Origin of the sequence: Streptomyces sp. NPDC059897 (assembly GCF_042730865.1) — a bacterium.
GTDB lineage: Bacteria > Actinomycetota > Actinomycetes > Streptomycetales > Streptomycetaceae > Streptomyces.
Map to the genome: position 1 here is coordinate 1 of NZ_JBHWKQ010000038.1, position 57,671 is coordinate 57,671.

The window sequence follows — 57,671 nt, forward strand, 5'->3', positions numbered from 1 at the left end:
TTGCGTGTTGGGGGGGGGGGGGGGGCCCCCCCCCGCCCGCCCCCCCCCCCCCGGCCGGGGAGGCGCGATATCAGGCGGCGTCGCCGCAGAGGTAGTAGCAGGCAGTGGTCAGGCGGATGGGCCCTGCCTTGCGGACAGAAATCTTCTTCATGGTGTTCCCCCCTTCCGGATCATCGGAGTTGTGCGAATTCCGGAATCGCTGTGCTGGAGCAAGCTTTGGCATGCGAATTCGGGCATGTCAACGGGGAATCGGAGCGTCCGACACAAATGCCGTAAGTGTATTGGGGAATGTCCTGCGGGCCGTTTTCCCGCCGTTTTCGGGCAGGGGGAAGCGGCACTCCTTGCACGGGGAAAAAGAAAGCAGAGTTCGCTCGGTGAACCAGGAGAAGAGATCGAAACGGGCGCGGCGCCTTCGGTCGGCCGCGCCACCCGTGATCAGCGGTGCGCTCTGCGTGCCATCCGTACCTCCCGCACGGCCCCCGTAACAGCCCGGTGCGCCCCGGGCTCAGTGCTGGATACGGAGCGGGGAGGCGCGGCGTTCAGCGCATCGGCGGGGTTATCGCCGCGCGATGACGCCCGGGCCCGACGCCGTCGAACCGCGCACGACCAGTTCCGGCATGAACACGAACTCCGTGTGCGGCGCGGGAGTTCCGCCGATCTCCTCGAGGACCGTGCGGACCGCGGCCTGGCCCATCGCCTGCACCGGCTTGCGGATGGTCGTCAGCGGCGGGTCCGTGAACGCGATGAGCGGGGAGTCGTCGAACCCGACCACCGAGATGTCGTCCGGCACCTCGAGGCCCCGCTGCCGGGCCGCCCGGATCGCGCCGAGCGCCATCATGTCGCTCGCGCACACGATCGCCGTGCAGCCCCGGTCCATCAGGTCGGCGGCCGCGGCCTGCCCGCCCTCCAGCGTGTACAGGGAGTGCTGGACGAGATCCCGCTCGATGTCCTCCGAGGTGAGCTCGAACCGGTCCCGCATCGCCCGCACGAAGCCCTCGATCTTCCGCTGCACCGGCACGAACCGCTTCGGCCCGAGCGCCAGGCCGATCCGCGAGTGGCCCAGCGAGCCGAGGTGGGTGACCGCCAGTTGCATGGCCGCCCGGTCGTCCGGCGAGATGAACGGCGCCCGCACCTGCGGCGAGAAGCCGTCCACGAGCACGAACGGCACACCCTGCGCCCGCAGTTGCTCGTAGCGCCGCATGTCCGCGGTGGTGTCGGCGTGCAGCCCCGACACGTAGATGATGCCGGTGACACCCCGGTCGACGAGCATCTCCGTCAGCTCGTCCTCCGTCGAGCCGCCGGGGGTCTGCGTCGCGAGCACCGGTGTGTAGCCCTGGCGGGTCAGTGCCTGGCCGATGACCTGGGCCAGCGCCGGGAAGATCGGGTTCTCCAGCTCCGGCGTGATCAGGCCGACGAGCCCCTCGCTGCGCCGGCGCAGCCGCACCGGCCGTTCGTAGCCCAGCACGTCGAGCGCGGCGAGGACGGACTGGCGGGTGGCCGCGGCGACGCCCGGCTTGCTGTTGAGGACCCGGCTCACCGTCGCCTCGCTCACCCCCGCCTGCGCCGCGATGTCGGCGAGACGCGCGGTCGCGGGCGCGGCCGGGGCCGCCTTGCGGGCGGCCTGGGCGGGCAGCTGGGTCATCGCACTCCTTGTGGGGGCCAAGAGCTGGGGGAGCCGGGGCAGGAGTCCCGATGATCCCTGTGACGGCGCCCCGTGGCAAGAGCTTGCAGACCCTTGCAGCACCACATAAGCCCATGTAACAGGCGATAACCACCCGCCAAGTGCCGGAACTTGGAGGTCACGAACCCGTAACCTCCGGCCGTCCCTGCAAAATTTTTCAGCAAAGTCTTTCCTCGGGCTTGCGGCGCTGTTACGTTCACGTCGCCCAGTCGGGCCCAACCCTCTAGGAGTTCTCATGCGGCGTGGCATAGCGGCCACCGCGGTGGTGGCGTCCCTCGCACTCGCGGCGACGGCCTGCGGCGGAAGTGACGACAGCGGTGACAAGGCGGGCCCGGTCACCATCACCTGGTGGGACACGTCGAACGGCACCAATGAGGCGCCCACGTACCGGGCGTTGGCCAAGGACTTCACCAAGGCCAACCCCGACATCAAGGTCAAGTACGTCAACGTGCCCTTCGACCAGGCGCAGAACAAGTTCGACACGGCGGCCGGCGCGAGCGGCGCCCCCGACGTGCTGCGCGCCGAGGTCGGCTGGACGCCGGCGTTCGCCAAGAAGAGCTACCTGCTGCCGCTCGACGGCACCGAGGCGCTCGCCGACAAGGACAAGTTCCAGGCGTCCCTCGTCAAGCAGGCCCAGTTCGACGGCAAGACGTACGGCGTCCCGCTGGTCACCGACACCCTCGCCTTCGTCTACAACAAGGCCCTGTTCAAGAAGGCCGGCATCACCGAGGCGCCCACCACCTGGGACCAGCTGAAGAAGGACGCGGCCAAGGTCAAGGACAAGACCGGCGCCGACGGCTTCTGGGGCTCCACGGCCGGCTACTACGCCCAGCCGTTCCTGTTCGGCGAGAACACCGACACCGTCGACGCCGAGGGCAAGAAGATCACCATCGGCTCCGCCGAGGCCAAGAAGGGCCTCACCGCCTGGAAGGGCCTGTTCGACGGCAAGGGCCTGCACAAGGCCGACGCCACGGCGGACGCGTACGCGCACATCCAGGACGCGTTCGTGAACGGCAAGGTCGCCTCGACCATCCAGGGCCCGTGGGAGATCACGAACTTCTACAAGGGTTCGGCCTTCAAGGACAAGAAGAACCTGGGCATCGCCACCGTCCCGGCCGGCTCCGGCGGCAAGCCCGGCGCCCCGACGGGCGGCCACAACCTGTCCGTGTACGCGGGCTCGGACAAGGCCCACCAGGAGGCCTCGCTCAAGTTCGTGAAGTGGATGACGTCGGCGAAGACGCAGGAGCAGATCGCCCTGAAGAACTCGACGCTGCCCACCCGCGAGGACGCGTACACCGACAAGGTCACCGCCGACCCGGGCATCGCCGGCTACCAGAAGGTGCTCACCTCGGCACGGCCGCGCCCCGAGCTGCCCGAGTACAGCTCGCTGTGGACGCCGATGGACCAGGAACTCCCGAAGGTCGCCACCGGCAAGGAGTCCCTGGACCAGGGCGTGAGCGGCCTGGAGACCTCGTTCGCCAAGCTGCTGCCCGGCTTCTCCAAGTGACCCGGTAAGACCGCCGGTTCGCGCCCCGGAGGGGAGGGCGCGAACCGGCAAAGACCTGTCCGAGGGCCGGTCGTCGAACCGGCCCGATTCAGAAGGTGCTCCGCATGACCCTTGCCGTCGACCGTCCGGACGCGAAGAAGCCCGCGCCGCGACCGGGCCCGCTCCGGCGCCTGAAGGACTCGTACCGCACGTACTGGTACGCGTACGCGATGATCGCTCCGGTCGTCGTCGTCCTCGGTGTCCTCGTCGTCTACCCCCTGGTGCGCGGCTTCTACCTGACGCTCACCGACGCCAACAGCCTCAACTCGGCCCGCACCATCGGCGTCAACCAGATCGAGGCCACCTACAAGTTCATCGGCCTCGACAACTACGCCGACATCCTGTGGGGCCCGTCCGCCTACGACCGCTTCTGGTCGCACTTCGTGTGGACGATCGTGTGGACGGCGGTCTGTGTCGCCCTGCACTACTGCATCGGGCTCGGCCTGGCGCTGCTCCTCAACGAGAAGCTGCGCGGACGCACCTTCTACCGGCTCCTGCTGATCCTGCCGTGGGCGGTCCCGACGTTCGTCACGGTCTTCGCCTGGCGCATCATGCTCGCCGACTCCGGGATCATCAACGTCGTCCTCGGCACACTGCATCTGCCCGAGCCGAGCTGGCTGGAGGATCCCACCTTCCAGCGGATCGCCGCGATCCTCGTCAACACGTGGTGCGGTGTCCCGTTCATGATGATCTCGCTGCTCGGCGGCCTCCAGTCCATCGACGCGTCCCTGTACGAGGCCGCGGAGATGGACGGCGCGAACTCCTGGCAGCGCTTCCGGCACATCACCCTGCCGGGGCTGAGGTCGGTCAGCTCGACCGTCGTGCTGCTCGGCATCATCTGGACGTTCAACCAGTTCGCGATCATCTTCCTGCTCTTCGGCAACACGGCACCGGACGCGCAGATCCTCGTGACCTGGGCCTACCGGCTCGGCTTCGGGCAGCAGCCGCGCGACTTCGCGCAGTCCGCCGCGTACGGCGTGCTGCTCCTGTCGATCCTCACCGTCTTCACGTCCTTCTACTACCGCTGGTTGAAGCGCAATGAGCAGCTCGCCGTCTGACGCAGCAGGAGCCACCATCATGACTACGACCACCGAGTCGCGGGTCCCCACGCAGCGTTCAGTGACCGGGACCGCTCCCGCCGACAAGCGCCGCGTCCGCGGGCGCGGCGAGCGCGGCCCGCTCGCCAAGGCCCTCACGCACGGTGTCCTCGCCGTGGCGAGCCTCATCGCGCTGTTCCCCGTCGTCTGGCTGACCTATCTGTCGCTCGGCCCCGACAAGGACGACTATCTGCACCCGGGGGAGATCGCGGGCAAGGCGACTCTCGACAACTACGCGTACGTCCTGGAGCACACCCAGTTCTTCCACTGGGCGGCGTCGACGCTGATCGTGGCGCTCGGCACCACCCTCGTCGGCGTGCTGTTCGCGGCGACCACCGGGTACGCGGTCTCCCGCATGCGTTTCCCCGGCTACCGCTCGCTGATGTGGGTGCTGCTGCTCACGCAGGCCTTCCCGATCGCCGTCCTCATCGTGCCGATCTACGAGATCTTCTCGGAACTCGGCCTGATCGACACCTACCAGGGCCTCATCCTCATCAACTGCACGACGATCGTGCCGTACTGCACCTGGCTCCTGAAGGGCTACTTCGACACCATCCCCGCCGACATCGACGAGGCGGGCCGGATCGACGGGCTCAGCCCCTTCGGCACGTTCTGGCGGCTCATCCTGCCGCTCGCGAAGCCGGGCATCGCGGTCGCCGCGTTCTACGCCTTCATCACGGCGTTCGCCGAGGTCGCCTTCGCCAACACCTTCATGCTCAGCGACACCAAGTACACCTTCGCGATCGGCCTGTCGAGCTTCGTCAGCGAACACGACGCGCAGTGGAACCTGATGGCCGCGACCGCGGTGTTGATCGCCATCCCGGTGACCGCTTTCTTCTACCTTGTCCAGAAGCACCTGGTCACCGGCCTGACCGCCGGCGGAACCAAGGGCTGAACCCGGCTACGCAGCAAGGACATCATGAGTCAGCACTCCACGGACCAGCCGGTGGCGGCCGCCACCACGACCCGCGAGACCACCGACTGGTGGCGGGACGCGGTCATCTACCAGGTCTATCCGCGCAGCTTCGCGGACAGCGACGGCGACGGCACCGGTGACCTCGAAGGCATCCGCCGACGCCTGCCGCACTTGCGCGAGTTGGGCGTCGACGCGGTGTGGCTGTCCCCGTTCTACGCCTCGCCGCAGGCCGACGGCGGCTACGACGTCGCCGACTACCGGGCCGTCGACCCTATGTACGGCACGCTGCTCGACGCCGACGCGGTGATCCGCGACGCGCACGCCCTCGACCTGCGCATCATCGTCGACCTGGTGCCCAACCACTCCTCCGACCAGCACGAGTGGTTCAAGCGCGCGGTCGCGGACGGCCCCGGCTCCCCGCTGCGGGACCGCTACCACTTCCGTCCCGGCAAGGGCGACAGCGGCGAACTCCCGCCCAACGACTGGGAGTCCATCTTCGGCGGCCCCGCCTGGACCCGGCTCCCCGACGGCGAGTGGTACCTCCACCTCTTCGCCCCCGAGCAGCCCGACCTCAACTGGGAACACCCGGCGGTCGCCGACGAGTTCCGCTCCATCCTGCGCTTCTGGCTGGACATGGGCGTCGACGGCTTCCGCGTCGACGTCGCGCACGGCCTGGTCAAGGCGGCGGGCCTGCCGGACATCGGCGGCCACGACCAGCTGAAGCTCCTCGGCAACGACGTGATGCCGTTCTTCGACCAGGACGGCGTGCACGAGATCTACCGCTCGTGGCGCACGATCCTCGACGAGTACGACGGCGAGCGCATTTTTGTCGCCGAAGCCTGGACGCCGACGGTCGAGCGCACCGCGAACTACGTCCGCCCCGACGAGCTGCACCAGGCCTTCAACTTCCAGTACCTGGGCGCCCCTTGGGATGCCGAGGGCCTGCGCGACATCATCGACAGCTCCCTGGACGCGATGCGCCCGGTCGGCGCCCCCGCCACCTGGGTGCTGTCCAACCACGACGTCACCCGGCACGCCACCCGCTACGCCAACCCGCCCGGCGGCACCCAGATCCGCACCCCCGGCGACCGCGAACTCGGCCTGCGCCGCGCCCGCGCCGCCACCCTCCTGATGCTCGCCCTGCCCGGCTCGGCGTACCTCTACCAGGGCGAGGAACTGGGCCTCCCCGACGTCACCGACCTGCCCGACGAGGTGCGCCAGGACCCCTCGTACTTCCGCGCCGAGGGCCAGGACGGCTTCCGCGACGGCTGCCGGGTGCCGATCCCGTGGACCCGCACCGGCTCCTCGTACGGCTTCGGCGAGGGCGGCAGCTGGCTTCCGCAGCCCGACACCTGGGGCGAGCTGAGCGTTGAGGCGCAGACCGGCGACCCGGACTCCACCCTGGAGATGTACCGCTCGGCGCTCGCGCTGCGCCGCACCACGCCGGGCCTCGGCGCCGGCGACGGTGTGAAGTGGCACGGCGAGGCCCCGCGCGGCGTGCTCCACTTCGAGCGCCCCGGCTTCGCCTGCACGGTCAACACGACGGGCGCGGCGGTACGCATCGCGGCGCCGGGTGACGTACTGCTCTCCTCCGCCCCGGTGGCGCTGGACGGCCCGCACGTCGACCTGCCGGCCGACACTACGGTGTGGTGGGCGACCGCCTGACCCCGGGCAGCGTGAAGGGGCGGCACCCGCGCGGGTGCCGCCCCTCCGGCTTACGGGTTAAGCGGTGTGGAAGGCCACCGCACCCTTCGCCGGCACCGTGAGCTCCGCCTTGCCGCCGGAGACGGTCACCGAGCCCTCACCGACGACGTTGTCGTACGTGCCGTCGGGCACGCTCGTCGTGTACGTGTGCGTGCTGGCGGACGACGAGTTGTTGATGGCGACGAAGCCGACGTCGCCGCGGCCGAAGCCGATCACGTTCGAGCCGGGCGACTGCCAGTCCGTCACCGCCTTGCCGGCCGCCGCGTTGTGCCAGCCCACCATCCCGGTGATCGCGGTGTCCCGGTCCAGACAGGACCAGGCGCCCGAGCAGTCGGTGCCGGTGACGATCCCGCTGCCGTCGTTCGGCGGCGCCTGGTCGCTCTGGTCGAACTTCCAGGCCGCGTAGACCGAGGGGCGGCCGTAGCCGCGCGCCAGCTGGAAGACGTTGGCGAGGGTGGCGGTCGCGCCGTCCTTGTAGCTGAGGGTGTCGCCGTTGCGCTCGGTGTCGTGGTTGGTGACGAAGGTGTTCGAGTTCGCCTCCTCGGCCAGGCCCCAACTGCTGCCGAAGGACGCCAGGTTGGCGATGTCACCGCCGCTGAACTGCGACTTCATGGCGGACGCGTACGTGAAGTCGAGGACGTCACCGTTGCCGTAGTAGTCGCCCGTGGCCGGTGGTGTGCCCGGATACACCTCCTGCGTGATGTACGGGGCGTCGCCCGACGTGGTGGTGTGCAGCGCGCCCACGATCGCCTTGAGGTCGCCGGTCTCCATGTGCTTCGCGGCGTCGACACGGAAGCCGTCGACGCCCAGGTCGATCTGCTTGTTGAGGAACCCGACGATCTTCTCGCGGACGCCGGACTCGGAGGTGTCGAGGTCGGGCAGGCCGAGCAGCTCGCAGTGCTGGACCTCGTGCTGGTCCGACCAGTTGGAGATGGTCTTCGTGCAGTCGTCGCTGTCCGCCGGGTCGTAGTCCGGGGTGTCGTACTTGTTGGAAATGGTGGTGCCCGCGTAGCCGGTCCCGGGCTGGGCCGACGTGTGGTTGATGACGGCGTCGGTGTAGACCTCGATGCCCGCCGAATGGCAGGTGTCCACCATGGACTTGAAGTCGCCCGCGCTGCCGAAACGGCTGTCGAGCTTGTACGAGTACGGCTGGTAGACGTCCCACCAGTAGTAATCGCCCTGCTTGAGGGACTCCTGGGGCGGAGCGACCTGGACGGCGCCGTAGCCCGCCGGGTCGAGGGTGTCGGTGCACTCCTTGGCGACCGACGCCCAGTTCCACTGCCAGAGGTTGGCGATGACATCACCGTTGGGTGTGCCGGTGTCGGCGGCCGTCGCGGTCGGGGCGGGAAGCGATGCCATGCCGCCGAGGGTGAGGGCGCCGACGGCCATCGCGGTGGCGGTGCGGCGGCGCCTGCGAGGGCTTCTGGGCGTGGGGGATGTGCCGTGCTGCATGTGCGGCTCCTGAATGTGGGGTTCTGGTGGCGCGTCGTGAGCGTGGGGCAGGCGAGTGCGTCCCGTCAATGGGCAGTTGAAAATTCTTGCTACATCTTTCGCAACTCTTGCAGTCGTGTTCCGGCAGGCGTTACCGTCACGCGGCGGACCGGCCCCGACCTCCCCACGCGCGCGGCCGGTCCGCCCCAACACACCGCATCCCGCGAGGAGTTCCCGACGTGAGCCGCAGTCCGATTCGCGTACCGCACAGACGCGCCGCCGCGTACACCGCGGCCGCCGCGCTCCTCGTGACGCTCGCCCAGCCGCTCGCGGCCCGAGCCGCCGAGCCGCCGCCCCCGCCCTCCGACGCGAAACTGGCGGCCGAGCCGGCCCGCCACGACCTCACCCGCGAGCAGTACTACTTCGTGCTCCCGGACCGCTTCGCGAACGGCGACACCGGCAACGACAAGGGCGGCCTGACCGGTTCACGCCTCGCGACCGGCCACGACCCCACGGACAAGGGCTTCTACCAGGGCGGCGACCTCAAGGGCCTGACGAACCGCCTCGACTACATCAAGGACCTCGGGACGACCGCCATCTGGCTCGCCCCGATCTTCAAGAACAAGCCCGTGCAGGGCGCGGGCAAGGACGCCTCGGCCGGCTACCACGGCTACTGGATCACCGACTTCACGCAGGTCGACCCGCACTTCGGCAGCAACGCCGACCTCAAGAACCTGATCTCCAAGGCCCACGGCAAGGGCATGAAGGTCTTCTTCGACGTCATCACCAACCACACCGCCGACACGGTCGACTACACGGAGAAGAAGTACGGCTACCGCCCCAAGGGCGCCTACCCGTACCTCGACACCAAGGGCCGCCCCTTCGACGACGCCACGTCGATGAAGAAGGTCGACGCCGACTCCTTCCCGTACACGCCGAAGAACACCGGCGAAATGGTCCCGTCGTGGCTCAACGACCCGACGATGTACCACAACCGGGGCGACTCGACCTGGGAGGGCGAGTCCACCACCTACGGCGACTTCTCCGGCCTCGACGACCTGTGGACCGAACGCCCCGAGGTCGTCTCCGGCATGGAGAAGATCTACGAGAAGTGGGTGCGGGACTTCGACGTCGACGGCTTCCGCATCGACACCGCCAAGCACGTGGACATGGACTTCTGGACCCAGTGGGCGACGGCGCTCGACAAGTACGCCGCCGCGCACGGCCGCAAGGACTTCTTCATGTTCGGCGAGGTCTACTCGGCCGACACCGACGTCACCTCCCCGTACGTCACGCAGGGCCGCCTCGACGCGACGCTCGACTTCCCGTTCCAGGACGCGGCCCGCGCCTACGCCTCGCAGGGCGCCTCCGCCGACAAGCTCGCCAAGGTCTTCGCCGACGACTACAAGTACGCCTCCGACAAGGCGAACGCGTACGAGCAGGTCACCTTCCTCGGCAACCACGACATGGGCCGCATCGGCACGTTCCTGAAGGCCGACAACCCGAAGGCCTCGGACGCGGAACTGGTGAAGCGCGACCGGCTCGCCAACGAGCTGATGTTCCTCTCGCGCGGCAACCCCGTCGTCTACTACGGCGACGAACAGGGCTTCACCGGCGCGGGCGGCGACAAGGACTCCCGGCAGACGATGTTCGGCTCGAAGGTCGCCGACTACCTCGACAACGACGAGCTGGGCACCGACCGCACGCACGCCGACGCCGCGTACGACACCGGGCACCCGCTGTTCAAGTCCATCGCCGCGCTGTCGAAGCTCCGCAAGGACAACCCGGCGCTCGCCGACGGCGCCCAGAAGGAGCTGTACGCGAAGGACTCCGTGTACGCGTTCTCGCGCACCGGCGACGACCGCGAGCACGTCGTCGCCGTGAACAACGCGAGCGAGGCGAAGACGGTCGAGCTGCCGGTGGAGTCGGCCAGGTTCCGCACGCTGTACGGCGGTTCAGGCGGTTCAGGCGGTTCAGGCGGTTCAGGCGGTTCAGGCGGTTCCGGTGTCGAGTCGGCGTCCGGCGGCCGCGTGAAGGTCACCGTGCCCGCCCTGTCCTCGCTCGTCCTGCGCGCCGAGTCAAAGCTCCCCGCACCGGCCGCGAAGCCCACGCTGTCCCTGAAGGCCCCGGCCGCCGGAGCCACCGGCACGGTCACCCTCTCCGCCGACCCCGGCGACACCGCCTCGGCCCGTGTCGTCTTCGCCGCCCAGACCGGCGACGGCAAGTGGCGCACGCTCGGCTCCGTCGACCACGCCCCGTACAAGATCACGCAGCACATATCCGACACGGTGTCGGCCGGAACACCCCTGCGGTACAAGGCAGTTGTGGTGGACCGCGCCGGACGCGCCGCGAGCGCCCTCGCCGACACGACGGGGGGGCAGCCGCCCACGCCCGAGAAGCCGACGGCCGTCGACCGCGACTACGCCGTCGTCCACTACAAGCGGGCCGACGGCGACTACGACGACGTGCGCCTGAAGTCCGGTGACACTACTGCTGAGTTCGTCGGCCGGGACGCCTACGGCGCGTTCGCCTGGGTGAAGGTCCCCGACGGTGCGGGCTCGGTGTCGTACACGATCGACAAGTCCGGCACGGCCGACGGGCCGCAGCGCACCGTCGACCTCGGGAAGACCGGCGAGGTCTGGATCGAGCAGGGCAAGGACGAACAGTCCGCGAGCCGGCCCGACGGCGCCTACCCGCCGCAGGACGCGAAGAAGGCCGTCATCCACGTGCACCGCCCCGACGGCGACTACGACGGCTGGGGCCTGCACACCTGGACCGGCGCCGCGAACCCGACCGACTGGTCGAAGCCGCTGCAACCCACCGGCAAGGACGCGTACGGGCTGACCTTCGAGGTGCCCCTGGCAGACGGCGCGACCTCGCTGAGCTACATCCTCCACAAGGGCGACGAGAAGGACATCGCCACGGACCGCTCGCTCGACTTCGCCACCTACGGCAAGGAGGTGTGGCTCAACTCCGGAGACACCAACTACCTCCTCCCGTCGGTAGGTTCGGGCGCGGAACTCGACCTCGCGAAGGCCGAGGCGCAGTGGATCGACGCCGACACCGTCGTCTGGAAGGTGAAGGCCACCGCCGCCACCAGCCAGCAACTGGTGTACGCGCCGGAGGGCGGCATCGGTGTGAAGGACGGGGCGCTGACCGACGAGGGACGGTGGCTCCGGCTGAACCCCGGAGACCTGACCGACGCGCAGAAGACCAAGTTCCCGCACCTCAAGGACCATCCGGCGTTCACCGTCGACCCGCGCGACCGCGACCGGGTGCGCGAAGCGCTGCGCGGCCAGGTGATCGCCACGCAGCGGGCGGCGAACGGGGCGCTGCTCGCGGCGACCGGCGTGCAGACGGCGGGCGTCCTCGACGACACGTACGCGGACGCCGCACAGAAGGCCTCCCTCGGACCGGTCTTCAAGAACGGCAAGGTGACGCTGTCGGTGTGGGCGCCGACCGCCCGCGAGGTGTCCTTGGAACTCGGCGGGAAGCCGGTGGCCATGCGCCGGGACGACAAGAGCGGTGTGTGGTCCGTGACCGGCAGTGCGTCCGCCTGGCGCGGCGAGGAGTACCGGTACGCCGTGAAGGTGTGGGCGCCCAGCGTCCAGAAGCTCGTCACGAACAAGGTCACCGACCCGTACTCCGTGGCGCTCACCGCGAACTCGGAGCGCAGCCTCGTCGTCGATCTCGGTGACAAGTCTCTCGCCCCGAAGGGCTGGACCGGCCTGATCAAGCCGAAGGCCGTCCCCATGAAGGACGCACAGATCCAGGAGCTCCACGTCCGGGACTTCTCCGTCGAGGACAGCACGACACCCGCGAAGGACCGCGGCACGTACAACGCCTTCGGCGACAAGGACACCGACGGCTCGAAGCACCTGCGGGAACTCGCCAAGTCCGGCACCTCGTACGTGCACCTCCTTCCGGCCTTCGACATCGCGACGATCCCCGAGAAGAAGTCCGAACAGGCAGCGCCTGACTGCGACTTGAAGGCGATGGGCCCCGACAGCGAAGAGCAGCAGGAGTGCGTCGGCAAGGCGGCCGGCAAGGACGCCTACAACTGGGGCTACGACCCGTACCACTACACGGTCCCCGAGGGCTCGTACGCGAGCGACCCCGACGGCACGAAGCGCACCGTCGAGTTCCGCGACATGGTCAAGTCGCTGAACGAGGACGGCCTGCGGGTCGTCATGGACGTCGTCTACAACCACACGGCCGCCGCAGGCCAGGACAAGACCTCCGTCCTCGACCGGGTGGTGCCCGGCTACTACCAGCGGCTCATGGCCGACGGCTCGGTGGCGAACTCCACCTGCTGCTCCAACACCGCACCCGAGAACACGATGATGGGCAAGCTGATCGTCGACTCCATCGTGACCTGGGCCCGCGAGTACAAGGTCGACGGCTTCCGCTTCGACCTCATGGGACACCACCCGAAGGCCAACATCCTGGCCGTGCGCAAGGCCCTCGACGCCCTGACCATGGAGAAGGACGGCGTCGACGGAAAGAAGATCATCCTCTACGGCGAGGGCTGGAACTTCGGCGAGATCGCCGACGACGCCCGCTTCGAGCAGGCCACGCAGAAGAACATGGCGGGCACCGGCATCGCCACGTTCTCCGACCGGGCCCGGGACGCGGTCCGCGGCGGCTCGCCGTTCGACGAGGACCCGGGCGTGCAGGGCTTCGCGTCCGGCCTCTACACCGACCCCAACTCCTCGAAGGCGAACGGCACATCGGCCGAGCAGAAGGCCCGGCTCCTGCACTACCAGGACCTCATCAAGGTGGGCCTGTCGGGGAACCTCGCGGCGTACGAGTTCACCGGCACGGCGGGGGAGAAGGTGAAGGGCTCCGACGTCGACTACAACGGCGCCCCCGCCGGCTACGCGGACGCCCCCGGAGACGCCCTCGCCTACGCCGACGCGCACGACAACGAGTCCCTGTACGACACGCTGACGTACAAGCTGCCCGCGTTGACGAGCACGGCCGACCGCTCCCGCATGCAGGTCCTCGCGATGGCCACGGCCGCCCTCTCCCAGGGCCCGGCGCTCTCACAGGCGGGCACCGACCTGCTGCGCTCGAAGTCCCTCGACCGGAACTCGTACGACAGCGGCGACTGGTTCAACGCGATCCACTGGGACTGCCGCGCGGGCAACGGCTTCGGCCGCGGACTGCCGATGGCCGCCGACAACAAGGACAAGTGGCCCTACGCGAAGCCCCTGTTGGCCTCGGTGAAGGCGCCGGGCTGCCAGGACATCGAGGGCACATCGGCCGCGTACCAGGACCTGCTGAAGATCCGCACGACCGAACCGGTCTTCCGGCTGTCGACGTCCGCGGAGGTCCAGAAGCAGCTCTCCTTCCCGCTCTCCGGCAAGGACGAGACACCGGGCGTCATCACGATGCGGCTCGGCGACCTCGTGATCGTGTTCAACGCCACTCCGGAGCGGCAGAAGCAGAAGGTCACCGACGCGGCAGGGGCGGACTACCGGCTGCACCCGGTGCAGGCTCGCGGCGCGGACGACGCCGTGAAGTCGGCCGCGTACAGCAAGGGTTCGGGCACGTTCGAGGTGCCTGCCCGCACCGTGGCGGTGTTCACCCGCTGATCCATTTCTGGTGAGCCACCGAAACCTCCGGCAGCTCCGTGAGTCGGCGCCGACTCACGGAGCTGCGCCCGGTCCCTGACGGCCCGTCGAACGCCCCGTACGCTTTCGGGTGTTCGATTCGGTCGACGGAAGGCAGTTGCGGGGCATGGGGTTTCAGGAACGTACGCGGTTCGGGCGGCTCGGCCGGGCGGCGGCGCCGGTCGCGCTCACGGCGCTGCTGCTCGCGGGATGCCAGGGTGTGGCCGACGGGGGATCCGAGGACTCGGCGCACGGCGCGGAACCCTCCGCGTCGGCGAGCGCCACCACCGGCGAGGGCACCCTTCCCGGTGTGCCCAGCGCCGACGAGGCACGCGACGCGCTGGCGGAACTGAAGGTGGCACCCCACGGCTCCATGTCCGGCTACAGCCGCGACAAGTTCCCGCACTGGGCGGAGCAGGGCGACAGCTGCGACACCCGCGAAACCGCCCTGAAGCGCGACGGCAAGGACGTGAAGACGGACGGCGAGTGCCACGCGGACTCCGGCGACTGGGTCAGCGCGTACGACGGCGAGAAGTTCACGGACTCCGGGGACCTCGACATCGACCACACCGTGCCGCTCGCCAACGCCTGGCGCTCCGGCGCCGACGACTGGACGCAGGAGGAGCGCAAGGCGTTCGCCAACGACCTGGAGCACCCCCAGCTGCTGGCGGTGTCCGCCCACTCGAACCGCTCCAAGGGCGACCAGGGCCCCGACGAGTGGCAGCCGGACGTCAAGGACTACTGGTGCACGTACGCCCGCTCCTGGGTGTCGGTGAAGTCGACGTACGAACTGACGGTCACCGACGCCGAGAAGAAGGAGCTGACGACGATGCTGGGGACGTGTTCCGCGTGAGCGGGGACGACAAGGGGGACGGCAAGAAGGCCGAGACCCTGACGGGCGACGTACACGCGGGCCCCGGCGGCGCCATGACCGACGAGGTCGGCGTCGTCACCGGGGACCTCACCGTCTCGACGATCCGGGAGGCCGCGGACCGGGCCCGGATCGCCGTCCAGTACACCGGCGCCGACGAGTGGTACACCCTCACCGGAAGCCCCGCCGCCGTGCCGCCCGGCGGCCTCGCCGCCCTGCACGACGAGGTGCTGCGCAGCGTGGAGCGCGGGGGCGGCGCGGTCAGCCCCTGAGGGGCCAGAGGGACTCAGGCCTCGAAGTGGCGCCGCGGATTGACCCGCAGGATCGCGTCGATGTCGTCCTTGGACACACCCTTGTCGGCGAGCGCGGGCAGCACGTCCTCGCTGATGTGCCGGTAGTTCCACTTCGGGGCGGCCTCGGCGCGGTCCACGTCGCCGAACCAGTCGATGACGCACGCGGCGTCGTGCGAGATCGTGATCCGGTCGGTGTATCCGAGGCGCACCAGCTCGACGATGGTGTCGACGCGCTGCTCGGTCGTGAGCGGGGCGTCGAGCCCGAAGCGGTCCATGCCGAGATACGAGCCGGCGTCGGCGAGCCGCGTCAGATAGCCGATGTCGTCGGTGTCGCCGGAGTGCCCGATGACGACACGGCCGAGGTCCACGCCCTCCTCGGCGAGCACGCGCTGCGCGACCAGCCCCGACTCCGACGCGGGATGGGTGTGCACGGTGATCGGCGCCCCGGTGCGCACGGAGGCCTGGCCGACCGCCCGCATGGCCCGCTCGACGCCAGGGGTGAGGCCCTGTTCCTCGATGGCGCACTTGAGGAACGCGGCGCGCACACCGGTGTCCGCGATGCCCTCGGTCAGATCCTTCACGAACAGGTCCACGAGCGGCTCCGGGCCGCCGAACAGGGTGCCGGGACCGTTGTAGTGGAACTGGAACGGCAGATCGTCGTACGTGTAGAGACCGGTCGCGGGGACGATGTTGAGGTCCGTGCGCGCGGCGATCTTCTGAATGCGGGGGATGTAGCGGCCGAGACCGAGCACCGTCGGGTCGAGGATGGTGTCGATGCCGAGCCCCTTGAGCTCGTTCAGCTGGGCGACGGCGTCGTCGACGACGGCCTGCTCGTCCCAGCGCGCGTAGTTCTGCCGGAACTCCTCGCCGACGATGACGACGTGTTCGTGGACGAGTACGTTCCCGAGCTCGCTGGAGTCGACCGGACCGCGGACCGTCCAGACCTGTGTCATCGGCGCGCCTCTCGATGTGGACGCCGGAGTTGACGTCGGATTCAAGGTGAGCCGAGCGTCCCGCCGGGCGCCCGCGGGCGTCAAGACATGGGACGGGGTGTGATCGGATGAGGCCCGTCGGCGGGGTCTCCAGGGCGTTGGGGGCCGCCCCGAAGTCCGGCCGACGAGCGACTCACAGGCGGCGGATCCAGGCGGCGACGCCGTGGCCCACCACGAGATAGATCACGGCGGGCAGGGCGTTGTTGAAGAAGACCCGCAGCCCCTCGGTGTCCATGGTGAAGATGTCCCGCGCCCAGCCGGAGAGCCAGTCGGCCATGCCGTGCACGAACTCGACGAACACGTTCGACTGGTTCGCGTCGAGCAGGTACAGCACGATCCACAGAGCGAGGAAGACCGCGGCGATGTCGGCCAGCGTGTGCACGAGCAGGGCGAACCGGTCCGCGCCCCGCCCGCTGCGGTTGCGCACGGGGCGGCCGTTCGGCGTGAACCCGGAGTTCTGGCCGTAACCGGTGTGCGGGACCGGCTCGTAGGGGATGTCGGGGTCCTGGCGGTACGCGGGCGGCGGGGGACCGTCGTAGGGGGCGCGGGGGCCGCCGCCGTGCATCGGGCCGCGGGGAGCGCCGTGCGGCGGGGCGCCGGGGCCGCCGTCGTAGGAGGCGCCGGGACCGCCGTCGTACTGGGCGCCGGGACCGCCGTCGTACTGGGCGCCGGGGCCGCCGTGGATCGGGGCGGTGTCTCCGCCTTGTGCGGGATATGGGCCCCTATATGGGGGCCTGTTCGGGCTGGAACCGTATGGGGCATTGCTGGGAATGCCGTCGCTGGGGTGAGTCACGGGCGGCATGTTGCCCGTCGCGCGCCGCCGAAACCCGCTTCACGGTCACTTCACAGACACCGCGCATCGCGGGCTTTGTGGGTGGGAGAAGTGGCCGTCGGGGCGCGCGTGACCGGTGGTCTAGCGGTTCGGTGGCCGCCGCACGGACAGGACCGCCACGTCGTCGTGCTGCTGCCCCTCCCCGGCGAACGTGCGCGAGTCGTCGTAGAGCGCGCGCGGCAGCTCGTCGGCGGACAGCGCCAGTCGTTGGGCGAGGCTTTCGGTGAGCGGGTAGAACTCGCCGTCGTCGGCACGTGTCTCGGTGAGTCCGTCCGTGGTCAGGAGCAACGTGGCGCCGGGCGGGAAGGCGAACCGGTCGACGGTCACGGGTTCGGTGGCGAGTTCGGCCAGCCCGAGGGGGACGCCGGAGGTGAGGTCCGGCGTGCTGACGGTGCCGTCGTGCAGCACCTGCGGCAGGATGTGACCGCAGTCGACGGCCTGCACCTCCGCGTTCGAGTCGACGTTGATGATGAGCGCCGTGACGAACCGTTCGTCGTCGCCGGTCCGCGCGGCGTAGGAATTGTGTCGCACGACGGACGCGTCCAGGGCGTCGGCCAGCGCGGTCAGCGTGGGCTCCCGGTGAGCCATCGCGCGAAAGGCGCCGACCACCGCGAAGGCCGCCCCGACCGCGGGCAGGCCCTTCCCCTGGACATCGCCGATGAGCAACCGGGTTCCCCACGGCGAGTCGACGACGTCGTAGATGTCACCGCCGACGAGCCGGTCCTCCTGGACGGGCTCGTACACCCCGTCGACCAGGACGTCCTGGGTGTGCATGGGCAGCGGGCGCAGGATGTGGCGCTGCATCGCCGTGGCGGTCGAGCGCAGGCGCAGCATCTTCCGTTCGCGGTCGATGCGGCGGTGACACGCATAGACGGAGGCCGCACCCAGCATGAGGGTGAGCAGGATCATGAGCATCCTGTCGAGCCACGGCCTTCCCTCCCCGTGCCGGAGAAGCATCGTCAGGACGACCACGAACATGGTCCAGGCGACCACGAACTTCGTCTGGCGGACGGTGCACAGTGCCGACGCCGCTCCGGGCAGGAACACGAGCAGCCCGAGCAGCCACACCGGGGACTCCGACAGAGCCCCCAGGGCCATCACCAGAAGCGTCACCGCGGCGGCCGCGATCACGACTTGGGCTTCGCTCGGTGGTTCGATGAACTCGGTCGGACGGGCCGACCTCGTCGGATGCTTGCGGAGCACGTCACCTCCCGGGGCAATGGGACATTCAACCCATACCGTATGCAGTCCCGGTCGCACGGCGGCCTCGCCCCGCCTGACAAGAGCCCGGCAGGCAGCCGCCCTCCCCGCGGACGTACCGGTCGCCCGGCCGGGGGATAGGGTTCCGTCGAGCCACGACCGCCGGAACCTTCACCGCTCGGGCGCGGGCCGGGACGGCGGCCCGCCCGAGGAGACAGGGATGCTGCAGGCACTGGGTCTGGGACCGGCCGAAGAGGCCGTCTACAACGCGCTGCTGCCGCGGCCATCGGCCTCCGCGCAGGACCTTGCACAGCAGGCGGGACTCGAGCAGGCCGAGACCGTCCGCATCCTGCGTGAGCTGGCGGCGCGCGGTCTTGTCCTGGTCACCTCCGGGACGGACCGCGAGGCCGCCGCCTCGGTTCGCCGAGGATCCGACGGGCCCGCCGCCCGCTACCGGCTCGCGCCACCGTCCGTCGCCCTGGCCCCGCTCCTCGTCGAACAGCGCAACGCGCTGCACCGTGCCGAGACCGCGGTGTCCGTGCTGACCGAGCAGTACCGCAGCATCGCCGCGCACCCCGCGGGCAGTGTCGTGGAGGTCGTCGTCGGTGTGGAGCAGGTCGCACACCGGTTCCACCAACTGCAGCGGGGCGCCCAGTGGGAGCTGCTCACCTTCCTCACGGGCGCGCCCCTCGCGGTGCCGCCCACGGACACCGACGCCTCGGAGAGCGACGCGCTCGACCGCGGAGTGGACTTCCGGGTCGTGGCCACCAAGGACCATCTCGACGGTCATGAGGCGGCGCAGGACATTCGGGCGGCCCTCGTGGCCGGCCTGGAGCTCCGGCTGGTCGAGACGCTGCCGCTGAAACTGGTCGTGGCGGATCGGGAGCGCGCCATGGTGCCGCTGGACGTGGCCGACTCCGGTGACGAGCCAAGTGCCGTCGTGGTGCACCGCAGCGGTCTGCTCACGGCCCTGGTCCACCTCTTCGAACAGGAGTGGGCGCGGGCCAGGCCGCTGTACAACACTCCCACGGAGGTGCGGGTGCGCACGGAGCCGGAACAGCGGCCGACGGCGGGAGAGCTAGAGGTCCTCGCACTGCTGCTGGCAGGGGTCTCCGACCGCAGGGCGGCATCCCAACTCGGGGTGTCCATACGCACCGTTGAGCGGCGCACCCGCCGCCTCATGGACCTCGCGAAAGCGGATTCACGCCTGCAGCTTGGGTGGCACGCCGCGCGCGCAGGATGGCTGTGACCTGCCCGTCTTCCCTGCAGGACGCGGTGACGTCACATCCCCGCCGTGGTGTGCGCGCCCGCTCGGCGGCCGGCCTGACGCGCCCGTGTGGCGGAATGCCGACATGCGGGTAACCCGCCACCCACAGGCGGCCCCACGCCCTCAGCGGTCTGCCAGGCTGCACACCGCATCACAGCATTGATGGCGCCAAGTAGGGAGACTCATGCGCCGTATAACGCGCATAGCCATGGCTGCGGCGTCCGCCGCCGCCCTGGCCTTCACCGCGGTCACGCCGTCCGGGGCGGCGGACGCACCGCAGGACGGCTCCGCACGGAAGAGACCCATGGTCGGCAGCGAGGCGGCGAAGGCCCGCGGTGGGCGGTCGACCGTCACGCTCGTCACCGGCGACAAGGTCGTCGTGACCAAGGACAGGTCGGGGCGCACCTCGGCGGCCGTACTGCCCCACGAGGACGGCACGCAGCCACTGTTCCGCACCTTTCAGTCGGGCAAGGACCTCTACGTCTACCCCGAGGGCGCCTCGCAGGCCGTGGCCGAGGACAGGGCCGACGCGGAGTTGTTCAACGTCACCGGGCTGATCCGCCAGGGGTACGACGACGCGCACACCGACGCACTGCCGCTGATCGCCACCTACGGCAAGGGCGTCGACGTCGCCAAGAGCGCGCCGGCGCCGCCCCGCGGCTCTTCCCGCGGTCTGCTGCTGCCCGCGGCGGACGGGGTCGCGCTGAAGGCGGAGAAGGCCACCGCCGAGACCTTCTGGCAGGAGGTCACCGGCGCCCGCTCACGCTCCGCCTCCACGCCGAAGAAGCTGTGGCTGGACGGCAGGGTCGAGACCACGCTGGACCGGTCCACGAAGCAGGTCCACGCGCCGGAGGCCTGGGCGGCAGGCTTCGACGGCCGGAACACCAAGGTCGCGGTGCTGGACACGGGAGTGGACGCCGACCACCCCGACCTGGCCGACCGCGTCGCCACCTCGAAGAACTTCACGGACGCCACGAACACCGACGACCACGTGGGCCACGGAACGCACACCGCCTCCACGGTCGGTGGTTCGGGAGCCGCAAGTGGCGGACGCAAGAAGGGCGTTGCCCCCGCGGCCTCGCTCCTCGTCGGAAAGGTCCTCGACGACAGCGGGTTCGGGATGGACTCCTGGGTCATCGCCGGCATGCAGTGGGCCGTCGACCAGAAGGCCGACGTCGTCTCCATGAGCCTGGGCAGCTCCGCGATCGGGGAGTGCGACGACCCGGTGGCGCAGGCCACGGGGCAACTCGCGCGACAGACACGCTCCTTGTTCGTGGTCGCTGCGGGCAACGCGGGCCCGGGCACCGAGACCGTGTCCTCACCCGGGTGCGTGCCCGACGTGCTGACCGTCGGAGCCGTGGACCGGGACGACAGCACGGCCCCGTTCTCCAGCCGCGGCCCGGTGGCCGTCACCCACACCCTCAAGCCCGAGATCGCCGCCCCCGGCGTCGACATTTCAGCGGCGAGCGCGGGCGGCCGCGGCGTCTACGCGTACCGCTCCATGTCCGGCACGTCGATGGCGACCCCCCACGTCGCGGGCGCGGCGGCCCTCGTGCGCCAGGCCCACCCGGACTGGGCCGCGCAGCAGGTCAAGGCAGCGCTCGTCTCCTCGGCCCGCACCGGCGGCGGGGTGGCCGGGGCCGACGAGACCGGAGGCGGCGTCCTCGACGCGTTCGCGGCGGTGCGGCAGAAGGTACTCGCGGCGCCCGCCGTCCAGGGCGGCAGCTACAACTGGCCCCAGGACGCGTCGGACCGCACCACCGTGAAGGTGCCCTTCACCAACACCGGCGACAGCGACCTGACGCTGGCCGTGTCGGTCGGCGACGTGCACGGCAACGACGGCAGCACGGTCCGTTCCGCCGTCATCGAGCCGGAGCAGCGCAAGGTGACGATCCCCGCGGGCGCCACCGCACAGGTACCGGTCCGTATCGACCCCACCGCCCGTCTCAAGGACTCCCAGTACGGTGCGGTCTCCGGCCGGATCCACGCCACCGGCCGGGACGTTCACGTCTCCGTGCCGGTCACGCTCCACGTACAGCCGGAGACGGTCACGCTCCGGGTCAAGGCCGTGGACCGGCACGGCAGGCCCGCGACCGGCACCTCGTCCCTGGACCTCGCCGCCCTGGACACCGACACCGGAGAGCGCCGCAGCAACTCCGGGGCGCCCGACCAGACGTACCGGGTGCGACCGGGCGAGTACTCCCTCAGCGGCTTCGTGACGACGTACGACGCAGGCGGTGCGCCCGAATCGATGAGTTACCTGGCGCGGCCGCAGCTTCGGATCACCCAGGACACCACGGTCGTCCTCGACGCCCGCCGGGCCCACCGGCTGAGCCTGGACACCGAACGGCCCGCGGCGGTGAGCGCCACTACGTTCAGCTATGCCCGCACCTGGGACGACACCTGGCAGATCTCCGGCTCGCTCACCGCGGACGACACCGTCCAGAAGTTCTACGCGGACATCGACGGGCGCACGACGAGCGGCACCTTCGAGTTCCGGCCCACCTGGCGTGCCACCGGCTCCGAGGAGGGCAGGCCGTACGTCTACAACCTGACGTTCCCGACCGCGGGCCCGCTCGGAGCCGACCAGGTCCACCGCCCCAAGGACTCCCGGCTGGCGCGGGTCACCGAGACCTGGCACGCCATGGGCAAGGAGGGCGACTACCTCGACGCCCTGTTCGTCCGGCCCCCCGCGGGAGACGGGTACATCCCGGTGAGCGCGTTCGGCAAGGTGCAGGTGCCCGCGACCCGCACCGCCTACTACTCGCCGGGCGAGGACGCCTGGTACCACGGCGCGATGACCAGCTTCCCATTCGCCGCGTTCATGGGGGACAGGGAGCGCACCTACCGGAGCGGACAGCGGGCCACCGAGGAGTGGTACCGCGGGCCGCTGCGGCCCGCCGCCGAGCGTTCCCCGGACGGCCGGCGTGCGCTGGCCGGCGAGCGGCAGGGCGACCGGATCGGGATCCAGACCGCACTCTGGGTGGACGGGTCGGGTGACCACTGGTCTCCCGGAGGCTCGTTCGGCGACCTCGGCAAGCTCGTTCTGAAGCGCGACGGCCAGAAGGTCGGCTCCAGCGCCTACCCGTACGACGTGTTCGACGTGCCGGACGAGGACTCCGAGTACGAGCTCACCCAGCACCTGGAGAAGATCCCGAGCTCGGACCGGAACTGGCTGCGCTCCACGGCCGTCGCCACCTCCTGGACCTTCCGCTCGCACCGGGAGCCCGACGTCGTCTCACGCGGTCTGCCGCTTCTCTTCCCGGCGTACGACCTGCCGGTCGACACCATGAACACCCTTCCCGCGCAGAAGGGCCAGAAGGTCGGCCTGTCGGTCGAGGGCCATGCCGGATACACCCCGGCCGCGATCACGGCGGCGACGCTGTCCTACTCCTACGACGGCGGAGCCACCTGGATCCAAGCACCGACCGAGGAGCACGACGGCCGATGGACGGCGGTCCTCGACCACACCGGCGCCGCCGGGAAGCACGTCACCCTGAAGGCCACCTTCACCGACGCCAACGGCACCGCCGTCACCCAGAGCATCACCCGCGCCTACGACGTCCGGTAGGCGTTCCAGGCCTCCGGCCCACGCCGGAGGCCTGGAGCGCGCACCTCTCCCCGAAGCGGCGGGTGCTTCGGCCACCACGTTCGTGGTGGTCCGTTGGCCCTGACGTGGCTGTCCGTTTCGCGGGGCGAGTGGGCCATTGGCCCATTGGATTCTGCATCTCTTGAACCGTGTGCCTCCCTAGTGCTGAAATAGGGCAGTCGATGGCGCTGCGGACCCCTTGGGATCTCCGCGGCGCCTTTTCCATGTCAGGACACGGACGCGGTACGGAAGGGGCGGGGCACGTTGCTGAAGAGGGCGTTCGTGGCGGCGGATCCGGGACGGATGCGGCTGCGGTTCGCGACGCGGGCCGTGCTCGGGATCGGGCTCGCCGTCGCGCTGTGCGGCGCGGTCGGGCACTCGCTGACCGGCGCGATCACCGGCGGCCTCGCCGCGCTGCTCGCGCTGTTCACGGTGACCGACGCCACCGTGCGCGGGCAGGCCGTCACGACCGCGCTGCTGCCCGCCGTCGGACTGCCGGTGCTCGCGCTCGCCGCGGCCCTGCACGACATGCCCCTCGCCCGCGATCTCGCCTTCCTCGGCGTCGTCGGAGCGGGCGTCTACGCGCGGCGGTGGGGGCCGCGCGGGCACTCGCTCGGCGTCTTCGCGTTCATGACGTTCTTCGCCGCCCAGTTCCTGCACACCGTGCCGCGGCAGCTCCCCGAGCTGTACGCCGCCGTGCTGCTGTCGCTCGGTGCGGCGGCGCTCGTCCGGTTCGGAGTGTGGTGCTACGAGCGGCGGCTGCCGGCGCCCGTGGGCGTGCCCGCGCCGACCGGGGGCACGGGGCTCGGCCGGATCACGACGCGGCAGGCCGTGCAGGCGACCGTGGGGGCGGCCTTCGCGCTCGGCATCGGGCAGCTGCTCTCGGACCAGCGGTGGTACTGGGCCGTGGGCGCCACGTGGTGGGTGTTCGTGGCGACGACCTCGCGCGGGGAGACCGTGGTGCGGGGCTTCCGCCGCTTCCTGGGGACGGTGCTCGGCATCGTCCTCGGCTTCCTCGTCGCTGTCCCGCTGCACGACCACGCGGTGGCCGCCGCCGTGATCGTCGCGATCAGCGTCTTCGGGATCTTCTACACCGCCCACGTCTCGTACACCTGGATGATGCTCGCGGTCACCGTCATGGCGAGCATGCTGTACGGGCTCCTGGGCGTGCTCGACCCGGCGCTCCTCGCCCTGCGGGTGGCGGAGACGGCCGTCGGCTCGCTCGGCGCCGTGCTCGCGGTGCTGCTCCTGCTGCCCGTGACCACGCACTCCGTCACCGAGGCCTGGGTCGAGCGGGCCCTGCGGTGCGTGCACGCGTGCACCGCGGAGGCGGCGGCGCGGCTTGGCGGCGACGCGGGCGCGGACCCGGCGCCGCGCGTCGCCGAACTGGAACACATCCTCGGGCGCGTACGCCTCTCGCTGTCGCCGCTCGTGCATCCGCTGAGCCCCGTGAAGGCCCGCAAGGGCCGGGCGCGGCAGATCCTCGCCCTGCTCGACGACTGTGCGCGCGAGGTGCGCGGGCTCGCGTCCGTCGCCGCCGACCCGGAGGCCTCCCACGACGCGCGGCTCGCCGCGGCGTGCCAGCGGGTGGAGTCGGCGGTCGAGGCGCTCACGGCCCCCGCGCCGTACGCTCGCGCTGTGGTGCCTGTGCCGTATGCCGCGGAGGCGGAGCATCCGGTCCTGGCGCATCTGCACGGTCTTGAGCGGGCTCTCGTTGAGCTCGCGGTGCCGTTGCGCGGTGCGCGGGAGGTGTAGGGCCGTGGCGGTCGACCGTCCTCCGGTCGCGGGGCTCTGCCCCGGACCCCGCTGGCTCTCGTACGCAAAGCGGGGCTTGATTTGCGGGGCGCGCGGCCGACCGCCCGCGCCCGCCGCACAGTTCCGTGCGCTCCCCGCGTGTCCGTAACCGGCCGCCCACCGGCCCCGGCTTGTGGTTGTCTCGCAGCGGCGTGGACACCGCCCCACCGTTTGAGGCAGGTGTCCGGGGCACATACAGGGTGGATCAGTTCGCCCGACGGGTAGACCCCGCGCCATCGAACGCTCAAGGCGTACGCCCGTGCGGGAGCGGGCCGCGCGCCGACGACCAGCCGCTGGGGGTGCACCATGCGTAGCAACCTGCGCCGGAACGGAACACGGGCCGCAGAGGACGCGACGACCGCGATGAACGCGACGGACCCGGCGGACGCCGCCGGCTGGCTCGCCCTCGCCCCGAACCGGCACACCGGCGCCCGCGGCGCGGAGCCACCCCGCCACGACCGCTGCCCGGTCACCTCCGAAGGCGCCCGGCCCGCGCCCGCCGCCGTCCCACGCGGCACCGGCGAGGTCGCGCACGCGGCCGCCACGTTCGTCCGCCAGCACCACGCGGAGCAGGAGCTCGGCGACCCGGCCGCCCGCCTCGCCGAGGTCGACGCGGAACTGGCGGCCACCGGCACGTACACGCACACCCCGCAGGAACTCGTCTTCGGCGCCCGCGTCGCCTGGCGCAACGCCAACCGCTGCATAGGCCGCCTCTACTGGCAGTCCCTGCGCGTGCGCGACCTGCGGCACCTCACCACCGCCGAGGAGATCGCCGAGGCCGGCGCGGACCATCTGCGCGAGGCGGCCCCCGGCGGCCGCATCCGCCCGCTCATCACGGTCTTCGCGCCCGACCGCCCGGACCGGCCGGGACCCCGCATCTGGAACGAACAGCTCATCCGCTACGCCGGCTACATCCAGCGCGACGGCCACGTGGTCGGCGACCCGCGCGGCACCGGACTCACCGCGTACGCCCGCCGCCTGGGCTGGCGCGGCGGCGAGGGCAGCCCCTTCGACGTCCTGCCGCTGCTCGTCCAGGCGGATCCCCGCGAGCGGCCCCGCTGCTTCGACCTGCCCGCCGACGCGATCCTCGAAGTCCCGCTGCACCACCCGGAGTTCGACTGGTGGTCCGGCCTCGGCCTGCGCTGGCACGCGGTCCCCGCACTCGCCAACATGTGCCTGGAGATCGGCGGCGTCTGCTACGGCGCGGCCCCCTTCAACGGCTGGTACATGGGCACGGAGATCGGCGCCCGCAACCTCGCCGACACCGACCGCTACAACCTGCTGCCGTACCTCGCCGACCGCCTCGGCCTCGACACCTCCACCGACCGCTCCCTGTGGAAGGACCGCGCACTCGTCGAGCTGAACCGCTCCGTGCTGCACTCCTTCGACAGCGCGGGCGTCACCATGGCCGACCACCACACCGAGTCCCGCCGCTTCCTCACCCACCTCGCCCGCGAGGAGTCCCGCGGCCGCGCCGTCGGCGCCGACTGGTCCTGGATCGTCCCCCCGCTCTCCGGTTCGACGACCCCGGTCTTCCACCGCACCTACGACGACGAACCGAGCACCCCCGCCTACGTCCACCACCCCGACGCCCACACCCGGGCCCGCGGCGAGGAACCGGCCCCGCGGCGACCCACCAGGCCCTGGCGCGACCTGCTCTGACGTAGGGTCTGTCTTCCCCGCTGCTACCGTCGGCGGCACGGGCGCCGGGCCCGCACGCCGAAAGGGGACGCAGTGACCGGGAGTCAGGCAGAACGGGCGTACATCGGATCGTTCACGGCGGCCGGCGGGCGCGGGATCGTGACCGCGGCGCTCGACCCGAAGGACGGCTCGCTCACCCTCCTCGACGCCACGGACGAACTGCCCGACCCCTCCTATCTGACGGTCGACGGCGGCCTGCTGTACGCGGTGAGCGAGACGGCCGAAGGGGCGGTGGCCGCCTTCCGCACGGACTCGACGCCGCTGGCGCCCGCCGCGCCGCCGGTGCCGGTCGGCGGCGAGAGCCCCACCCATCTGTCGGTGTGGGACGGGCGCCTCCTGGCCGCCAACTACGGTTCCGGCAGCGTCAGTTCGGTGCCGCTGCGCGCCGACGGCGTCCCGGCCGGGTCCGGCGCGGATGTCCACCGGCACACGGGCTCGGGACCGCACCCGCAGCGCCAGCAGGCCCCGCACGCCCACCAGATCCTGCCGGACCCGACCGGCACCTGGGCCCTCGCGGTCGACCTGGGCACGGACTCGGTCCGCACGTACACCAAGAACCCCGAAGGAAACGGCCTCCTGTCGCACCAGGAGACGGCGCTGCGCCCCGGCTCCGGCCCCCGCCACCTGGCCTTCCACCCGTCGGGCGACTACGTGTACGTCCTCAACGAACTCGCCCCCACGCTCACGGTCTGCGCCTGGAACGCCGAGGACGGCGCCCTGAAGCCGCTCACGGAGGTCCCGGTCCTGGCGGGCGCACCGGCGGGCGACGCGTACCCCTCGGCGCTCGTCGTCGCCCCCGACGGCCGCTTCCTGTGGACGGCGACGCGCGGCGCCGACCTGCTCTCCCTCTTCGCCCTCGACCCGGCCGGCGAGCGGCCGACCCTGCACGGCACCGTTCCCTGCGGCGGCAACTGGCCCCGCGACCTGGCCCTCGACCCGTCAGGGCGCTTCCTGTACGCCGCGAACGAGCGCTCCGGCGACGTCACGTGGTTCACGGTCGACCGGGAGTCCGGAGTGCCGGTGCGGGGCGGCAGCGTGCCGGTCCCAGCGGCGTCCTGCGTGGTGTTCGGCTGAGGCCCTAGACCGCGGGTTCGGCCACGCCCACGAGGTAGTTCCGCGCCGCCGGACGCACCTGGGCCGCCCAGCCGAGGGCGGCCAGGTCCCCGGTCAGCGCCTCGGCCTCGTGGAAGACCTTCACGATGCGGTACCGGCTGCCGTCGTCGAGCTCGCGCACCGCCGCCGGGGCGGCCTCGCCCCGCAGCAGCTCCTCGTTCGCGGCCATGGGCGGGCCGTCGTCGACGAAGACCACCTTGCCGCCCGGCGCGAGCGAGGCGGCGACGGTGTTCCAGAACCCCGGCATCCGGGCCGGCGGCACGTGCGACAGCCAGAATCCGAAGAACACGGTGTCGTAGCGCCGCGAGGGCCGCCACTCGAACAGATCGGCCTGCTCGAACCGGACATTGGGCGCGGAGGCCCGGTCCCGCGCTATGGCGAGCACTTCCTCCGACGCGTCGACGGCCGTCACGGACGTGGCCCGCGGCGCGAACAGGGCGGTCCACTGCCCGGTCCCGCAGGCCAGCTCCAGCACGTCCCCGCCGACGGGCCACTCGGCGCTGCCCCGCATCAGCTCCCGCAGGTCCGCCCGTTCCGTATAGGGCCTGTCGTACTCGGGCGCCCGCGCCCGGTAGTAAGCCAGCTGTTCCGTCTCCAAGGCGTGATCGAGGCTCATCCCCCGACCGTAACGGCCAAAGATCACCCTCGTCAGGCGTTCAATCAACCATCAGGCCCGTCCGGCGACCGAGGACGGAAAAACGGGGCCCGGGACACCGTCCCGAGCCCCGACCCCCTACCGCTCAGCTGCCGGAGGCCACCGGCTGAGGCGTGATTCCGAGCGCCGTCGTGTACTTCGCGAGCGCGAGCTTGCCCATCGCGGGGTACGCCCCCAGCGGCTCCGCGACGGCGCACCCCGCGTCCTTGGCGGCAGCCTCGAGCACGGTCGGGTCGAGCTCGGGACCGACGAGGTACGGCGCGAGCGCCAGCTGCTGCGAACCGGAACCGCGCAGCTGCTCGGCGGTGGCGGCGACCGCCCCCTCCTCGTCGAGCGCGGCGGCCATCACCGGCACGGCGAGCCGGGCGGCGAGCAGCATCCCGGTGATCCCGGCGGCCTGCACCGCTTCCTCGCCGCCTATGGAGGCGAGGATGATCCCGTCGGCGGCCGTGGTCACGGCGAACAGGCGGGCGCGGTCGGCGCGGGCCAGACCGGCCTCGGAGAGCCGCACGTGCAGCGCCTCGGCGAGCAGCGGGTGCGGGCCGAGCACATCGGTCAGCTCGGCGGCGACCCGGCTGTCGGCGATGGCCTGCCGGATCTGCCGCAGCTGGGCGTTGTCCGGGCCCGCGAGCAGCGGCACGACGACCCCGACGGGTCCGGCCGGCTCCTGCGCCTCGACACCGGCCGCGAGCGCCTGCTCGTAGCGGGCGGTGCGCTCCTTCGCGGCGTGCGCGAGCACGGACGCCAGCGAGGGGAACTCCGCCGAGATCGGGAAGTCGGTGAGCTCACCCTCCACGAAGCCGACCCGCGCGTCCAGGCCGGGCAGCTCGGAACGGGCGATGCTCACCACCTCGTCGGCGAGCATGCGCGTGGCGGCGCTGGGCGTGCCGGGCACCGCGAGCACAAGAGACGGCGCGCCCTCGGGGGCGGCCACGGGTTCCGGGCGACGGTGGCGTCCGGGCTGTCGGGGTCGCGGCATTCGTACGGGCAGGCCGGATGCGGGCCCAGTGGGGGTGCTCATGGCGCCGCATGCTACTGGCTCGACCGGCTTCGTTGTTCGGTCAGGGTGCAGGTGAGCGGTTTCCGTCCGAGATTGTCCGCATCGTTACGAATCCTGCAAGTGTCCTGGTCCGGAGGGGTGTGCGGCGGATTCGAAGTGAATTACGGCACATGCAGCAGGCGGTGATCGCGCGGCAGCCGGAGCCCGTCCGTGGCGAGCGCGGACGCGAGCACGAGAGCCCCGTGCAGCGGGTCACCGGTGGCGGTCACGACCGTGGCCTGCGGAAGCTGCTCGGCCAGCTCCTCGCGCAACGGTTCGAGCAGCGGCTCGCCCATCTTGAAGAGGCCACCGGTCAGGGCGACCTCGCCGCCGTCCGCGGGGCAGACCGCCGCGGCCGCCTCGGCGATGTGCGCGGCGGCCCGGCGCAGGATGTCGGCGGCCACGGGATCGTCGTCCGCGCAGCGCGCCACATCGGGGGCGAAGGAGGCGAGCGCCGCCGGGCGGTCGGTGCGCGGGTAGATCAGGCCCGGCAGCTCGACGGCGGGCCCGAAGCGTTCCTCGGCGAGCGCGAGCAGCGCCTTGCTGGCGCCGCGCCGCCCGTCGTAGGCGCGCATCGCGGCGTCGAGCCCGGCCTGCCCGATCCACGAGCCGCCGCCGCAGTCGCCGAGCAGATGTCCCCACCCGTCGGCCCGCCGCCAGCCCGCGAGGTCCGTGCCGAGCGCGATCATCCCGGTGCCCGCGGCGACCACCGCGCCGCGCCGCTGCCCGAGCGCACCCGCGTACGCGGTGACACCATCCGCGGCCAACGCGAGCCGCTCGACGCCCAGTTCACGCGCGAATGCCCCCGGCAGCTCGGCCCGCAGCCCGTCGCCGAGCGTCGCCATCCCGGCCGCCCCCAACGCGACACCGGACACCACGACTTGACCGGCGCGGCCCAGCAACTCCCGCACCATCGGCAGAAGTTGCTCCATCATGTGCCCGGGATCGATACCGGAGCCCGACGTGCGCACGGGTACGGACGAGGAGTTCGTCATCGCGCGCCCGAGGTCGTCGACGGGCGCGAGGGCGACCCGGAGACCGGAGCCGCCCGAATCCACCCCGAGCACCCGCTCGGCCGGGGTCCGGGTCACGGCAGCCGCCAGTCGACGGGTTGCGCGCCCTGGCGTTCGAGCAGGTCGTTGGCCCGGCTGAACGGGCGGGAGCCGAAGAAGCCGCGGTCCGCCGACATGGGGGAGGGGTGCGGGGACTCGACCGCCGGGTAGTCGCTGAGCAGCGGCCGCAGATTGCGCGCGTCACGGCCCCACAGGATCGACACGAGCGGCGTCCCGCGTGCGGCGAGCGCCCGGATCGCCTGCTCGGTGACCTGCTCCCAGCCCTTGTCGCGGTGCGAGGCAGGTCGGCGCGGGGCGACGGTGAGCGCCCTGTTCAACAGCAGCACACCTTGCCGCGTCCACGGGGTGAGGTCCCCGTTCGAGGGCTCCGGCGTGCCCAGGTCCGCGTTCATCTCGCGGTAGATGTTGATGAGGCTGGGCGGCAGCGGGCGTACGTCCGGGGCGACGGAGAACGAGAGCCCTACAGCGTGTCCCGGCGTCGGGTAAGGATCCTGCCCGACGATCAGCACCCGCACGTCGTCGAACGGCTGCTGGAAGGCGCGCAGCACGTTGGCGCCCGCCGGGAGGTAGGTGCGCCCGGCGCCGATCTCCGCGCGGAGGAATTCCCCCATCGCGGAGATCTGCCCGGCCACGGGCTCGAGGGCCTTCGCCCAGCCCGCTTCGACGATTTCATGCAGAGGTCGTGGTGCCACGGGCGTCACCCTACTGCCGCACCGGCACCCCGCCTCAACCGGCCGCCGTCAACCTCCCACCGTGGTAAGGGCGGTGCGCAGCGCCCACGGTGTCGCCGCCGCCCACGCCTGCGGCGAGCAGGAGTGCGGATAGGGGACCGGGCGGGCGGCGTCGGTGCGCGCGTAGCCGCCGAGCACCTCGGGGAGCCGGTCTCCGTGCTCGGCCGCCGCGGCGACGAGGCCGGCGGCCAGCCGCCGCAGTTCGTCGCCGAGGCCGTGGCGGGCGAGGCCGAGCGCGATGACGGCGTTGTCGTGCGGCCAGGCGCTGCCGCGGTGGTACGACAGCGGGTGGTAGGGCCGTTGACCGGAGGCGAGTGTGCGGATCGCCCAGCCGGAGAAGAAGTCCGGCTCCAGGAGCCGCTCGCCGACACGCCGTGCGCGGTCCTCGTCGAGGATGCCGGACCACAACAGGTGCCCGGCGTCCGAGGCGAGCGCGTCGACCTGGCGGCCCGCTCCGTCGAGCGCGAGCGCCGGGAACTCGTCCTCGGCCAGCCAGAAGTCGCGGGTGAAGCGCGTCCGCAGCTCGTCGGCCAGCCGGTCCAACTCCCGTGCGTACGCGCCGTCCTGCCACACGTCCGCGGCGAGGCGGGCCGTGCGGCGCAGCGCGTCGTACGCGTAGCCCTGGGCCTCGGACACGGCGATGGGGCCGTCCGCCTGGGTGCCGTCCTTGAAGCAGATGGCGCCGGCGGAGTCCTTCCAGTTCTGGTTGACGAGGCCGTTCGGGTCCGGCTCGTAGACGAGGTATCCGTGCTCGCGCAGGCCGCCGTCGCCGAGCATCCAGTCGACGGCGGAGCGCGCGTGCGGCTCCAGGCGGGCGGCGAGCGCCGCGTCCTTCGTCGTCTCGTAGTGGGCGTGCAGCAGCACCAGGAACAGCGGCGTCGCGTCGACCGTCCCGTAGTAACGCCCGTACGGCACCTGCCCGAAGTGGGCCAGTTCGCCGCGCCGTGTCTCGTGCACGATGCGGCCGGGCTGCTCGCCGCGGAACGAGTCGTACTCCCGGCCCTGCGCGGCTGCAAGGGCGCTCAGCGTGCCGGCCGCGAGCGTGGGTCGGTAGGGGAGCATGAAGTACGAGGTGAGCAGCGAGTCCCGGCCGAACAGGGTCAGGAACCACGGCACACCGGCCGCCGGAATGCCGACGGGTTCGCCGTCCACGCCGGTGGCGGAGATCGTCAACAGGTCGAGATCCGCCAGGCCTTGGGCGCATGTCTTGCCCAAGTCGCTCGATACGTCGATGAGTTCGGCCTCACCGCCACGCGCCCGGTCCGCGACGCGCTGCGGCCCGCCGTGCGGATGCGCCGCGACGCTCAGCCGCAGCTCGGCCCTCCCGTGCGGGGCCAGGTCCACGCGCCACACCAGCTCGTACGGTCCCTCGCCGCGCACGGAGTCGGGCGCGGGAGTGGCGGACACCACGGTGCGGGAGTGCCAGTCGGCCCTGCGGTAGTCGAACTCCACGCCCGTGTCCGTACGGCGGACCGTGCGTTCCGCACCGGGCTTGGGGTAGCTGCGCTCGTCCGCGCGCAGCTCGAAGGTGTCGGCGAAGTCGGCGTCCGCGGTGATGACGACCTCGGCGACCAGCGGGTCCGGACTGTTGCTGACCAGTTGCAGCACGTCCGTGAACTCTCCTGCCGCGACGGCCTGTTGGCGGGACACGGTGTACGCGGGCGGCGCGTCGCGGGTCCCCTCGGGCGTGAGGACGCACTCGCCGCTCGGCCCCACGGGGGAGAGCACGACGGGCGCGCTGCCGTCGACGGTGAGCCGCCAGTGGCTCAGGTGCCGGGCGTCGCGCACGAACAATCCGTCAGGCGTGGACCCGCGCGTACCGGTGACACCGCCGTCGGGGTCGACGTGCGCGAACGTGGCGTCGCGCACGAGTTGGGCGCGGGGGACGGCGCCGCTCATCGGTCGGCCTCCTCAGGGTTCAGCAGGTCGAGGGCGAGCGCGGCCGTCCACGAGAACGAGCGTGCGCCGCGCGCCGCGCCCGTGGTCGGGTCGACGTACTCCGCGAAACCGGAAGCGCCCGCCGTGTCGAGCAACGCGGCGCGGATCCGGTCGGCGTGCGGATGCCGCCCATGGGTGCGCAGGCCGCGCTCGATCAGCCAGGCGGTGTTGAACCAGGCGGGCCCCCGCCAGTACCGGGTCGGGTCGAAGGCCGGGCCCGTCAGGTCGTAACTGGGCACGAGAGCCGTGGAGTCGGCGTGGAAGGACGGGCCTTCGAGCGTCGACACCAGACGGTCCACGACCGCCTCGGGCAGGCCGGGCGCGAGCAGCGGCACGAGCCCCGCCACACTGCGCGCCGGCACGAACGCGTCGTCGACCAGGTCGCGGGCCCGGAACAGTCCCGCCCCGTCGTCCCACAGACGGGCCACGAGCGCGTCGGTGAGCTTCGCGGCGTGCGCCTCGTGGGTGGCCGCGTCGCCGCCCACGCATCCCGCGATCTCGGCGAGCGCCAACTCGCTCGCGATCAGCAGGGCGTTCACGCACGGGTCCTCGAGCCGGAACGGATGCGCGGCCGCCCGGTCGTCGTACCCCGCGTCGCGGTAGTCGACGGCGAGCCGCACATAGCGGCCGTAGTCGAGGTCGGTCGGGCGGTCCGCCGGGTGGCCGTGGTCGAGGTCGGCGCGCCGGTAGCTGCCGGGGTCCACCGGAGTGATGCGGGCCAACGGGGCGTCCCAGCAAGGGCTGTTGTCCATGCCGGGTTCCCACGGGTGCACGATCGCCGCGAGGCCGCCGCCGCCCAGATCGCGCCGGTCGAGGAGGTAGCGGTGCCAGGCCACGAGGCGCGGATACACCCGGGTCAGGAAGCCGCGGCGCCGCGACTCGGCCGGATCGGCACGGTGCACGAGCCAGGCGGCCAGCGCGTGCACGGGCGGCTGGACGATGCCCGACGTCTCCGGCGAGACCGGCGCGCCCACCCCGGCTCCGTCCGTGGACGAGCGCCAGAAGTCGGGGCTCGGGAAGTACGCCCCGTTCGGCACCGCGGAGTTGAACACGATGTGCGGGACCCGCCCGTCGCCCCACTGCGCCGCGAGCAGCGACTCCAGTTCGCGCTGCGCCCGGCGCGCGGACAGGTGCCGCAGGCCGATCGCGATGAACGCGGAGTCCCAACTCCATTGGTGCGGATACAGGGTTCGGGACGGCACGGTGCTCGTGCCCATCCAGTTGCCGAGGAGGACCCGGCCCGCACCGCGCCGCAGGGTCAGGTCCGCGGCGGCGGTGCGGGCGGGCCCGTCGAGGAGAGCGGTCACGCGCCGGACCCCTTGAGGAACGCGGGCACGGAACGGACCGCCTCGACCGGGTCACCGGTCAGCCGGCACTCGGCCGCGAGGTACCCCTCGTACCCGGCGGTGTGCAGCGCGCCCAGCCACGCCTGCCAGTCGAGGTGACCCGCGCCCGGCTGGAAGCGGTTGGAGTCCGACACCTGGGCGTGCCCGATGTAGGGGGCGTGGGTGAGGATCGCCTGCGCGGGGTCGGACTCCTCGATGTTCATGTGGTAGCTGTCGATACCGATCCGGACCGCGTCGAGACCGACCTCCTTGATCAGCTCGGCGGCCTGCTCCAGGCGGTTGACCATGTGGTCCTCGTACCGGTTGAGCGGTTCGAGGTAGAGCGTGACGCCCTCGGCGGACGCGTGCTCGCCCAGCTCGGTGAGGCCTTCGAGCAGGATCTCGCGGTCCTCGGCCTCCGAGCGCGGCGGCTCGAACGGCGGCAGACGCCGCGAGAACATCCCGTACGAGGCCGGGGTCTGCGCGCCGAGCCCGCCGAGCTCCGCGATCACGGACAGCTGCGACTTCATCTGGACGATCGCGTCGCGGCGCAGCCCGTCGTCGAAGGCGCCGAAGAAGTGCAGCATCTCGACGCACACGGTCGGCATGACCACGCCGTCCTTGAGGGCCTGCTTCAACTCCGGGAGGCGGGAGGCGAAGTGCAGGTCGCCCTTGGCGCGCAGCTCGATGGCGTCGTAGCCGGCGCCCTGCGCGAACTCCCACTTCTGCTGCAGGGTGTCGCCGGGCAGCAGCTGTTCCTGGGCAGCGAACTTCAGCATGTCTTTCGGTACCTCTCAGAATTCCAGGACGACCTGGAGGGCGTCGGCCGGGCGCTCGTCGAGCAGGACGTAGGCCTCGGCCGCGTCCGCGACCGGGACGACGTGGCTGACGAGGGACTCCACGTCGACCTGGCCCTCGGCGACGAGCCGCAGGAACGTCTGCTGGAGGCGCTCCACCGTCCAGCGGCCGGACAGCTGGGCCGGGACACCTCCGATCTGCGAGCAGACGATCTCCACGCGGTTGTGGTGGAACTCGTCGCCGAGCCGCAGCCCCATGCCGTCGCCCTGGTAGAAGCCGGAGGCGACGACGCGGCCACCGACGGTCACCGAGCGGACGGCCGTGTGCAGCGCCGGGTACGCGCCGCTGATCTCGATGGCGAGGTCGGCGCCACGGCCCCCGGTGGCCTCGCGGACGCGCTCGGCGACCGCGTCGGTGCGGGCGTTGAGCGCGGCGTGGGCGCCGTACTTCTTCGCCGACTCCAGGCGCACGTCCATCGCGTCGACCGCGGTGACCCGGGCGCCGCTGAGCTGGGCGAGGCGGGTGGCGATCAGGCCGATGACGCCCTGGCCGAACACGGCGACGTCCTCGCCGAGGTTGATGCCGCCGGCCAGGACCGCGTTGTACGCGATGGCGCCGACCCGGGCGAAGGCGCCGGCGAGGGGTTCGAGGCCCGCCGGGAGCGTGTGGCCGATCATGCGCTCGGCCGGGACGATGCCCTCGCTGCGGTGGCCCCAGATGCCCCACACCAGGTCGCCGACCTCGGGCATACCGGGCGTACCGGCCAACTCGGGGGAGACCTCGGTGACTTCGCCGACCTCGGAGTAGCCCCAGCCGACGACCGGGTACGAGATGCCCGCCTCGTCGTCGCGGAAAAGGCGGGCCTCGGCGTCCCAGGTCCGGGTCAGATAGGGGTTCGTGCCGCGGTAGGCGGTCAGCTCCGTGCCGGCCGAAATGCCCGAGTAGCGCGTGCGGACGCGCAGGTGGCCCGGCGGCAGCTCCAGGCTCTCGTGCTCGGCCACCTCCACCTGGCGGGGACCTGTGAATTGAACGACGCGTTCCACGGACGGCTCCGAAAAAGGGTGGTGTGCCTGTTGGTTGAGTCGACAATATCCGCAACTTATGTCTTGTCAACAGGCAAAAGTAGTGCTGTGATGCGTGCTTGATAGACGTAAGTCGGCGATGGGGACGGGCAATGCGCACCAGGACGCGACGGTCGAGGGTGACCGCGGTCGGCGCCACGGCAGCCTTGGGCGTGGGGCTGCTCACCGGCTGCTCCAGTAGTACGGGGCCGGGCACACCGGACCGTGAGATCACCGTGTGGTCCCAGGAGAACCTCCCGGACCGCGTCGCGGCGACGCAGAAGATCATCGACGGCTTCGAGGAGAAGACCGGCGTCAAGGTGAATCTTGTCGGCGTCGACGAGGGGCAGATGCCGCAGCTCATCATGTCCGCGGCGGCGTCGGGCCATCTGCCCGACGTGATCGGCGCCGCCCCCATGGGCCAGACCTGGCAGATGTACAGTAACGGTCTGCTCAACACGGACATACCCCGGCAGATCGTCAAGAAGCTGGGCCGGGGGACGTTCGACAAGAACGCCCTGAAGCTCACCAGCGACGGCGAGGTCAACCTTGGCGTCCCTTCCGACGCCTGGTTGCAGCTCCTCGTCTACCGCAAGGACGACTTCGCCAAGGCGGGCCTCGACAAGCCGGACACGTACGGCAAGCTCGTGAAGGCCGCCAAGAAGCTCACCACCAAGGGGCACGACGGCGTATCGGCCGCCACCGACCCCTCGGACGTCTTCACGTCGCAGAGCTTCGAGAGCCTGGCCCTCGCGAACGACTGCCAGCTCGTCGACGGCCGCGGCAAGGTCACCCTCGACTCCCCGCAGTGCGTCAAGGCCTTCCACACCTACGACCAGCTGGCGCGTGAGTACGGAGCCCCCGGCACCCAGACCGTCGACTCGACGCGCGCCACCTACTTCGCGGGCCGCTCGTCGATGATGATCTGGTCCTCGTTCCTCCTCGACGAGCTGGCGGGCCTGCGCAAGGACGCGCTGCCCAGCTGCCCGCAGTGCGGCGGCAAGGACAAGCAGTTCCTCGCCGACAACACCGGCATCGTCACCGCGCTCAAGGGCACAAAGGCGAACAAGGCCGCGCAGTTCGGCGAGATCACCTCCTGGGTCACCACCAAGACCGCCGAGACGGCCGCCTCCCGCGAGTTCATCGAATACATGATGGGCAGCGGCTACGAGTCCTGGTTCGGACAGGCCCCCGAGGGCAAGATCCCGGTCCGCCGGGGCACCGCCGCCGAGCCCGAGAAGTACATGGCCGCCTGGCGGCACAGCAAGATCGGCGTCGGTGAGCGCAAGCCCCTCGACGAGGTCTACTCGCCGCAGGTCCTCGACCAACTGGCGGGCGGCATCGGCGATCTGCGCCGCTGGGGCATCGAGCAGGGCGAGGGCGCACTGGTCGGCGCCACCAACGGCGAACTGCCCGTCCCGAAGGCCATCGGCGCCATGACCGCGGGCCAGACCTCACCCCGCGAGGCCTCGCGCGAGGCCGAGGAAGAGGTCGCCGCCCTGAAGAAGTCGCTCCAGTAGAGCCCGTCCGCCTTGTGAACTCCCCGTCGAAAGCCTCGCCATGACTACCGCCACCACCGGCGCGACGCAGCGCCGCAACCCGCCCGACGGCTCACCGGACCCGACCGGCCGTCGCCCCCGCAGGCCCATGACCGCGAGCCGCCGCACCAACCGCGCGGGCCTCGCCTTCGTCAGTCCCACCTTCCTCGTCGTCCTCGTCGTCGTGGTGCTGCCGATCCTGTGGACGGTGCTGCTCGCCTTCCAGCGCGCCAAGCTCGTCGACATCCAGGGCATGGGCCTGTTCGGCAACTGGAGCCTGCGCAACTTCTCGCAGGTCTTTGACTCCGCAGGCTTCTGGTCCAGCCTCGGCACCACGCTCCTCTACACCGTCGGCTCCACCTTCGGCTCCGTCGCCCTCGGCCTCATCGCGGCGCTCGCCCTGCGCAAGCCGTTCCGCGGGCGCGGCCTGCTGCGCGCCGCGATGCTGCTGCCGTACGTGGCACCCGTCGTGGCCGTCGCGTTCGTGTGGGAGGTCGCGCTCAGCCCGCAGTACGGCATCGTCAACGAGTGGGGCCAGAAGCTCTTCGGCTGGGACGACCCCATCGCGTTCCTGTCCACGCGCGCCTACGAAGTCGACCTCCTCGGCGCGCACTTCGACATCCCGCTCGCGCTGCTCACGGTGATCGCCTTCGAGTGCTGGCGGTACTTCCCGTTCGCCTTCCTCTTCATCCTCGCCCGCCTCCAGGCGGTCCCGGACGGCCTGGAGGAAGCCGCGATGGTCGACGGCGCCACGCCCACCCAGCGCTTCCGGCACGTCATGCTGCCGCAGCTGATGCCGGTGATCGCGCTGCTGTGCGTGCTGCGCTTCATCATGACGTTCAACAAGTTCGACGACGTCTACCTGCTGACCGGCGGCGGCGCCGGCACCGACGTCGCCGCCGTGCGCGTCTACGACTTCCTCACCTCGCGCTACGACGTCGGCGCGGCGGCCGCCCAGGCGCTCGTCCTGGCCGTCGTCCTCATGGTCCTGCTGGGCCTGTACTTCAAGTTCTTCGGCAACAAGGTCCAGGAGGAGTCGTGACCAGCACGCATACGGGTCCCGGCAAGCGGGCCATGACTCGCGCCCAGTTCGAGGAGCGGTTCTTCGGCGTCGCACGCTGGGTGGTCATCGCGTTCCTCGCGCTGATCACGATCGTGCCCTTCTACTACATGCTGCTGCTGTCGGTGAAGCCCATCGACGCGCTGCTCCTCGACCCCGGCTCGCTGTGGGTGTCGGCCAAGCAGTTCACCCTCGACACGTACACCGAGGTGCTGCGCTCCACCGACGACGGCGGGCAGGGCTTCCTCCAGCTCCTGCGCAACTCGGCCCTGGTGTCCCTCGGCACGGTCGCCCTGACCCTGCTCGCGGCGGTCCCCGGCGCGTACGCCATCAGCCGCCTCAAGTTCTTCGGAAACCGCCAGGTCAGCGCGCTGTTCCTCGCGGTCTACATGTTCCCGTCGACGCTGCTCGCGGTCCCGCTGTTCGTGATGTTCGCGAAGATCGGCCTGTCGTCGAGCCTGGTCGGCCTCGCGATCGTGTACGTGGCGCAGACGGTCCCGGTCGCCATCTACATGCTCAAGAACTACCTGGTCACCATCCCGTACTCGATCGAGGAGGCGGCGGCGCTCGACGGCTGCAGCCGCCTGCAGACGGTCCGGAAGATCATCCTCCCGCTGGCCCTGCCGTCCCTCATGGCGACCGGCCTGTACGTCCTGATGATCGCGTGGAACGAATTCCTCTTCGCGCTCCTCTTCCTGGCCGCCGACCCCGGCAAGTGGACGGTCTCGCTCGGCCTCGCCCAGCTGTCCAACGGCATCGAGGTGTCGAAGACGGTCCTCATGGCCGGGTCCGTGGTGCTGACGATCCCCGTGGTAATCCTGTTCTTCGCCGCGGAACGCCTGCTGACCGAGGGTCTCACCGCCGGCGCGGACAAGAGCTGACCGGGGCGACAACCCAGGTGAACAGGGGGAAGAAGACGATGAGCACGCCAAGTCCGGCGAGCGCGGGCCGGCTGTTGCAGCTGATCCGCGGCGGCCAGGCCACCACCCGCGCCGAGCTGCAACGCGCGACCGGCCTGTCCCGGTCCACGGTGGGGCTCCGCCTCGACGAACTCGACCGGGCGGGCTGGCTGCGCCAGGACACCGGCACGTCCACCGGCGGGCGGCCCTCGCACCGCCTCGTCTTCGACCCCGGGCACGCGGCCGTCCTCGCTGTGGACCTGGAGACGCGGTACGCGCGCGTGGCCGTGCTCGACCTCGGGGGCACGGTCCTCGCGGAGCAGACCGTCGACCTGGACATCGGCGACGGCCCCGACCGGGTGCTCGACCGACTGGCCCGCTGCTTCCCCGAGCTCCTCGCCACGTCCGGCATCCCGGCGGAGCGGGTCTGCGGCATCGGCCTGTCGGTCCCCGGCCCGGTGGACTGGGAGACGGGCCGGATCGTGCAGCCGCCGATCATGCCGGGCTGGGACCGCTTCCCGGTCAGGGAGCGGATGCGGGAGGCGTACGCCGAGCATGTCGGCGCGTCCATGGAGGACTCGACCGGCCGGACGGTCCCCGTCTTCGTCGACAATGACGCCAACCTGATGGCCCTGGCCGAACAGCAGGCGGGCCACCCCGACTGCGCCGCCTTCGTCCTCATCAAGGTGTCCACGGGCATCGGCGCGGGCGTCGTCGTCAACAACGAGATCTTCCGCGGTATCGACGGCGGGGCCGGCGACATCGGCCACATCCGGCTGCACGACCGGCCCGACGCCCTGTGCATGTGCGGCTCCTACGGCTGTCTCGCGGCGGTGGCGAGCGGCCGCGCGCTCGCCAAGGAGCTCTCCAACCAGGGCATGGAGGTGTCGACCGGCGCCGACGTCAAGGCCCTCCTGGAACAGGGCGACCCCGACGCGGTCCGCCTCGCCCGCGAGGCCGGACAGCGCGCAGGTGAGGTCCTGGTCACGGTGGTCACCCTCCTCAACCCGGGCGTCCTGATGCTCGCCGGAGACCTGGCCGGCATCCCCTTCCTCACCGGCGTGCGCGAACTCCTCTACCAGCGCGCGATGCCGCGCACCACCGCCCACCTCGACGTCGTCACCTCCCGCCTCGGCGACCATGCGGGCCTGATCGGCGCGGCGGCGATGGTCGTCGACGTCCTCTACGCACCCGAACGCGCGGACGCCCGCCTGCGCGCCCTCGCCACATCCGACGACGCCCGAACCGCACGAGAAGAACCGCAAGGAACCCCGTGACAGACAACGCCGCATGGCCCCACGCCCCCGTCCGGGTCGCACTCGTCGGCGCCGGGCCCTGGGCCCGCACCATGCACGCCCGGATGCTCGCCGCGGGCCCGGAGACCCGGCTGACCGCCGTCTGGGCCCGCCGCCCGGACGCGGCCCGCGAGACGGCCGAACCCTACGGCGCGGCGGTCGCGGACAGCTTCGACGAACTCCTCGACCACTGCGAGGCCGTCGCCTTCGCCGTACCGCCGTCCGTGCAGGCGGAGCTGGCGCCGAGGGCGGCGAAGGCCGGCAAGGCGCTGCTCCTGGAGAAGCCCCTGGCCCTCGACCTGCCGTCGGCGGAACGCCTGGTGGACGCGATCGACGAGGCGGGCGTCGTCTCCCAGCTCGTCCTGACGAAGCGCTACCACCCGACGACGCGCCGCTTCATCGAGCAGGCGCGCCGCACCGAGGTGACGGGCGCCCGCTCCTGCTACCTCCACGGAGCCTTCCTGGGCGGCGACTTCGCCACATCCTGGCGCCTGGAACACGGCGCCCTCCACGACCTGGGCCCGCACCTCCTCGACCTCCTCGACGCGGCGGTGGGCCCGATCGCCTCGATCCGCGCCACGGGCGACTCCCGCCGCTGGCTCGAGCTGACCTGCGAACACGAGAACGGCGCGGTGAGCCAGGCATCCCTGTCCGGCAGCGTCTCCCGCGACCGCGCCCTCACCCGCGTCGAACTCTTCGGCCCGGGCCCGGAACTGATCTACGACACGGCCGGCATCGACCACGAGGAATGCTGGCCGATCCTGCGGCGCGAGTTCGCGGAGTCGGTGCGGGCGGGCGTCTCCGGTGAGCTGGACGCGCGTCGGGGACTGCACATCCAGCGCCTGCTGCACCGGGCAGACGAAGCAGGACTGCACAGATAGAGCCCCGCCGTCGGACGAGAGCCAGCGGGGCCCGGGGCAGAGCCCCGCGACCGCAACCCCGGCACCCCGCTAAAAGGGATGCCTCACCCCACCACCGCCGCCCGCACACACAACACATCCGGCAGATGCGACGCCACCTGCTCCCACGTGTCCCCGTCGTCCGCCGACGCGAACACCTCGCCGTTGCGGTTGCCGAAGTAGACGCCCGCCGGGTCGTTGTCGTCCGTGCACAGGGCGTCGCGCAGGACCGTGCCGTAGTGGTCGTCCGCGGGGAGGCCGTGGGTGAGGGGTTCCCAGGTCGTGCCGGCGTCCTGGGTGCGGTAGACGCGACAGCGGTGGTCGGCCGGGACGCGGTCGATGTCCGCCGTGATGGGGAAGATGTACGCGGTGTCGCCGCGGTGCGGGTGTGCGGCAGCCGCGAAACCGAAGGTCGAGGGGAGGCCCTCGCCGATGTCGAGCCACTTGCTGCCGCCGTCGTCGCTGCGGTACACGCCCCAGTGGTTCTGGAGGTAGAGGCGGTCCGGGTCGGCCGCGTCCCGCGTCACCTTGTGCACGCACTGGCCGAACTCGGGGTTCGGGTCGGGGAGGAAGACCGCCGCCACGCCGTTGTTCGCGGGGGACCAGCTCGCCCCGCCGTCCGTCGTGCGGAAGACACCGGCCGTGGACACCGCCACCGTCACCGCGCGCGGGTCGCGCTCGTCCGTCAGGATCGTGTGCAGGCCCTCTCCGCCGCCGCCCGGCACCCACTGCGACCGCGTGGGGTGCTCCCACAGCGGTCGGCACAGCTCGAACGTCTCGCCGCGGTCCTCCGAGCGGTACAGCGCCGCCGGTTCCGTGCCCGCGTACACCACGTCGGGTTCCGAGGCGGAGGGGTGCAGCTGCCAGACCCGCTCCAGTGAAGTGCCCGTGAATTCGGGGAACTTGACCGCGGGTTTGGGCGGCTCGGTCCAGGTGCGGCCCAGGTCGTCCGAGTGGAAGACGGACGGCCCGTAGTGCGCGCTGTCGCCGCCCGCGAGGAGCCGGGTCCGCTCCCCGCGGGTGTCGATGGCGACCGAGTACACCGCCTGCGCGTTGAAGTACGGGCTCTCGTCGAACTCGAAGGAAGCCGGGCCCGCCCCCGAGCCGCCCACACGCTTGCGGCCCAGAAAGAGGCCTTTGCGGGTGCCTACCGCCAGTAGTACGTCAGTCATGCCGAACCTCCGAAACGTCGTTGTCTCCAGGTATCGGTCAGTCTGCACCTCGCCACTGACAATGGCCCCCGCATGGCGCATCGCCGCAGGTCAGGCCGGTGTCGGAACCGTCAGCGGGAAGTGGCACGCCACCCGGTGGCCCGCCGAGTTCGGCGTCGACACCGGCGGCTCCGTCGTCGCGCAGACCTCCTGCGCGACCGGACACCGCGTGCGGAACCGGCAGCCCGACGGCGGCTTCGCCGCCGACGGCGTCTCGCCCGTCAGCGGCGCTCCCGCGGACCCCGCTTCCGGATCCGGCACGTTCACCGTGTCGAGCAGGCCCCGCGTGTACGGGTGCAGCGGATGTGCGTACACCTGCTCCGCCGGGCCCACCTCCACCAGCTTGCCCAGGTACATCACGCCGACCGTGTCCGCGAGATAGCGGACCACCGCCAGGTCGTGCGAGATGAACAGGTAGGTGAGGCCGCGTTCGCGCTGCAGCTCCCGCATCAGGTTCAGGATCTGCGCCTGCACCGACACGTCGAGCGCCGACACCGGCTCGTCCGCCACCACCAGGTCGGGGGAGAGCGTCAATGCCCGTGCCAGTCCCAGGCGTTGGCGCTGGCCGCCGGAGAACTCGTGCGGGTAGCGGTGCACCGCGCCGCGCGGCAGGCCCACCGCGTCGAGGAGTTCGCCGATCAGCTTCTCCTGCTCCGCCCTGTCACCGACGCCCTGGATGACGAGCGGCTCGCGCAGGATCTCGCCGACCCGCATCCGCGGGTCCATCGCCGCCGTCGAGTCCTGGAACATCAGCTGTACGTCGCGGCGGTGCGCGCGGCGTTCCGGGCGGGACAGCGAGGCGCGGTCCCGGCCCCCGAACCGTACGGAGCCCGCCGTCGGCTCCTCCAGGCCCGCCACGATCCGGCCGAGCGTCGTCTTGCCGCAGCCCGACTCGCCGACCATGCCGAACGTCTCGCCCCGGCGGATGCTCAGCGACACCCCGCCGACCGCGCTGACCGTGCCCCGGCTGCGGGAGAACGGGCCGCCCTTGAGGGGGAACTCCTTGACCAGGGAGTCGAGTTCGACCAGTGCGTCGTCGCCGGGGGTCGACCGAGAGGGGATCGAGGGCGGCGCGATCACCTCGTCCGCGTCCGCCGCCTGCGCCCCGTGCGGCACCGGGTGGAAGCACGCGAACCGGTGCTCCGCGCCCTGCACCTCGTCCTCCTCCAGGAACGGCTCAAGGGTGCGGCAGTCGTCCGTCGCGAACAGGCAGCGCGGCGCGAACCGGCACCCGGTGGGCCGCACCGTCAGGCTCGGCGGCAGGCCGGGGACGGTGTGCAGCTCCGTCGCGTTGTCCGCCGCGCGCTCGGGCAGCGCCGCGAACAGCGCCTCCGTGTAACGGTGCCGGGGGCGCGCGAACAGGCCGCGTACGTCCGACTGCTCCGCCACCTGGCCCGCGTACATCACGGCCACCTTGTCGACCCGGTTCGCGATGACGCCGAGGTCGTGGGTGACCAGGATCATCGCCATGCCGAGCCGCTCGCGCAGATCGTCGATGAGCTCCAGGATCTGGTGCTGTGTCGTGACGTCCAGGGCGGTCGTCGGCTCGTCCGCGATCAGGAGTTTCGGTTCGCAGACCAGTGCCATGGCGATGGCGACGCGCTGGCGCATGCCGCCGGACAGCTGGTGCGGATACGCCTTCATCCGCTCGGCCGGCTGCGGCATGCCGACCAGGCGCAGCGTCTCCTCGGCGCGCGCCCACGCCTCCTTCTTGGACACGTCGCGGTGCAGCAGGAGCGGCTCCGCCACCTGCGCGCCGATCGTCATCGTCGGGTTCAGGGAGGTCAGCGGGTCCTGGAACACCACGCCGATGGTGTTGCCGCGCACGTCCTGGAGGACCGGGTCGGGCGCCGCCGCCAGGTCCTGGCCGTCGAACAGGATGCGCCCGCCGGTCACCTCGCCGCCGGGCGGCAGCAGGCCGAGGACCGACAGGGCGGTCATCGTCTTGCCGCAGCCGGACTCGCCGACGATGCCGAGGGCCTCGCCCGGCGCCAGGTCGAGCGAGACGCCGTCGAGGGCGTGCACGGTGCGGTCGCGCGTGGAGATGTCGACGCGGAGGTCCTCGATGCGGAGCAGGGGAGTCGTCATGGTCGTGGTGCGGCCCTTCTCGCCGGTCAAATCCCTTGGTTCGTACGTCACTTGCGCAGCCGTACCTCGAACGCGTCGCGCAGTCCGTCGCCGATGAAGTTGAACGCGGCGACGACCAGCACGATGGCGATGCCCGGCGGGAAGATCAGCCACCAGTAGCCGTTCTGCGTGTAGGTGATGCCGGAGGACAGCATCGAGCCCCAGTCGGCGGACGGCGGCGGGATCGACAGGCCGAGGAAGGCCAGGTAGCTGACATAGAGGATGGCGTCGGCGATCTGGAACGTGCAGTTGACGATGACCGTGCCGATGGCGTTCGGGACGATGTGCTTGAAGACCGCGCGGGCGCCGCCACCGCCCATCATCCGCATCGCCTGTACGTACTCCCGGTTGCGCAGCGACAGCGCCTCGCCGCGCACCAGGCGGGCGGGGGAGAGCCAGGCGACGCCCGCGATGATGAGGATCAGGATGCCCTTGCTGGGCGTGATGATCGCGGCGACGACCACGAGGAGGAACATCGCCGGGATGGCGAGCGCGGCGTCGGTGATCCGCATCATCGTGGCGTCGACCCAGCCGCCGAAGTACCCGGCGACGGCGCCGTACACGGTGCCGAAGAGGGTCGCCAGGAGGCCGGCCGCGAGGCCGATCTCCAGGGACGTCTGCCCCGCGACCATGAGCCGGCCCACCATGTCGTAGCCGAGGTCGGTGGTGCCGAGCAGATGCCCCGATGTGCCGGGGGAGAGGTTCGCCCGGGTCAGGTCCGTGTGGACCTGCTCGGTCGGGTGGAGCAGCGGGCCCAGGTAGCAGAAGGCCAGCAGCAGGACGAGCAGGATCACGCCGCCAAGGGCCAGCTTGTTGCCCGTGAACACGCGCAGGGTGCGGCGGGCCAGCGAGGGAGTGGCCTGCGCGGCCTCCTCCTGCCCGGGTATGGCAGAGGTCGTCACAGTGGTGGTCATGACACGCTCCGGATCCGCGGGTCGAGGACGGCGTACAGGACGTCGGTGAGCAGCGAGCCGAGGACGGTCGCGATGCCGACGACGAGGGTCACGCCGAGGAGGACGGGGAAGTCCGAGCCCTGCGCGGCGTTCCAGAACAGCAGCCCCATGCCGGGGTAGTTGAACATCGACTCGACGACGAGGGCGCCGCTGAACAGGGTCGGCAGGTAGAGGCCGAGGAGGGTGGCGAGCGGGATCAGGGCGTTGCGCAGCACGTGCTTGACCATGATCCGGCGGCTCGACTGGCCCTTCGCCATGGCCGTGCGCACGTATTCCTCGGTGAGGTTGTCGAGGACCGCCGAGCGCATGTAGCGGCTGAACATGGCGACGATGCCGAACGCCATGGTCACCACCGGCAGGGTCAACCCGGGCAGTTCGCCGAGCAGTTCACCGATCGTCTCGCCCTGCGGAGCCTCCGCGGGGAAGATCGGCAGCACCTGCGCGAACAGGATGATCATGATGAGGCCGAGGAAGAACACGGGCGTCGCGTACATCAGGAACGCGAGCCCGGTCAGCGCGTAGTCGGACGCCTTGCCGCGCCGCACCGCCTGGAGCAGGCCGAGCGGCACCGCGATGATCACCGCGAGGACCGTCGACATGAGGGTCAGCAGCAGTGTCTTCGGCAGGCGCTGCGCGAGCAGGTCGAGCACCGGCGAGTTGAGCTTGTACGACTCGCCGAGGTCGCCCGTCACCAGCCGCTTGAGGTACATCAGGTACTGCGTCGGCAGCGAACGGTCGTAGCCCTGCACATGGTTGAAGTGCTCGATCTGCTGCGGGGTGCCCTTCGGGCCGAGGATCGCGCGGGCGGGGCCGCCCGGCAGCAGGTGCAGCAGGGTGAAGACGATGATCGAGACGAGGAACAGGACGACGAGCGCCTGAAGGAAACGCTTGACCAGAAAGCCGGTCACTTCGCGGCTCCCTTCTTGACGCTCTTGGAGTCCTTGACGAAGTACCAGTGCGACGGCTGGAAAGTCACCGTCGGGTTCTGCTCGACGCCGCGCAGATCGTTGCGGATCACCGACACCTGGTAGGCGGGGTTCGGCATCCACATCACCGGCAGCTGCTCCGCCAGGTACTCGCCGTACTCATGGATGGCCTTCATGTCGGGCGCGTACTGCACACCACGGATGAGACGGTCGGCCTTCTCGTCGCTGTAGTTGCCGAAGTTGGAGGAGGCCCCGGTGGAGAAGAGCTGCTCGCCGCTCGGGTTGAGCGGGTAGTACCAGCTGCCCGCGGTGCCGAAGAAGGACATGTCCCAGCTGCAGCCGGGGTCCTTCGCCTTGCACGGAACGGAGTTGCCGAGCACGGAGTTGAGCGGCTGCTGGCGCACGGTGAGGTCGATGCCGGCCTTGCTGAGCGAGGACTTGAGCTCCTGCATCATGTTCGTCGTCTCGGTCGAGCCGGACTGCGAGAGCAGGGTCAGCTCAAGGGGGTCGTTCTTCCCGATGCCCTTGCCGCACTCGTCGTCGCCCGTGCCGGGCCGCACGCAGCGCGCCGTGCCGTCGACCGTCTTCCAGCCGTGCGCCGACAGCAGCGACTTCGCCCTGGAGACGGAGAACGGGTACTGGTTGTGCGCCATCTTCTTCGACAGGTACTGGCTCTTCGGCGTGACCGGGACCGGGCCGAGCGTGGCGGTCGCGCTGCCCTGCCAGATGACCTCGCTCATCGCCTTCTGGTCGACGAGGTGCTGCATCGCCTGCCGGATGTAGAGCTGGTTCATCTCCGGGCCCGCGTGCGTGGAGTTGAAGTTGTAGACGATGTAGGTGGCCGCCCAGCCCTCCCACGGGTCGACGCGGTACCCCTTGGCCTCGAACTTCTCCTTCTGCGCCAGCACCGACGGCGGGATGTAGCCGTAGTCGACGCCGCCGGAGCGCAGCACGTTGTACTCGGAGTCGGCGGTGGTGAACGGCTTGAAGACGACCTTGTCGAGGTGCGGGCGCTCCGACTTCGGTCCGGTGTACTTCTCGTTCGGGACGAGCGTCACCTGCCCGTTGTCCCGCCAACCGGCCAGCTTCCAGGGCCCGTTGACGGTCTTCCACAGCGGGTCGGTGCCGTACGAGCCGAGGCTCTTGGCGTGCCGGGTGAGCCGGGCGAAGACCGCCTTGGCGCCCTTCGTGGTGCGGTCGAAGTCGCCGACCTCACCGCCGTCCGTCTTGGCGTCCCAGGCGTGCTGGGGCAGCGCGCGCATGTAGTAGAGCTGGTTCGCCGTGAACCAGTCCGGGTTGTACGCGCGCTTGAGGTGCAGCCGTACGGCGTGGTCGCCGACGAGCTCGAACTTCTTGACGTTGTCCGGGATGTTGCCGACCGAGTAGCCGCCCCAGTCGGCTTTGTTCGCCTTGACGAGGTTGAACCAGAACTCGAGGTCGCGGCCGGTCACCTCGGTGCCGTCGGACCACTTGACGCCCTTGCGCAGCGGCACGGTCACCGTCTTGTTGCCGTCGCTGTACTCCGGCTGCAGGCCGAGCGTGCTCGGGCCGTGCGTGACCAGCTCGCCCTTCTCCTGCACGGCGTCGTACACGGGCAGGTAGAGCTGGGACTGGATCGCGTAGTTGTAGGAGCCGCCGTAGCCGGGGGCGCCGATCGGGAAGATCCAGTTCGGGGTGGCGGCGGGTGGCAGGGCCATGGTGGCCGTGCCGCCCTCGACGGGGGTGCCGCCCGTGCGGCCCATGGCGATGCGGCCGGCCTCGTGCGTACAGCCGGTGAGCGCCACGAGCGCCGCCGCGAGGGCGAGCCCGGCGGACGCCTTTGACCTGAGGGAACGCATGCCGAAGGGCCTCCAAGGGGACGGGATCCAGCCCCGTGTGAGGATTCGACGAGGGGCGCCCGAACGCTAAGTCGACCGTTCGAAGCAAGTCAATAGGTTCATTCGGAAAGTAGTTTAAAAACCGGTGGGTCTGGCGGACTTGGTTCGGTGGTGGTTAGTCTTCGGTCCGACCTCGAACGAACAAACCGAAGTAAGTACGTATCGAAGCAAGTCTCCAGGGGGACCTGATGGCGGACACCGCGAACGAAGGCGAGCCGGGTTCGGCCCAGCACATACTCCGGCTCGTCTCCTCCGGAGCCGCCTCCTCCCGCGCCGACCTCGTCAGGGAACTGGGCCTCGCGCCCTCCACCGTCTCGCTGCGCGTGCAGGAGCTGGTGGCCCAGGGCGTGCTCACCGAGTCCGGCGAGGGCGCCTCGCGCGGCGGGCGCAGGCCGCGGCTCCTTCGGGTCAAGGCGCAGGGCGGCGTCGCGCTCGCAGCCGACCTCGGCAGCCGGCACGCGCGGCTCGGCGCCGTCGATCTCGGCGCGGCCGTGCACGACGCCGTCGACCTGCCGCACGACATCACCGCGGGACCCGAGTCCGCCGTCGACTGGCTGTGCGCCCAGGTCGCCGAACTCGCCGAGAAGCAGCGGGAGTCGGGGCGCACCGTGCGCGCGCTCGGCGTCTCCTTCCCCGGGCCCGTGGACCCGGCGGACGGCCGCGTGCTGAGTCCCTCCCGGATGCCGGGCTGGCACCGCTACCCGCTGCGCGACGTCCTCGCCGAGCGGCTCGGCATGCCGGTGACCGTCGCCAACGACGCGACGATGATGGCGGTCGGCGAGCACCGCACCTCCCGGCCCGAGCTGGACCACATGGTCGTCGTGAAGGCGGGGCGCGGCATCGGCAGCGGCGTCATCGTCGCGGGCCGGCCGCACGACGGGGCCAACGGCAGCGCGGGCGACATCAGTCACGTCCGCGTGGAGGAGGCCGGCGAGCGGCCCTGCTCCTGCGGGAACATCGGCTGCCTGGAGACCGTCGCGAGCGGCGCCGCCCTCATCCGCGAACTCGCGGCGCGGGGCGTCGAGGTGGCGAACACCACCGAGCTGCTTCAGCTCGTCGCCGACGGCGACCCCGTCGCCACCACCCTCGTCCGCGCGGCGGGCCGGCACATCGGCACGGTCCTCTCGGTCGTCGTCAACTTCTTCAACCCGCGGGCCGTCGCCATCGGCGGCGTCCTCGCCACCGCCGAACCCCTGGTCGCCGCCGTCCGCGGCGTGCTCTACGAGCGCTGCCTGCCGATGGCCACGGCCGACCTGGAGATCACCACGACGGCCGCGGGCCGCGACGCGGGCCTGCTCGGCGCGGGCCTCACGGCGCTGCACCGGAACTTGTCGTCCACCGCCCCCGCCTTCAAGGAAGAGAGCGCCCACGCATGACGAGCAGCACCACCCCGGTCACCGGCCGCCGCCTGCGCATCGGTATCGGCGGCATCGGCATCGAGTCGTCCACGTTCTGCCCGCACCGCTCCACCACCGACGACTTCCGGCAGACGCGCGGCCAGGACCTCCTCGACCGCTACACGTGGACGCAGGGCGACTCGGACCTCGCCGAGCTGGTCGAGTGGGTGCCGCTGCTGCACGCGACGTCGCTGCCCGGCGGCCCGGTGGAGGCCGAGTCGTACCTGATCCTCAAGAACGAACTCGTCACCCGGATACGGGAGGCGGGCCCGCTCGACGGACTCGTCTACGACATCCACGGCGCCATGAGCGTCATCGGCCTCACCGACGCCGAGGGCGATCTGACGGAGGCGGTCCGCGCGGCGCTCGACCACGTGGGCACGCCCGACGGCACCCGTCCCATGATCTCCACGGCGATGGACCTGCACGGCAACGTCTCGCGCCGCTTCGCCGAGCCGATCGACCTGCTCACCGCGCACCGCCTCGCCCCACACGAGGACGCCTGGGACACCCGCGAGCGCGCCGCCCGCAACCTGGTGCGCTGCCTGCGCGAGGGCGCCCGCCCGCACCGCGCCTGGGTGCAGGTCCCGGTCCTGCTGCCGGGCGAGAAGACCAGCACCCGCCTGGAGCCCGCCAAGTCCCTGTACGCCTCGCTCGCCGACATCGAGCGGAAGGACGGCATCCTCGACGCGGCGATGTGGGTCGGCTACGCGTGGGCGGACGAGCCGCGCTGCAAGGCGGCCATCGTCGTCACCGGCGAGGACGCCGAACTCGCTGCACGGGAGGCCGAGTCGCTGGCCCGCCGCTACTGGGACGCCCGCAAGGACTTCCTGTTCGTCGGACCGACCGGCAGCGCCGAGGAGTGCATCGACAAGGCCGTCGCCTCCGGCCGGCGGCCCTTCCTCATCAGCGACTCCGGCGACAACCCGACCGCGGGCGGCGCGGGCGACCTCGCGTACATGCTGGGCAAGCTCCTGGAGAACGACGCGATCCGCACGGGGAAGGTCACGGCGGTCCACCCCGGCATCACGGACCCGGTCGCCGTGGCGGCCTGCTTCGAGGCCGGGGTCGGCGCCGAGGTCACGCTCTCCGTCGGCGGCAAGGTCGACGCGAACTACGGCGGCCCGTACGAACTCACCGGCACCGTCGAGGCGTTGCAGCGCGCCGCCGACCAGAAGGACCGCGCCGAGGGCGGGGCGTACGACCGCGGCGTCGACATGGCCGCCGTCCGTGTCGGCGGCCTCTCCGTGATCCTCGTCGAGCGCCGCAAGCCGTTCCACACCCTCGCCGACTTCACGGGCCCGGCCGAGGGCGGCCTCGGCATCGACCCGCGGACGTACGACGTGGTCGTCGTCAAGATCGGCTACCTGGAGCCCGAGCTGCACGACATGGCCGCCGACTGGCTGCTCGCGCTCACCCCCGGCGGCGTCGACCAGGACCTGCTGCGCCTGGGACACCACCGGGTGGAGCGCCCGCTGTACCCGTTCGACGAGGACGCGTACGAGAACGCGGACGAGGCCGGGGCGGGCCCCGACCTCACGCCCACCCTCCTGTAGGCGTCAGTCCAGCCACTCCGACTCGTACTTCTCGTACGTGCCGTCGTGCGTCGCCAGATGCACGAACTGGTCCACGTACTCGTGGAAGTCGCGGTCGCCGCGCGGTGTCGCGTAGGCCTTCTCCGCGAACGAGAACGGCTTGTCGGGGTGGACCGAACACAGCTCGGGGTGGAGCTTGGACTGGTAGAGCGTCTCGCTCGCGTCCGTCATCATCACGTCCGCCCGGCCCGCCACGATCTCGTCGAAGATCGTGCGGTTGTCCGGGTGGACCTTGATGGTGGCGTTCTTGATGTTCGCCCGGGCGAACTGCTCGTTCGTGCCACCGGGGTTGACGACGACCGTCGTCCCGGCCTGGTCGATGTCCTCGAGCGTCTGGTACTTGTCCTTGTCCGCGCACCGCACGATCGGCGTCTTGCCGTCCTCGCGCGTGGGCTCGCTGAAGTACACCTGTCGGGCGCGCGGCAGCGTGATCGAGACACCGCCGACGGCGACGTCGCACTTCCCGGCCGACAGGTCCGTGGCGATGTTCGCCCACGTGGTGTCGACCCACTTGGCCTTCGCGTCCAGGCTCTTGGCGAGCTCCTTCGCCATGTCGATGTCGATACCGCTGTACGAACCGTCCTTCGGGTCCTTATACGTGAACGGCTTGTAGTCGCCGGTCGTGCACACGCGCAGCACACCGGACTTCGGCACCGAGTCGAGCAGACTCGCCTTCTTTCCGGCGGACGTGTGCACCGCCGACGGCGCGGCGGGAGCGGCGGCGGTCAGGCCGAGCAGACACACCAGGGCGGACAGGGTGGCGACACGTTGTCTGGACGTGCGGCGGCTCATCGCGACTACTCCTCGACTTGGTTGCAGGCTGAACGGATCGTCCAGCGGCTCACCCTGCCAGAAGAGTTCACACCGGTGAAGGCGGTGTCCACGGCTCGGAAGGGCCGCGGACACCACCCCGTTGCGCTACGCCGCCGCGGCCAGCCACAGGTCCGGGCCGAACACCTCGTAGTGGATGTCGGCCGGGGCCACCCCCTTGGCCAGCAACTGCGCGCGCATCGCGCGCATGAAGGGCAGCGGACCGCACAGGTACGCGCGCGTGCCGGGCGCGACGGGCACCTCCGCGAGATCGGCGAGGCCCGTGTGCCCGCCCGCCGGAGCCCCCTCCTCGTACCAGAAGTGGGCGGCACCCTCGGGGAGTTTGGCGGCGAGGGCCGCGTGCTCGGTGCGCAGCGCGTGGGTGGCGGGGGAGCGGTCGGCGTGCACGACGGTGACCGGGCCCGCGTGCCGGGCGGCCACCAGGTCCTCCAGCATGGCGAGGATCGGAGTGCAGCCGATGCCGGCCGAGGCGAGCAGCAGGGGCGCCTCGTCGGCGGTCAGGACGAGGTCGCCGTATGGCGCCGAGACCCGCAACCGGTCGCCCTCACGCACGCGCGCGTGCAGGTGGTTCGACACCTCGCCGTCGGGCGTCGAGGCGTCGCCCGCGACCCGCTTCACGGCGATGGAACGGCCCGTGGCGGCGGGCGCCCCGGTCAGGCTGTACTGGCGTATCTGCCGTGCCCCGTCCGGGAGGTCGACCTGCACGGACACGTACTGGCCCGCCCTGAACGCGGGCGCGGGGGCGCCGTCGGCCGGGCGCAGCAGGAAGGACGCGACGTCGGGCGTCTCCTCGGCGCGGGACACCACCTCCCACTCCCGCCAGACGTCGCCGTCGACCGCGCCCTGCTCCGCGTAGAGCCGCTTCTCGATCGCGATGAGGGCGTTCGCCATCAGCCAGTACACCTCGTCCCAGGCGGCGGCGACCTGAGGGGTGACCGCGTCGCCGAGCACCTCGGCGATGGCCTCGAAGAGGTGCCGGTGCACGACCGGGTACTGCTCGGCGCGCACCCCGAGGGAGGCGTGCTTGTGCGCGATGCGGGCCAGCATCGCGTCGGGCCGGTCGTCCGGGTGGCTCACGAGGTGTCCGGCGAACGCGGCGATCGAACCGGCGAGAGCCTGACGCTGGGTGCCGGCCGCCTGGTTGCCGCGGTTGAACAGGTCGCGCAGCAGCTCGGGGTGGGCCGCGAACAGCTTCTCGTAGAAGAGGCCGGTGATGTCCTCGATGGCGGCGCCCACGGCGGGGAGGGTGGCGCGGACGACGGCGGCCGACTGGTCGGTGAGCATCGGCGGGACTCCTTAATCTGACTCTCAGATTCATATTTAAGGGCGCGGGTGTTTCCCGCCCTGACGGGGTGAGTCTCGGGCGGTCGCCCGGTCTTCGTGGTGCTGCTGGGTCAGCCCGTCCCGGCAGGTGGCGACAGGGCCACCAGCAGCGGTCCTGTCGGGGCCTTGACGAGGTCGGCGAGGCTCAGCGGGTCGAGCGTCGCGAAGAACGCCTCCTGCGCCTCGCGCAGCGCTCCGCGCAGGCGGCAGGCCGAACGCAGCGGGCAGGGGGTCGTCCCCTCGCACTCCACGACGTCCCCCGGCCCCTCGAGTTCGCGCACGAGGGTGCCGATGGAGGCGGCCCGCCCGGAGCCGGTGAGCGCGAGTCCGCCGCCCCGGCCGCGTCGCGCCTCCACGAGTCCCATGTGCTGGAGCTTGGCGACGACCTTCGCGGTGTGCGTGTACGGCACCTCCATGGCGCCCGCGACCTCGCGGGTGGTGGGCAGCTCGCCCTCCTCGACCGCGAGGCGCATCAGCACGCGCAGGGCCAGATCCGTGAATCGCGTCAACCGCATGGACGCAGGTTATTAATGTTGCATTTGAAAGGCAAATTAAACAGCGGCCGGCTCCAGGTCCTTCGCCGCCTCGCTCAGCGTCCGCAGCAGCAGCGCGGTGACGGGCGCCGTCTCGTGCCCTGCGAGGACGAAGGCCGACACCCGGCGGCCGAGTGCCGGGGTGAGTGGCCGGGCCACGACCTCGGTGTGCCGCAGGAGCGGCAGTGCCGTCCCGGGCACCAGCGCGATGCCCGCCCCGGCGGCCACCAGGACCTGCACGGCGAGGGTGTCGTCGGTGGTGAAGGCGATGTCCGGCGCGAAGCCCGCCCGCGCGCAAGCGGCGAGGAAATGGCCGCGGCAGCGCCGGCACCCGGCTATCCAGCGCTCCGCTGCCAGCTCCTCAAGGCCCACGCGGCCGCTCCCGGCGAGAGCGTGACCGGCCGGGAACAGCGCCAGCAGCGGGTCGTCGAGCAACGGGACCTGGATCACCCCCTCCTCGTCGTCGCCAAGGGAGTGGGCGAGCGCCAGATCGCAGCGCCCCTCGCGCAGCGCACGCAGGGAGTCGGGCGGCTCCTCCTCAAGGAGTTCGACGCGGATGCCCGGATGGGAGGCGGCGAGGCGGGCGACGGTCGCCGGGAGCAGGGTGGCGTTCGCGGCCGGGAAGGCGCAGACGCGCACGCGCCCCGACTCCAGACGCGTGATCGCCTTCAGCTGGCCGTGCGCCGTCTCGATGGAGCTGAGGATGCCCGTGGCGTGCCGGGCGAGCAGCCGCCCGGCGTCCGTGAGCCGCAGCCCGCGCCCCGCCCGGACGAACAGCGGTGTGCCCGCGGCGCGTTCGAGGGCCTTCATCTGCTGGCTGATGGCGGGCTGTGTGTATCCGAGGTCCCGCGCCGTCGCCGCGTAGGAGCCCGTGCGCACGACCTCGGCGAACGTCTGGATGTGCCGCGAGTCAAACATGCGTACAAGCTATGGAGTTCATCCCGCAAGTCAAGATCGGAAAGCGTTTCTTGGGGTGGCCAAAGAAATCTGATGTGGACCTTGCCGCGCCCGTGCGTCAGTGTGACCGAACCCCATGTTTTCCGAGGTCAGTGCCGGTCCCGCACCCCGGACCGACGTGCTCTCGGCCGCCCGTGCCGCGCCTCGCCGGCCCCGCCCCTCCACGTCCCAGGGAAGCACCGTGACCTCAACCGCACGCCTCGCCCGCCGCTGTGTCCCGCTCGCCGTCGCGGCCTGCCTCGTGGCCCTGACGACCTCGTGCAGCAAGAGCGCCGATGTCACGACGACCGAGGGCGGGGTGAAGCTGGTCCACAAGGGCAAGCTGACCACCTGCACGCACCTGCCGTACGCGCCCTTCCAGTCGGAGAAGAACGGCAAGGTCGTCGGCTTCGACGTCTCCCTGATGGACCTCGTGGCGAAGCAGCTCGGGGTGAAGCAGGACATCATCGACAAGTCCTTCGAGACCATCAAGACGGGCGCCGACCTCAACGCGGGCCTGTGCGACGTCGCCGCGGCCGGCATGACCATCACGCCCGAGCGCAAGCAGAACCTCGACTTCTCCGACCCCTACTTCGACGCCGACCAGGCGCTGCTCGCCCGAAAGGGGGTCGACGCGAAGACCCTCGACGACGTCAAGGGCGGCAAGCTGAAGCTGGGCTCCCAGGCCGCCACCACCGGCGAGGACCTGGCCCACAAGAAGGGTGTCGACTCCCAGTCCTTCGAGAGCTCCGACGCCGAACTGAACGGGCTGCGCACCGGCCAGGTCGACGTCATCGTCCAGGACTACCCGGTCGTCCAGAACTGGCTCAAGGACTCCGCGGTCAAGGACAAGTTCACCCTCCTCGGCACCGTCCCGACCGGCGAGGAGTACGGCTTCGCCGTGAAGAAGGGCGGCAACCCGAAGCTGCTCGCCGCCGTCAACAAGGCGATCGGCGAGGCCAAGAAGGACGGCACGTACAAGAAGCTGTACGAGCAGTGGATCGGCCCGATGCCGAAGGGCGCCGACCAGTGAGTTCCGTGAAGTCGCCTTCGGTGGACGGCGGTTCGGGGAGGGAGGCCACGCCCCGCAAGCGCATGTCGCCGCGCCGCAGGCGCAAGGTGACGCAGGCCGTCCAGTACGCGGTGCTCGTCGTCGCCGTGGTGCTCGCCGCGACGCTCGCCGACTGGGGGCAGCTCCAGCACCAGTTCCTCGACCCGTCCGTGGCCCGCCGGATGTTCCCGGACCTGATCACGACCGCGCTGGTCAACACGGTGATCTACACGCTCACCGGGTTCGGCGTCGGCCTCGTGCTCGGCCTGGTCATCGCCCTGATGCGGCTGTCCTCGGTGGCCCCCTACCGGTGGCTCGCCTCCATCTACATCGAGTTCTTCCGCGGCCTGCCCGCCCTGCTGATCTTCATCTTCATCGGCGTCGGCGTGCCGCTCGCCTTCCCCGGCACCGCCCTGCCCGGTGGTGTCTACGGGCAGGTGGCCATCGCGCTCGGCCTGGTCGCCGCGGCGTACATGGCCGAGACGATCAGGGCCGGCATCCAGGCCGTGCCCCGCGGACAGATGGAGGCCGCCCGCACGCTCGGCATGTCGCGGACCCTGGCGATGCGCTCCATCGTGATCCCGCAGGCCTTCCGCATCATCGTGCCGCCGCTCACCAACGAACTGGTCCTGCTCTTCAAGGACTCCTCGCTGGTCCTGTTCCTCGGTGTCTCACTGCAGACCCGCGAACTCACCAAGTTCGGCCGCGACCTGGCCGGCGAGACCGCCAACAGCACCCCCATCTTCGTCGCGGGCCTGTGCTATCTCCTGGTCACCGTCCCCCTCGGCTATCTGGTGCGCCGCCTCGAGGCGCGGCACGCGAAGGCCAGGTGAGCGGGGGATGACACCTGACACCAAGGACGCACCGAACGGCACCGAGGACGAGGACACAGGCATGACCGCGGCCATCGAGATCCAGGGACTGCACAAGTCGTTCGGCGACCTGGAGGTGCTGCGCG

The 57,671-nt window shown here is 71.1% G+C and carries 44 protein-coding genes (1 of these 44 running past the window's edge); 22 read left to right on the forward strand and 22 right to left on the reverse strand.

The genetic code is table 11. The features are described from left to right. Positions 1-556 precede the first annotated feature (556 nt). Positions 557-1,642: a LacI family DNA-binding transcriptional regulator gene (locus ACFV9W_RS30780; RefSeq protein ID WP_385767385.1), complete on the reverse strand. Its 1,086-nt coding sequence runs from the start codon at positions 1,640-1,642 to the stop codon at positions 557-559. 274 nt (positions 1,643-1,916) lie between these two features. Between ACFV9W_RS30780 and ACFV9W_RS30785 the strand changes: the two genes are divergently transcribed. The 4 genes from ACFV9W_RS30785 (at position 1,917) to ACFV9W_RS30800 (ending at position 6,905) form a co-directional block, all read left to right on the forward strand. Further along, positions 1,917-3,188, forward strand: a complete 1,272-nt coding sequence (locus ACFV9W_RS30785; RefSeq protein ID WP_385767388.1) for an extracellular solute-binding protein — start codon at positions 1,917-1,919, stop codon at positions 3,186-3,188. A 104-nt stretch (positions 3,189-3,292) separates the two neighbouring features. Then, positions 3,293-4,285 (forward strand): carbohydrate ABC transporter permease, encoded by a 993-nt coding sequence (locus ACFV9W_RS30790; protein ID WP_385767391.1) that lies wholly within the window; start codon positions 3,293-3,295, stop codon positions 4,283-4,285. 19 nt (positions 4,286-4,304) lie between these two features. Next, a complete protein-coding gene (locus tag ACFV9W_RS30795) occupies positions 4,305-5,219 on the forward strand; it encodes a sugar ABC transporter permease (protein ID WP_385767394.1) in 915 nt (304 codons plus the stop codon). 24 nt (positions 5,220-5,243) lie between these two features. Further along, positions 5,244-6,905 (forward strand): glycoside hydrolase family 13 protein, encoded by a 1,662-nt coding sequence (locus tag ACFV9W_RS30800; RefSeq protein ID WP_385767397.1) that lies wholly within the window; start codon positions 5,244-5,246, stop codon positions 6,903-6,905. A 57-nt stretch (positions 6,906-6,962) separates the two neighbouring features. Here the strand turns inward: ACFV9W_RS30800 and ACFV9W_RS30805 are convergent, their stop codons facing one another. Then, positions 6,963-8,396 (reverse strand): alpha-amylase family protein, encoded by a 1,434-nt coding sequence (locus ACFV9W_RS30805; protein WP_385767400.1) that lies wholly within the window; start codon positions 8,394-8,396, stop codon positions 6,963-6,965. A gap of 218 nt (positions 8,397-8,614) precedes the next feature. On the opposite strand from ACFV9W_RS30805, the gene pulA reads away from it, so the two are divergent. From pulA to ACFV9W_RS30820, 3 genes are all read left to right on the forward strand, one after another. Then, positions 8,615-13,972, forward strand: coding sequence for a pullulanase-type alpha-1,6-glucosidase (pulA, locus tag ACFV9W_RS30810; RefSeq protein WP_385767403.1), 5,358 nt, complete (start codon positions 8,615-8,617; stop codon positions 13,970-13,972). Positions 13,973-14,117: 145 nt separating this feature from the next. Then, entirely contained in the window at positions 14,118-14,843 is a 726-nt protein-coding gene (locus ACFV9W_RS30815) for an HNH endonuclease family protein (protein ID WP_385767405.1), read from the forward strand. Positions 14,844-14,917: 74 nt separating this feature from the next. Continuing rightward, positions 14,918-15,133: a hypothetical protein gene (locus ACFV9W_RS30820; RefSeq protein ID WP_385767539.1), complete on the forward strand. Its 216-nt coding sequence runs from the start codon at positions 14,918-14,920 to the stop codon at positions 15,131-15,133. 14 nt (positions 15,134-15,147) lie between these two features. Here the strand turns inward: ACFV9W_RS30820 and ACFV9W_RS30825 are convergent, their stop codons facing one another. The 3 genes from ACFV9W_RS30825 to ACFV9W_RS30835 all read right to left on the reverse strand — a co-directional run bounded on the left by ACFV9W_RS30825 (position 15,148) and on the right by ACFV9W_RS30835 (position 18,181). Further along, entirely contained in the window at positions 15,148-16,107 is a 960-nt protein-coding gene (locus ACFV9W_RS30825; protein WP_385767408.1) for a phosphotriesterase, read from the reverse strand. Positions 16,108-16,279: 172 nt separating this feature from the next. Beyond that, on the reverse strand, positions 16,280-16,573 hold the full coding sequence (locus tag ACFV9W_RS30830) for a hypothetical protein (RefSeq protein WP_385767542.1): 294 nt from the start codon (positions 16,571-16,573) through the stop codon (positions 16,280-16,282). Between the two features lie 486 nt (positions 16,574-17,059). Further along, positions 17,060-18,181, reverse strand: coding sequence for a PP2C family protein-serine/threonine phosphatase (locus tag ACFV9W_RS30835; protein WP_385767411.1), 1,122 nt, complete (start codon positions 18,179-18,181; stop codon positions 17,060-17,062). Positions 18,182-18,398: 217 nt separating this feature from the next. Here ACFV9W_RS30835 and ACFV9W_RS30840 point away from each other — a divergent pair, with 217 nt between their 5' ends. From ACFV9W_RS30840 to ACFV9W_RS30860, 5 genes are all read left to right on the forward strand, one after another. After that, on the forward strand, positions 18,399-19,427 hold the full coding sequence (locus ACFV9W_RS30840; protein ID WP_385767414.1) for a TrmB family transcriptional regulator: 1,029 nt from the start codon (positions 18,399-18,401) through the stop codon (positions 19,425-19,427). 202 nt (positions 19,428-19,629) lie between these two features. Beyond that, on the forward strand, positions 19,630-23,016 hold the full coding sequence (locus tag ACFV9W_RS30845; protein ID WP_385767417.1) for a S8 family serine peptidase: 3,387 nt from the start codon (positions 19,630-19,632) through the stop codon (positions 23,014-23,016). Positions 23,017-23,298: 282 nt separating this feature from the next. After that, complete coding sequence (locus ACFV9W_RS30850; protein WP_385767420.1) at positions 23,299-24,789, forward strand: FUSC family protein; 1,491 nt, start codon at positions 23,299-23,301, stop codon at positions 24,787-24,789. A 345-nt stretch (positions 24,790-25,134) separates the two neighbouring features. Beyond that, positions 25,135-26,490: a nitric oxide synthase oxygenase gene (locus ACFV9W_RS30855; RefSeq protein WP_385767423.1), complete on the forward strand. Its 1,356-nt coding sequence runs from the start codon at positions 25,135-25,137 to the stop codon at positions 26,488-26,490. Positions 26,491-26,562: 72 nt separating this feature from the next. Continuing rightward, the gene (locus ACFV9W_RS30860; RefSeq protein WP_385767426.1) at positions 26,563-27,603 is read left to right on the forward strand and encodes a lactonase family protein; all 1,041 of its coding nucleotides are present in this window, start codon (positions 26,563-26,565) and stop codon (positions 27,601-27,603) included. Positions 27,604-27,607: 4 nt separating this feature from the next. On the opposite strand, the gene ACFV9W_RS30865 is transcribed toward ACFV9W_RS30860, so the two are convergent. The 8 genes from ACFV9W_RS30865 to ACFV9W_RS30900 form a co-directional block, all read right to left on the reverse strand. Beyond that, on the reverse strand, positions 27,608-28,258 hold the full coding sequence (locus tag ACFV9W_RS30865) for a class I SAM-dependent methyltransferase (RefSeq protein ID WP_385767429.1): 651 nt from the start codon (positions 28,256-28,258) through the stop codon (positions 27,608-27,610). Between the two features lie 124 nt (positions 28,259-28,382). Then, positions 28,383-29,318 (reverse strand): sirohydrochlorin chelatase, encoded by a 936-nt coding sequence (locus ACFV9W_RS30870; protein ID WP_385767431.1) that lies wholly within the window; start codon positions 29,316-29,318, stop codon positions 28,383-28,385. 140 nt (positions 29,319-29,458) lie between these two features. Beyond that, positions 29,459-30,427 carry an N-acetylglucosamine kinase gene (locus ACFV9W_RS30875; RefSeq protein WP_385767434.1) on the reverse strand — a complete coding sequence of 323 codons (969 nt, stop codon included), beginning with the start codon at positions 30,425-30,427 and terminating at the stop codon, positions 29,459-29,461. Further along, entirely contained in the window at positions 30,424-31,101 is a 678-nt protein-coding gene (locus tag ACFV9W_RS30880) for a uracil-DNA glycosylase (protein ID WP_385767437.1), read from the reverse strand. The genes ACFV9W_RS30875 and ACFV9W_RS30880 overlap by 4 nt, the downstream gene beginning before the upstream one ends. Before the next feature lie 48 nt (positions 31,102-31,149). Next, complete coding sequence (locus ACFV9W_RS30885; RefSeq protein WP_385767439.1) at positions 31,150-33,039, reverse strand: glycogen debranching N-terminal domain-containing protein; 1,890 nt, start codon at positions 33,037-33,039, stop codon at positions 31,150-31,152. Continuing rightward, positions 33,036-34,385 (reverse strand): hypothetical protein, encoded by a 1,350-nt coding sequence (locus tag ACFV9W_RS30890; RefSeq protein WP_385767442.1) that lies wholly within the window; start codon positions 34,383-34,385, stop codon positions 33,036-33,038. The genes ACFV9W_RS30885 and ACFV9W_RS30890 overlap by 4 nt, the downstream gene beginning before the upstream one ends. After that, positions 34,382-35,182 carry a sugar phosphate isomerase/epimerase family protein gene (locus tag ACFV9W_RS30895; protein WP_385767445.1) on the reverse strand — a complete coding sequence of 267 codons (801 nt, stop codon included), beginning with the start codon at positions 35,180-35,182 and terminating at the stop codon, positions 34,382-34,384. The genes ACFV9W_RS30890 and ACFV9W_RS30895 overlap by 4 nt, the downstream gene beginning before the upstream one ends. A gap of 15 nt (positions 35,183-35,197) precedes the next feature. Then, positions 35,198-36,244: a zinc-binding alcohol dehydrogenase gene (locus ACFV9W_RS30900; RefSeq protein WP_385767448.1), complete on the reverse strand. Its 1,047-nt coding sequence runs from the start codon at positions 36,242-36,244 to the stop codon at positions 35,198-35,200. Between the two features lie 131 nt (positions 36,245-36,375). Here ACFV9W_RS30900 and ACFV9W_RS30905 point away from each other — a divergent pair, with 131 nt between their 5' ends. Genes ACFV9W_RS30905 through ACFV9W_RS30925 form a run of 5 tightly spaced genes read left to right on the forward strand, consistent with a single transcriptional unit; the run spans position 36,376 to position 41,935 of the window. Beyond that, positions 36,376-37,782: an ABC transporter substrate-binding protein gene (locus tag ACFV9W_RS30905; RefSeq protein WP_385767451.1), complete on the forward strand. Its 1,407-nt coding sequence runs from the start codon at positions 36,376-36,378 to the stop codon at positions 37,780-37,782. A gap of 40 nt (positions 37,783-37,822) precedes the next feature. Continuing rightward, positions 37,823-38,842, forward strand: a complete 1,020-nt coding sequence (locus ACFV9W_RS30910) for a carbohydrate ABC transporter permease (protein WP_385767455.1) — start codon at positions 37,823-37,825, stop codon at positions 38,840-38,842. 32 nt (positions 38,843-38,874) lie between these two features. After that, entirely contained in the window at positions 38,875-39,741 is an 867-nt protein-coding gene (locus ACFV9W_RS30915) for a carbohydrate ABC transporter permease (protein WP_385767545.1), read from the forward strand. Positions 39,742-39,779: 38 nt separating this feature from the next. Then, positions 39,780-41,036 (forward strand): ROK family protein, encoded by a 1,257-nt coding sequence (locus ACFV9W_RS30920; RefSeq protein WP_385767458.1) that lies wholly within the window; start codon positions 39,780-39,782, stop codon positions 41,034-41,036. Then, positions 41,033-41,935 (forward strand): Gfo/Idh/MocA family protein, encoded by a 903-nt coding sequence (locus ACFV9W_RS30925; protein WP_385767460.1) that lies wholly within the window; start codon positions 41,033-41,035, stop codon positions 41,933-41,935. The genes ACFV9W_RS30920 and ACFV9W_RS30925 overlap by 4 nt, the downstream gene beginning before the upstream one ends. Before the next feature lie 83 nt (positions 41,936-42,018). Here the strand turns inward: ACFV9W_RS30925 and ACFV9W_RS30930 are convergent, their stop codons facing one another. The 5 genes from ACFV9W_RS30930 to ACFV9W_RS30950 all read right to left on the reverse strand — a co-directional run bounded on the left by ACFV9W_RS30930 (position 42,019) and on the right by ACFV9W_RS30950 (position 49,008). Beyond that, a complete protein-coding gene (locus ACFV9W_RS30930) occupies positions 42,019-43,125 on the reverse strand; it encodes a WD40/YVTN/BNR-like repeat-containing protein (RefSeq protein WP_385767463.1) in 1,107 nt (368 codons plus the stop codon). Positions 43,126-43,215: 90 nt separating this feature from the next. After that, positions 43,216-45,252, reverse strand: a complete 2,037-nt coding sequence (locus ACFV9W_RS30935) for a dipeptide ABC transporter ATP-binding protein (RefSeq protein ID WP_385767548.1) — start codon at positions 45,250-45,252, stop codon at positions 43,216-43,218. Positions 45,253-45,299: 47 nt separating this feature from the next. Beyond that, entirely contained in the window at positions 45,300-46,205 is a 906-nt protein-coding gene (locus ACFV9W_RS30940) for an ABC transporter permease (protein ID WP_385767466.1), read from the reverse strand. Continuing rightward, positions 46,202-47,152: an ABC transporter permease gene (locus ACFV9W_RS30945; protein WP_385767469.1), complete on the reverse strand. Its 951-nt coding sequence runs from the start codon at positions 47,150-47,152 to the stop codon at positions 46,202-46,204. Before ACFV9W_RS30945 ends, ACFV9W_RS30940 begins: the two co-directional genes overlap by 4 nt. Continuing rightward, positions 47,149-49,008, reverse strand: coding sequence for a peptide ABC transporter substrate-binding protein (locus tag ACFV9W_RS30950; RefSeq protein ID WP_385767472.1), 1,860 nt, complete (start codon positions 49,006-49,008; stop codon positions 47,149-47,151). Before ACFV9W_RS30950 ends, ACFV9W_RS30945 begins: the two co-directional genes overlap by 4 nt. A gap of 227 nt (positions 49,009-49,235) precedes the next feature. Here ACFV9W_RS30950 and ACFV9W_RS30955 point away from each other — a divergent pair, with 227 nt between their 5' ends. Continuing rightward, a complete protein-coding gene (locus ACFV9W_RS30955) occupies positions 49,236-50,423 on the forward strand; it encodes an ROK family protein (RefSeq protein WP_385767475.1) in 1,188 nt (395 codons plus the stop codon). After that, positions 50,420-52,000 (forward strand): M81 family metallopeptidase, encoded by a 1,581-nt coding sequence (locus ACFV9W_RS30960; protein ID WP_385767478.1) that lies wholly within the window; start codon positions 50,420-50,422, stop codon positions 51,998-52,000. The genes ACFV9W_RS30955 and ACFV9W_RS30960 overlap by 4 nt, the downstream gene beginning before the upstream one ends. A 3-nt stretch (positions 52,001-52,003) precedes the next feature. On the opposite strand, the gene ACFV9W_RS30965 is transcribed toward ACFV9W_RS30960, so the two are convergent. The 4 genes from ACFV9W_RS30965 to ACFV9W_RS30980 form a co-directional block, all read right to left on the reverse strand. Then, entirely contained in the window at positions 52,004-52,831 is an 828-nt protein-coding gene (locus tag ACFV9W_RS30965) for a transporter substrate-binding domain-containing protein (RefSeq protein ID WP_385767481.1), read from the reverse strand. A gap of 126 nt (positions 52,832-52,957) precedes the next feature. Continuing rightward, a complete protein-coding gene (locus ACFV9W_RS30970) occupies positions 52,958-54,154 on the reverse strand; it encodes a globin domain-containing protein (protein ID WP_385767484.1) in 1,197 nt (398 codons plus the stop codon). Positions 54,155-54,264: 110 nt separating this feature from the next. Continuing rightward, the gene (locus ACFV9W_RS30975; protein WP_385767487.1) at positions 54,265-54,708 is read right to left on the reverse strand and encodes an RrF2 family transcriptional regulator; all 444 of its coding nucleotides are present in this window, start codon (positions 54,706-54,708) and stop codon (positions 54,265-54,267) included. Between the two features lie 36 nt (positions 54,709-54,744). Beyond that, a complete protein-coding gene (locus ACFV9W_RS30980; RefSeq protein WP_385767490.1) occupies positions 54,745-55,644 on the reverse strand; it encodes a LysR substrate-binding domain-containing protein in 900 nt (299 codons plus the stop codon). 220 nt (positions 55,645-55,864) lie between these two features. Between ACFV9W_RS30980 and ACFV9W_RS30985 the strand changes: the two genes are divergently transcribed. From ACFV9W_RS30985 to ACFV9W_RS30995, 3 genes are all read left to right on the forward strand, one after another. Then, on the forward strand, positions 55,865-56,695 hold the full coding sequence (locus tag ACFV9W_RS30985; protein WP_385767492.1) for a transporter substrate-binding domain-containing protein: 831 nt from the start codon (positions 55,865-55,867) through the stop codon (positions 56,693-56,695). 62 nt (positions 56,696-56,757) lie between these two features. After that, positions 56,758-57,546, forward strand: a complete 789-nt coding sequence (locus tag ACFV9W_RS30990; RefSeq protein WP_385767551.1) for an amino acid ABC transporter permease — start codon at positions 56,758-56,760, stop codon at positions 57,544-57,546. Positions 57,547-57,607: 61 nt separating this feature from the next. Beyond that, positions 57,608-57,671, forward strand: the beginning of a protein-coding gene (locus tag ACFV9W_RS30995) for an amino acid ABC transporter ATP-binding protein (protein WP_385767553.1). It continues 710 nt past the right edge of the window; only the first 64 of its 774 coding nucleotides appear in the window; its start codon is at positions 57,608-57,610; the stop codon falls past the right edge of the window.

Coding starts and splice junctions, on each gene's coding strand:
- ACFV9W_RS30780 (WP_385767385.1), bottom strand. CDS start 1,642: ATGACCCAGCTGCCCGCCCAGGCCGCCCGCAAGGCGGCCCCGGCCGCG.
- ACFV9W_RS30785 (WP_385767388.1), top strand. CDS start 1,917: ATGCGGCGTGGCATAGCGGCCACCGCGGTGGTGGCGTCCCTCGCACTC.
- ACFV9W_RS30790 (WP_385767391.1), top strand. CDS start 3,293: ATGACCCTTGCCGTCGACCGTCCGGACGCGAAGAAGCCCGCGCCGCGA.
- ACFV9W_RS30795 (WP_385767394.1), top strand. CDS start 4,305: ATGACTACGACCACCGAGTCGCGGGTCCCCACGCAGCGTTCAGTGACC.
- ACFV9W_RS30800 (WP_385767397.1), top strand. CDS start 5,244: ATGAGTCAGCACTCCACGGACCAGCCGGTGGCGGCCGCCACCACGACC.
- ACFV9W_RS30805 (WP_385767400.1), bottom strand. CDS start 8,396: ATGCAGCACGGCACATCCCCCACGCCCAGAAGCCCTCGCAGGCGCCGC.
- ACFV9W_RS30815 (WP_385767405.1), top strand. CDS start 14,118: ATGGGGTTTCAGGAACGTACGCGGTTCGGGCGGCTCGGCCGGGCGGCG.
- ACFV9W_RS30820 (WP_385767539.1), top strand. CDS start 14,918: ATGACCGACGAGGTCGGCGTCGTCACCGGGGACCTCACCGTCTCGACG.
- ACFV9W_RS30825 (WP_385767408.1), bottom strand. CDS start 16,107: ATGACACAGGTCTGGACGGTCCGCGGTCCGGTCGACTCCAGCGAGCTC.
- ACFV9W_RS30840 (WP_385767414.1), top strand. CDS start 18,399: ATGCTGCAGGCACTGGGTCTGGGACCGGCCGAAGAGGCCGTCTACAAC.
- ACFV9W_RS30845 (WP_385767417.1), top strand. CDS start 19,630: ATGCGCCGTATAACGCGCATAGCCATGGCTGCGGCGTCCGCCGCCGCC.
- ACFV9W_RS30855 (WP_385767423.1), top strand. CDS start 25,135: ATGCGTAGCAACCTGCGCCGGAACGGAACACGGGCCGCAGAGGACGCG.
- ACFV9W_RS30865 (WP_385767429.1), bottom strand. CDS start 28,258: ATGAGCCTCGATCACGCCTTGGAGACGGAACAGCTGGCTTACTACCGG.
- ACFV9W_RS30870 (WP_385767431.1), bottom strand. CDS start 29,318: ATGAGCACCCCCACTGGGCCCGCATCCGGCCTGCCCGTACGAATGCCG.
- ACFV9W_RS30885 (WP_385767439.1), bottom strand. CDS start 33,039: ATGAGCGGCGCCGTCCCCCGCGCCCAACTCGTGCGCGACGCCACGTTC.
- ACFV9W_RS30895 (WP_385767445.1), bottom strand. CDS start 35,182: ATGCTGAAGTTCGCTGCCCAGGAACAGCTGCTGCCCGGCGACACCCTG.
- ACFV9W_RS30905 (WP_385767451.1), top strand. CDS start 36,376: ATGCGCACCAGGACGCGACGGTCGAGGGTGACCGCGGTCGGCGCCACG.
- ACFV9W_RS30910 (WP_385767455.1), top strand. CDS start 37,823: ATGACTACCGCCACCACCGGCGCGACGCAGCGCCGCAACCCGCCCGAC.
- ACFV9W_RS30915 (WP_385767545.1), top strand. CDS start 38,875: ATGACTCGCGCCCAGTTCGAGGAGCGGTTCTTCGGCGTCGCACGCTGG.
- ACFV9W_RS30920 (WP_385767458.1), top strand. CDS start 39,780: ATGAGCACGCCAAGTCCGGCGAGCGCGGGCCGGCTGTTGCAGCTGATC.
- ACFV9W_RS30930 (WP_385767463.1), bottom strand. CDS start 43,125: ATGACTGACGTACTACTGGCGGTAGGCACCCGCAAAGGCCTCTTTCTG.
- ACFV9W_RS30935 (WP_385767548.1), bottom strand. CDS start 45,252: ATGACGACTCCCCTGCTCCGCATCGAGGACCTCCGCGTCGACATCTCC.
- ACFV9W_RS30940 (WP_385767466.1), bottom strand. CDS start 46,205: ATGACCACCACTGTGACGACCTCTGCCATACCCGGGCAGGAGGAGGCC.
- ACFV9W_RS30950 (WP_385767472.1), bottom strand. CDS start 49,008: ATGCGTTCCCTCAGGTCAAAGGCGTCCGCCGGGCTCGCCCTCGCGGCG.
- ACFV9W_RS30955 (WP_385767475.1), top strand. CDS start 49,236: ATGGCGGACACCGCGAACGAAGGCGAGCCGGGTTCGGCCCAGCACATA.
- ACFV9W_RS30960 (WP_385767478.1), top strand. CDS start 50,420: ATGACGAGCAGCACCACCCCGGTCACCGGCCGCCGCCTGCGCATCGGT.
- ACFV9W_RS30965 (WP_385767481.1), bottom strand. CDS start 52,831: ATGAGCCGCCGCACGTCCAGACAACGTGTCGCCACCCTGTCCGCCCTG.
- ACFV9W_RS30970 (WP_385767484.1), bottom strand. CDS start 54,154: ATGCTCACCGACCAGTCGGCCGCCGTCGTCCGCGCCACCCTCCCCGCC.
- ACFV9W_RS30975 (WP_385767487.1), bottom strand. CDS start 54,708: ATGCGGTTGACGCGATTCACGGATCTGGCCCTGCGCGTGCTGATGCGC.
- ACFV9W_RS30980 (WP_385767490.1), bottom strand. CDS start 55,644: ATGTTTGACTCGCGGCACATCCAGACGTTCGCCGAGGTCGTGCGCACG.
- ACFV9W_RS30990 (WP_385767551.1), top strand. CDS start 56,758: ATGTCGCCGCGCCGCAGGCGCAAGGTGACGCAGGCCGTCCAGTACGCG.